General features: G+C 62.4%; 47 protein-coding genes (1 of these 47 running past the window's edge). 19 read left to right on the top strand and 28 right to left on the bottom strand.

The annotated features are described in order from the left end of the window. Nucleotides 1-472, top strand: partial view of a carbohydrate kinase family protein gene (locus tag AB6O04_RS08770; protein ID WP_368563475.1) — the 3' portion only. The gene continues 461 nt to the left of window position 1, outside the view; only the last 472 of its 933 coding nucleotides appear in the window; its start codon lies off the left edge, out of view; its stop codon occupies nt 470-472. Nucleotides 473-649: 177 nt separating this feature from the next. Here AB6O04_RS08770 and AB6O04_RS08765 read toward each other — a convergent pair whose 3' ends face one another. The 5 genes from AB6O04_RS08765 to ubiE all read right to left on the bottom strand — a co-directional run bounded on the left by AB6O04_RS08765 (nt 650) and on the right by ubiE (nt 5,998). Further along, nucleotides 650-1,117, bottom strand: coding sequence for an aminoacyl-tRNA deacylase (locus tag AB6O04_RS08765; protein WP_368563474.1), 468 nt, complete (start codon nt 1,115-1,117; stop codon nt 650-652). 286 nt (nt 1,118-1,403) lie between these two features. Beyond that, the gene (locus tag AB6O04_RS08760; protein WP_368563473.1) at nt 1,404-2,147 is read right to left on the bottom strand and encodes a hypothetical protein; all 744 of its coding nucleotides are present in this window, start codon (nt 2,145-2,147) and stop codon (nt 1,404-1,406) included. Further along, nucleotides 2,144-3,121 (bottom strand): alpha/beta fold hydrolase, encoded by a 978-nt coding sequence (locus AB6O04_RS08755; RefSeq protein ID WP_368563472.1) that lies wholly within the window; start codon nt 3,119-3,121, stop codon nt 2,144-2,146. Before AB6O04_RS08755 ends, AB6O04_RS08760 begins: the two co-directional genes overlap by 4 nt. Nucleotides 3,122-3,124: 3 nt before the next feature. Then, nucleotides 3,125-5,047, bottom strand: coding sequence for a M1 family metallopeptidase (locus AB6O04_RS08750; RefSeq protein ID WP_368563471.1), 1,923 nt, complete (start codon nt 5,045-5,047; stop codon nt 3,125-3,127). 189 nt (nt 5,048-5,236) lie between these two features. Beyond that, nucleotides 5,237-5,998, bottom strand: coding sequence for a bifunctional demethylmenaquinone methyltransferase/2-methoxy-6-polyprenyl-1,4-benzoquinol methylase UbiE (gene ubiE / locus AB6O04_RS08745; RefSeq protein ID WP_368563470.1), 762 nt, complete (start codon nt 5,996-5,998; stop codon nt 5,237-5,239). A gap of 207 nt (nt 5,999-6,205) precedes the next feature. Between ubiE and AB6O04_RS08740 the strand changes: the two genes are divergently transcribed. The 4 genes from AB6O04_RS08740 (at nt 6,206) to AB6O04_RS08725 (ending at nt 9,677) form a co-directional block, all read left to right on the top strand. Further along, on the top strand, nt 6,206-6,661 hold the full coding sequence (locus AB6O04_RS08740) for a nucleoside deaminase (protein WP_368563469.1): 456 nt from the start codon (nt 6,206-6,208) through the stop codon (nt 6,659-6,661). A gap of 213 nt (nt 6,662-6,874) precedes the next feature. After that, on the top strand, nt 6,875-7,585 hold the full coding sequence (locus AB6O04_RS08735; protein ID WP_368563468.1) for a helix-turn-helix domain-containing protein: 711 nt from the start codon (nt 6,875-6,877) through the stop codon (nt 7,583-7,585). Between the two features lie 41 nt (nt 7,586-7,626). Further along, nucleotides 7,627-8,676, top strand: a complete 1,050-nt coding sequence (locus AB6O04_RS08730; RefSeq protein WP_368563467.1) for a hypothetical protein — start codon at nt 7,627-7,629, stop codon at nt 8,674-8,676. Nucleotides 8,677-9,086: 410 nt separating this feature from the next. Beyond that, on the top strand, nt 9,087-9,677 hold the full coding sequence (locus tag AB6O04_RS08725) for a mechanosensitive ion channel family protein (protein ID WP_368563481.1): 591 nt from the start codon (nt 9,087-9,089) through the stop codon (nt 9,675-9,677). Between the two features lie 409 nt (nt 9,678-10,086). Here the strand turns inward: AB6O04_RS08725 and hslU are convergent, their stop codons facing one another. From hslU to AB6O04_RS08675, 10 genes are all read right to left on the bottom strand, one after another. Beyond that, complete coding sequence (hslU, locus tag AB6O04_RS08720) at nt 10,087-11,457, bottom strand: ATP-dependent protease ATPase subunit HslU (RefSeq protein WP_368563466.1); 1,371 nt, start codon at nt 11,455-11,457, stop codon at nt 10,087-10,089. 120 nt (nt 11,458-11,577) lie between these two features. Continuing rightward, complete coding sequence (hslV, locus tag AB6O04_RS08715; protein ID WP_337344695.1) at nt 11,578-12,129, bottom strand: ATP-dependent protease subunit HslV; 552 nt, start codon at nt 12,127-12,129, stop codon at nt 11,578-11,580. A 349-nt stretch (nt 12,130-12,478) separates the two neighbouring features. After that, on the bottom strand, nt 12,479-13,351 hold the full coding sequence (gene xerC, locus AB6O04_RS08710; protein WP_368563480.1) for a tyrosine recombinase XerC: 873 nt from the start codon (nt 13,349-13,351) through the stop codon (nt 12,479-12,481). Between the two features lie 139 nt (nt 13,352-13,490). Continuing rightward, entirely contained in the window at nt 13,491-14,180 is a 690-nt protein-coding gene (locus AB6O04_RS08705; protein WP_368563465.1) for a DUF484 family protein, read from the bottom strand. Further along, nucleotides 14,177-15,007: a diaminopimelate epimerase gene (dapF, locus tag AB6O04_RS08700; RefSeq protein ID WP_368563464.1), complete on the bottom strand. Its 831-nt coding sequence runs from the start codon at nt 15,005-15,007 to the stop codon at nt 14,177-14,179. Before dapF ends, AB6O04_RS08705 begins: the two co-directional genes overlap by 4 nt. A 29-nt stretch (nt 15,008-15,036) precedes the next feature. Beyond that, nucleotides 15,037-15,315 (bottom strand): lipoprotein, encoded by a 279-nt coding sequence (locus tag AB6O04_RS08695; RefSeq protein WP_368563463.1) that lies wholly within the window; start codon nt 15,313-15,315, stop codon nt 15,037-15,039. 136 nt (nt 15,316-15,451) lie between these two features. After that, nucleotides 15,452-15,919 carry a YbaN family protein gene (locus AB6O04_RS08690; RefSeq protein ID WP_368563462.1) on the bottom strand — a complete coding sequence of 156 codons (468 nt, stop codon included), beginning with the start codon at nt 15,917-15,919 and terminating at the stop codon, nt 15,452-15,454. 200 nt (nt 15,920-16,119) lie between these two features. Beyond that, the gene (locus AB6O04_RS08685) at nt 16,120-18,273 is read right to left on the bottom strand and encodes a S9 family peptidase (protein ID WP_368563461.1); all 2,154 of its coding nucleotides are present in this window, start codon (nt 18,271-18,273) and stop codon (nt 16,120-16,122) included. Nucleotides 18,274-18,376: 103 nt separating this feature from the next. Beyond that, nucleotides 18,377-20,482: a prolyl oligopeptidase family protein gene (locus tag AB6O04_RS08680; RefSeq protein WP_368563460.1), complete on the bottom strand. Its 2,106-nt coding sequence runs from the start codon at nt 20,480-20,482 to the stop codon at nt 18,377-18,379. A gap of 77 nt (nt 20,483-20,559) precedes the next feature. Then, a complete protein-coding gene (locus tag AB6O04_RS08675) occupies nt 20,560-20,895 on the bottom strand; it encodes a hypothetical protein (protein ID WP_368563459.1) in 336 nt (111 codons plus the stop codon). Nucleotides 20,896-21,078: 183 nt separating this feature from the next. Between AB6O04_RS08675 and AB6O04_RS08670 the strand changes: the two genes are divergently transcribed. Beyond that, a complete protein-coding gene (locus AB6O04_RS08670) occupies nt 21,079-21,654 on the top strand; it encodes a lipocalin family protein (protein ID WP_368563458.1) in 576 nt (191 codons plus the stop codon). A gap of 553 nt (nt 21,655-22,207) precedes the next feature. On the opposite strand, the gene AB6O04_RS08665 is transcribed toward AB6O04_RS08670, so the two are convergent. Beyond that, nucleotides 22,208-23,176: a helix-turn-helix transcriptional regulator gene (locus AB6O04_RS08665; protein WP_368563457.1), complete on the bottom strand. Its 969-nt coding sequence runs from the start codon at nt 23,174-23,176 to the stop codon at nt 22,208-22,210. Between the two features lie 422 nt (nt 23,177-23,598). Here AB6O04_RS08665 and AB6O04_RS08660 point away from each other — a divergent pair, with 422 nt between their 5' ends. After that, entirely contained in the window at nt 23,599-24,192 is a 594-nt protein-coding gene (locus AB6O04_RS08660; RefSeq protein ID WP_368563456.1) for a hypothetical protein, read from the top strand. Nucleotides 24,193-24,365: 173 nt separating this feature from the next. Beyond that, entirely contained in the window at nt 24,366-25,277 is a 912-nt protein-coding gene (locus tag AB6O04_RS08655) for a YdiY family protein (RefSeq protein WP_368563455.1), read from the top strand. 231 nt (nt 25,278-25,508) lie between these two features. On the opposite strand, the gene hemC is transcribed toward AB6O04_RS08655, so the two are convergent. The 3 genes from hemC to AB6O04_RS08640 all read right to left on the bottom strand — a co-directional run bounded on the left by hemC (nt 25,509) and on the right by AB6O04_RS08640 (nt 28,124). Next, nucleotides 25,509-26,423, bottom strand: coding sequence for a hydroxymethylbilane synthase (gene hemC, locus AB6O04_RS08650; RefSeq protein WP_368563454.1), 915 nt, complete (start codon nt 26,421-26,423; stop codon nt 25,509-25,511). Nucleotides 26,424-26,615: 192 nt separating this feature from the next. Then, the gene (locus AB6O04_RS08645; protein WP_368563453.1) at nt 26,616-27,350 is read right to left on the bottom strand and encodes a LytR/AlgR family response regulator transcription factor; all 735 of its coding nucleotides are present in this window, start codon (nt 27,348-27,350) and stop codon (nt 26,616-26,618) included. 90 nt (nt 27,351-27,440) lie between these two features. Then, nucleotides 27,441-28,124: an alpha/beta hydrolase gene (locus tag AB6O04_RS08640; RefSeq protein ID WP_368563452.1), complete on the bottom strand. Its 684-nt coding sequence runs from the start codon at nt 28,122-28,124 to the stop codon at nt 27,441-27,443. A 219-nt stretch (nt 28,125-28,343) separates the two neighbouring features. Between AB6O04_RS08640 and AB6O04_RS08635 the strand changes: the two genes are divergently transcribed. From AB6O04_RS08635 to AB6O04_RS08615, 5 genes are all read left to right on the top strand, one after another. Continuing rightward, the gene (locus AB6O04_RS08635) at nt 28,344-30,881 is read left to right on the top strand and encodes a TonB-dependent receptor (protein WP_368563451.1); all 2,538 of its coding nucleotides are present in this window, start codon (nt 28,344-28,346) and stop codon (nt 30,879-30,881) included. 17 nt (nt 30,882-30,898) lie between these two features. Further along, nucleotides 30,899-32,065, top strand: a complete 1,167-nt coding sequence (locus AB6O04_RS08630) for a phosphatidylinositol-specific phospholipase C1-like protein (protein ID WP_368563450.1) — start codon at nt 30,899-30,901, stop codon at nt 32,063-32,065. 5 nt (nt 32,066-32,070) lie between these two features. Beyond that, nucleotides 32,071-33,621, top strand: a complete 1,551-nt coding sequence (locus AB6O04_RS08625) for a CehA/McbA family metallohydrolase (protein WP_368563449.1) — start codon at nt 32,071-32,073, stop codon at nt 33,619-33,621. A 702-nt stretch (nt 33,622-34,323) separates the two neighbouring features. Continuing rightward, entirely contained in the window at nt 34,324-36,537 is a 2,214-nt protein-coding gene (locus AB6O04_RS08620; protein WP_368563448.1) for an EAL domain-containing protein, read from the top strand. A gap of 471 nt (nt 36,538-37,008) precedes the next feature. Then, a complete protein-coding gene (locus tag AB6O04_RS08615; protein ID WP_368563447.1) occupies nt 37,009-39,660 on the top strand; it encodes an EAL domain-containing protein in 2,652 nt (883 codons plus the stop codon). A gap of 541 nt (nt 39,661-40,201) precedes the next feature. Here AB6O04_RS08615 and AB6O04_RS08610 read toward each other — a convergent pair. The 6 genes from AB6O04_RS08610 to AB6O04_RS08585 form a co-directional block, all read right to left on the bottom strand. Then, nucleotides 40,202-40,663, bottom strand: a complete 462-nt coding sequence (locus AB6O04_RS08610; protein ID WP_368563446.1) for a hypothetical protein — start codon at nt 40,661-40,663, stop codon at nt 40,202-40,204. Between the two features lie 329 nt (nt 40,664-40,992). Then, nucleotides 40,993-41,805, bottom strand: coding sequence for a YaiO family outer membrane beta-barrel protein (locus AB6O04_RS08605; protein WP_368563445.1), 813 nt, complete (start codon nt 41,803-41,805; stop codon nt 40,993-40,995). After that, nucleotides 41,783-42,412 carry an acetyltransferase gene (locus AB6O04_RS08600; RefSeq protein WP_368563444.1) on the bottom strand — a complete coding sequence of 210 codons (630 nt, stop codon included), beginning with the start codon at nt 42,410-42,412 and terminating at the stop codon, nt 41,783-41,785. Before AB6O04_RS08600 ends, AB6O04_RS08605 begins: the two co-directional genes overlap by 23 nt. Beyond that, nucleotides 42,393-43,538 carry a glycosyltransferase family 2 protein gene (locus AB6O04_RS08595; RefSeq protein WP_368563443.1) on the bottom strand — a complete coding sequence of 382 codons (1,146 nt, stop codon included), beginning with the start codon at nt 43,536-43,538 and terminating at the stop codon, nt 42,393-42,395. The genes AB6O04_RS08600 and AB6O04_RS08595 overlap by 20 nt, the downstream gene beginning before the upstream one ends. A 5-nt stretch (nt 43,539-43,543) precedes the next feature. Then, nucleotides 43,544-44,248, bottom strand: coding sequence for a PIG-L deacetylase family protein (locus AB6O04_RS08590; protein WP_368563442.1), 705 nt, complete (start codon nt 44,246-44,248; stop codon nt 43,544-43,546). 653 nt (nt 44,249-44,901) lie between these two features. Further along, nucleotides 44,902-45,705 carry an EAL domain-containing protein gene (locus AB6O04_RS08585; protein ID WP_368563441.1) on the bottom strand — a complete coding sequence of 268 codons (804 nt, stop codon included), beginning with the start codon at nt 45,703-45,705 and terminating at the stop codon, nt 44,902-44,904. Nucleotides 45,706-46,103: 398 nt separating this feature from the next. On the opposite strand from AB6O04_RS08585, the gene AB6O04_RS08580 reads away from it, so the two are divergent. Beyond that, nucleotides 46,104-46,559, top strand: coding sequence for a transposase (locus AB6O04_RS08580; protein WP_368563440.1), 456 nt, complete (start codon nt 46,104-46,106; stop codon nt 46,557-46,559). Between the two features lie 926 nt (nt 46,560-47,485). On the opposite strand, the gene AB6O04_RS08575 is transcribed toward AB6O04_RS08580, so the two are convergent. Then, the gene (locus AB6O04_RS08575; protein ID WP_368563439.1) at nt 47,486-51,118 is read right to left on the bottom strand and encodes a transporter substrate-binding domain-containing protein; all 3,633 of its coding nucleotides are present in this window, start codon (nt 51,116-51,118) and stop codon (nt 47,486-47,488) included. A 79-nt stretch (nt 51,119-51,197) separates the two neighbouring features. On the opposite strand from AB6O04_RS08575, the gene AB6O04_RS08570 reads away from it, so the two are divergent. Further along, entirely contained in the window at nt 51,198-51,842 is a 645-nt protein-coding gene (locus AB6O04_RS08570; RefSeq protein WP_368563438.1) for a response regulator, read from the top strand. Nucleotides 51,843-51,913: 71 nt separating this feature from the next. On the opposite strand, the gene AB6O04_RS08565 is transcribed toward AB6O04_RS08570, so the two are convergent. Continuing rightward, complete coding sequence (locus AB6O04_RS08565; protein WP_368563437.1) at nt 51,914-53,293, bottom strand: glutamate--cysteine ligase; 1,380 nt, start codon at nt 53,291-53,293, stop codon at nt 51,914-51,916. A gap of 258 nt (nt 53,294-53,551) precedes the next feature. Further along, a complete protein-coding gene (gene yihA, locus AB6O04_RS08560; protein WP_368563436.1) occupies nt 53,552-54,181 on the bottom strand; it encodes a ribosome biogenesis GTP-binding protein YihA/YsxC in 630 nt (209 codons plus the stop codon). Between the two features lie 165 nt (nt 54,182-54,346). Here yihA and AB6O04_RS08555 point away from each other — a divergent pair, with 165 nt between their 5' ends. The 4 genes from AB6O04_RS08555 to AB6O04_RS08540 all read left to right on the top strand — a co-directional run bounded on the left by AB6O04_RS08555 (nt 54,347) and on the right by AB6O04_RS08540 (nt 57,638). Further along, complete coding sequence (locus AB6O04_RS08555; protein ID WP_368563435.1) at nt 54,347-55,138, top strand: cytochrome c; 792 nt, start codon at nt 54,347-54,349, stop codon at nt 55,136-55,138. Between the two features lie 113 nt (nt 55,139-55,251). Next, entirely contained in the window at nt 55,252-55,908 is a 657-nt protein-coding gene (locus AB6O04_RS08550; RefSeq protein ID WP_368563434.1) for a thiol:disulfide interchange protein DsbA/DsbL, read from the top strand. A 101-nt stretch (nt 55,909-56,009) separates the two neighbouring features. Further along, on the top strand, nt 56,010-56,834 hold the full coding sequence (locus AB6O04_RS08545) for a thiol:disulfide interchange protein DsbA/DsbL (protein ID WP_368563433.1): 825 nt from the start codon (nt 56,010-56,012) through the stop codon (nt 56,832-56,834). 33 nt (nt 56,835-56,867) lie between these two features. Continuing rightward, a complete protein-coding gene (locus AB6O04_RS08540) occupies nt 56,868-57,638 on the top strand; it encodes an endonuclease/exonuclease/phosphatase family protein (RefSeq protein WP_368563432.1) in 771 nt (256 codons plus the stop codon). Nucleotides 57,639-57,671: the final 33 nt, after the last annotated feature.

The following is a 57,671-nucleotide window of genomic DNA, read 5'->3' as shown; positions in this document are numbered from 1 at the left end:
GTTCGCCCAGGCCGGCATACCGTTCATCTTCGACCCCGGCCAGGCCATGCCGCTGTTCAATGGCGAGGAACTGCGCCAGTTCATTGAGTTGGCGGACTACGTGACCGTCAACGACTACGAATCCAACTTGCTGCAGGAACGCACCGGCTGGGGCGAGAACGACATCGTGAAACGGGTGAAGGCCTACATCACCACGCGCGGCCCGCACGGTTCGCAGATCCATACGCCGGAAAAGACCTACGACATCCCGCCGGCGCACGAACGCCGCGTCACCGATCCGACCGGTTGCGGCGACGCCTTCCGCGCCGGCCTGATCTACGGCATCGAGAAAGGCTACGACTGGCTGACGATCGGCCGCATGGGGAACCTTATGGGCGCCTTGAAGGTGGAGCACCCCGGCACCCAGAACCAGCGCTTCGACTACAGCGAATTCGCCGAGCAGTTCAAACAGCAGTTCGGCTACGCGCTGTGAGGCGGTCCTTCGCACCGTGTAGCGATTGTTGATTGCAGGAATGCCGCCTTGTAGGTAGGAGCGGCGTCCCGCCGCGAGCTCTTAGCTTCTATCGGTATCTGAAGCGAAGAGCTCACGGCGAGACGCCGCTCCTACCCAATTCGATCTAATACGGGCGCCGCATCCTCACGGCACCCATCACATCACATGGGTCAGCCATAGCACTTCCGGCTGCGCCAGGCGCTCGAATTCGTCGTACGGCATGCGCACGACATCGGTATGGGAACCCGCGTTGAACGCGATCTCGGCCCGTCCGGTCAGCCGCGAATCGACATAGACTTTCATGCCGTACAGATTGCCGAACGGTGGCATCGCACCGAGCTCGCAATCCGGAAACACATCGCGGAACTCGTCCTCTTGCGCAAGCTCCACCACGCTGCCGCCAAGCGCGCGCGACAGACGTAGAAGATCGACCCGGTAGGACGCCGGCATCACCATCATCGCAAGCGCACCATCGATCTTGAGCATCACCGTCTTGGCAAAATGCTGATGGCCGATGTTCGCCGCGGCCGCGGTTTCCTGCGCGGTGATGGTGTGGCTGTGAGTGAGCGCGGTGTAGTGCCCGTGGCGCTCATCCAGGAAGTGGTGCAGTCGTGGCGAAAGCATAGTGACCTCCACAAAACGCCCGTCTGCCGTCCATGCGGCGGCGCGTAACGGATGTAGCAGGCGCGCGCATCCTGCGTCGCGTCACCAAGCAAGCGCGCCCTCGGGAGCGGTGCGCCGCGGAACAAGCTTACCCCTGTCGAGAAGCTGTGGCGTGATATTGCGACGACACCGGATGACGCGCCTGACTAGCTTTGCCGGATGATGTTTGCACTGCAACATGGCCGCGAGTGCACGCCGGTCCAAAAGCAGCCGAGTAAGCTCGGCTCTACAACGCGCGGAGCTCTCTTCAATCCCAACCCGGCATCTGCTTGCCATCCAAGCCGCCGCTCTCAAACACCACCTTTCGGGTGCCGCCGGCCTTTACCGGAAATTCGATTTCCACCACCTGCGTTTTGCGCAGCAGCTTCCATAACGCTTTCTGGTCGGTGATGAACATGGCAATGGCTTCGTCGGTATCCGGGCGCCATGCGTCCATCGACTTCGGTGCGGCGCCGTCGGCGGTCACCTTGACCTTGCAACCGCCCGCGCAACGGAAATCGCCGGCCTGCAACACCAGATAGCCGCTGCGCTCCCACTTGGGATGGTCGCGAAACACCAGTTGCACCGGCTTGGCGCCGCTGCCGTCCACATCCACGGGCTCCTTGCTGTAGATCGTGGCGGAACGCTGGACGCCGCCATCGGCAGCGACTTGGGCGTAATCCCACAAAGCTTCCAGTCGCCGGCGTTCGCGCGCGCCTTCGGCCTTGGCTTTTACTTCTTCCAGGCCTGCCTTGATTCGTCCGGCAGCCTGTGTTTGCGGGTATTGCGACAGCAGCGCAGAGCCATGGATACGCGCCATTTCCCAGTCGTTGGCGGTCCGCGCCTGGTCGTACTGGCGCTCCAGCTCATCGGCTTTTTGCTCTTGCGCCGCCGCCTGGGCGGCAGCGGCCGCGCGTTGCTCGGCTTCGCGGTCGCCGCACGCGGTCAGCCCCAACCCAGTCAACACCGTCAGGCAAACCCGCAAGCCAACGGACAGCAGGGAAATCTTCATCTCGGTACTCCTCGTTTGATCAACAGCTCGACCGCGGCCGCCGCGTCGTCCGGCTTCTCCATGATCGACATATGTCCACAGCCATCCAACATCACCTGCAAGGCGTGCGGCATGCGTTCGGCGTACAGCGCCATGGCGCTGGGATCGATCACCGCATCCTGCCGGCACCACAGCAACAGCGCCGGCTGATCGATGGCGGACGCCGCCTTGCCTGGCAGAAAACTTTCATCGCTACGACCGATGCGGTCCAGCACGGATTGTTCGAACGGCGCCTGCCGTTTACGCCAGTCAATCACAGCCTGCGATATTGGCCATGGCAAGAACGGCTTGGCGTCGGCACCGTAGAACACCGTATCGATATAGCGCTTCAATGAAGCATCGTCGTACACGGCGAACGGATTTTCACCGGCCAGTACCTGTTCGCCGAAACGATTGTCCTTGAAGCGCACTCCAGCAGCGTCGAACAAGCCGACGCGCGTGATTTCCTGCGGATGGTCCGCGGCCGTCACGGCGACGATACCGCCACCCATCGAATGTCCCAGCAGCACCACGTCGCTGCCAGGCTTGCGGATCTTTTCGACGAACTCGGCCAGCCGCGCACTTTGCGCGTTGAAGCCATAGTCCTCGCCGGCCTTGCGTTCGCTGGCACCCCAGCCCGGCAAGTCCGGGATGATCAAGCGATAGTGACCGCCCAGGCGCTCGGCCATCGGGTACCAGTTTTCCTTGCTACCAGTGAAGCCGTGCACCATCACCAGCGTTGGCGCGCCCGGCTTGATCGCTTCGCGCTGCGCATAGACCCAGCGGTGCCCGCCCGCCTCTACCTGCTGCGAGGACAAACCAATCCACCAGCGCTGCGCGGCGAACACACCGCGCACCATCAGCATCGGGTCGCGCCACAGCCATGCTACGGCCAGCAAAAAGAAAACGGCCGCCACCACGGCGACCGTTTTCCTGTTTGCGCGCCTGGACGGCATGGCTTACTTGGCTTCCGATGCCTTGGCCAACAGCGCCTCCACCGACGCGGTGGTGATCGGGTGGTAACCCGGCTTGGCGCGAGCGAAGGAGTCCTTGGCAAAGGCCAAACCATCCGGCGTCTTCACCAGTTCTTCGTAGATCGGCAGGATCAGTTTGCGCCGGCCGACGCGTTCGATGAATTCGGCGATCGCCGGGCGCGCTTCCAGGTAGCCGCTACGGACCGTCAGCGGATACCAGCGCATCGCGATCTCGCCGTTCTGGGTGCCGGTGAAGTGATAGGCCGCATCCAGCTGGGCCAGCTGTTCCACCGTCAACTTGTCGCCCATGCCTTTCAGGAAGTTGACCCACTGCTGGGTCGTCCATTCGGAGGTGAGCTGCGGGTTGGGCAGCTTGCCACTGCCCAGCCAGGCGATGCGGGCGGTGTCGGTCAGGGAGAAGCCGCGCGACTGCGCCTTGGCGGCGAACGTAGGTATGCCCGGCTCATTGAGCCACGCGGTCAGTTCGGCGTCGGTCACCGCGTTCGGATTCTTCGGCAGCAGGTTCTTGCGCAGGTATTCGACGAACTGATCGGTGTTGACGCTTTGGAATGCGTGGTCGTCGAACCAGCTGCGCAGGAAGGGATCGAACACCTCGCGGCCGAAACGCTCTTCCAGGAACTTCAGGAACCACGCGCCCTTCACGTAGGCGACGCTGCTCAACGATTCATCCGGATCGCGATTGGTCAGCGCGGGCAACGCCAGCGCCTGATCGGCCGGCGACATGTCCTTCACTTCGTTGAGCAGATCGGTCTGGTCGATCTGGCGTTCCATCTCCGCCATTTCCGTGCCGTACAAGGACTCGGTGATGCGGTCCTGCACGTAAGTGGTGAACCCTTCGTTCAACCAGATGTCCTTCCAGCTGGCATTGGTCACCAGGTTGCCGGACCAGCTGTGCGCCAGCTCATGCGCGATCAGCGACACCAGCGACTTGTCGCCTACGATCACGGTGGGCGTGATGAAGCTCAGGCGCGGATTCTCCATGCCGCCGAACGGGAATGACGGCGGCAGCACCAGCATGTCGTAGCGCTCCCATCGGTAGGGCCCGTACAACTTTTCGGTGGCGACGATCATCTGCTCGGTGTCTTCGAACTCCTTGGCGGCCTTGTCCACCATGGTCGGTTCGGCCCAGACGCCGCTGCGCGCGGAAATCGGCTTGAACACCAAGTCGCCGGCGGCGATAGCCAGCAGATACGAAGGAATCGGCTGCGGCATCTTGAACGTGTAGTCACCGTCGCGCGGCGCGGCCGGGTCGTTGTCGGCGCTCATCAGCACCATCACATCCGGACGCGAGGTGACGTGCGCGGTATAGGTGAAGCGCACGCTGGGCGTGTCCTGCAACGGCACCCAGCTGCGCGCGTGGATCGCCTGCGACTGGCTGAACATGAAGGGCAACTGCTTGCCTTCCGTCATCGTCGGTTCCAGCCACTGCAAGCCCGAGGCCTGCGGCGAAGTCTTGTAAGCCACGCGCACGTGCGCATTCTGCTCAGGCGCTTCGATGGTCAGCTTGCTGCCGAAGATCTTGTCGGCCGGCGCCAGTGCGTACTGCAGCGGCATCCACGTGCCTACCTTGTCCTGGCCTTCCACCTTCTCGATGGTGACGTCGCGGGTATCCAGCACCAGCTGCTTGGCCGCCTTGTCCTTCCACTCCAGCGTATAGAGAGCGGTGCCCGCGAGCTGCTTGTTGTCGAAATCGACTGCCAGATCCAGTGCCAGGTCCTTGATGACGACCTTGCCTGGCTCGGCATAGGAGTTCTCGTCGTGGCTGCGGGTTTGCTTCGTGGTCACGGCTTTGGGAGCGGATGGCGCCTCAGGAGCGGGCGCGGATCCACGGGAACAGCCGGCCGCCACCACGGCGGCGCAAGACAGCATCAACGCTAGGGAACGCATTCGGGGATATCCGGCAATCGGGGGATTGCGGAAGTTTACCGTTCTTTGCTGCCCTTCTCCCTCCGGGAGAAGGTGGCGCGAAGCGACGGATGAGGGCATGGAACGTCCGCTTGTAATAAAGGCAGATGGCGAGTCATTGTCACTCCCTCATCCGCCCTGCGGGCACCTTCTCCCTGTGGGAGAAGGGAACTAGACCTTGTAACCCGTATGAATCGCCACAATCCCAGCCGACAGGTTCTTGTAGCTGGCGCGGGCGAAGCCGGCCTCCTGCATCATCGCCTTCAGCGCTTCCTGCGGCGGATGCTTGCGGATGCTTTCGGCCAGGTACTGGTAGCTGCCGCTGTCCTTGGCGAACAGTTGGCCCAGCTTGGGCAGCACCTTGAAGGAATGGAAGTCGTACAGCGGCTTGAACCACTCCGGCTTCACTTCAGAGAACTCCAGCACGCGGGCCTGCCCGCCGACCTTCAATACGCGCACCATCTCGCGCAGCGCCGCATCCTTGTCGGTCACGTTGCGCAGACCGAAGGCAATGGTGACCAGATCGAAGCTGGCATCCGGGAACGGCAGCGCCTCGGCGTTGCACTGCACATATTCCAACCCCGACACCAGACCGCGGTTGGTCATGCGGTCGCGGCCGACCGACAACATGCCGGCGTTGATATCGCCCAGGACGATCTCGCCCTCATCCCCCACGCGGTCCTTGAGCAGTGCGGCGATGTCGCCGGTGCCTCCGGCCAGGTCCAGCACGCGATCGCCACGTTTGACTTGGGCCGTGCCGACGAAATAGCGCTTCCAGACCCGATGGACGCCCATGCTCATCAGGTCGTTCATCAGGTCGTAGTTGCCGGCCACGGACGAGAACACTTCGCCCACCAGCTTCTGTTTTTCCTTGGCCGGAACGTCGCGGAAACCGAAGTGAGTGGTGCCGGTCTTGTAGGGGGATTCGCTCATGCGGGGGATTATCGCAGAACTGGACTTGGAGACGTTTGACAGCCCGGCTGGGCCGGTCTGGCTCTCGTAGAGCGGAGCTTGCTCCGCTGCTCTTGCGGGGCAAGGAGCCAAAGACAAAGCAGCGGAGCAAGCTCCGCTCTACGGGGATGTTCTCGACCGACCGCCACCTTCCCGGCACACTGGGGAAAACCATCACGAATGCCCCCCATGATCGCCACGCCCGACTACCCCGCCTTGCTCGAAACCGCCATTGCCGAAGCCCGCCAAGGGCTGGCCGAAGGCGGCATCCCTATCGGCGCCGCGCTGTACCGCAATGACGGGACCTTGCTGGGTTGCGGTCACAACCGCCGAATTCAGGAAAACGACCCTTCCGTCCATGGCGAAACCGATGCTTTCCGCAAGGCCGGCCGCCAGCGCCGCTACCAGGACACCATCATGGTGACAACGCTCGCACCCTGCTGGTACTGCAGCGGACTGGTGCGCCAGTTCAATATCGGCACGGTGGTTGTGGGCGAATCGGTCAACTTCCAGGGCGGTGTCGACTGGCTGCGTGAGAACGGCGTCAACGTGATCGACCTGCACAACCAGGAATGCATCGAGATGCTGGGCGATTACATCGCGGCCAATCCGGAGGTATGGAACGAGGACATCGGCGAGGATTAGGGAAGGTCTGAACAACTGCGCTTTTGCTCGTCATTCCCGCGAAAGCGGGAACCCAGTGCCTTTGCTTTTAAAGGCTCGAGTCACTGGATCCCCGCCTTCGCGGGGAAGACGACAATTATTCAGACCTTCCCTAGGGTGGCCGTCCGTTGCGTAGTTGCGCAAGCCTGACTTTCGTCCCGTGACGTCCACTCCGCGTTGCGGCACGATCACCGCATGCAACCCTGTCCGAATCCCGAAACCCGCCACCGCGCCGGCGACAGCCTGGCGACTCATCGTCATGAGCAGGCATATGCGGCGCTGGTGGTTGACGGCAGCTATTGCGAAAGCAGCCTCGAAGGGCCGGTGCAGTGCGTTCCCGGAACCTTGCTGCTGCATCCGCATTTTCATGCCCATGGCAACCGCTTCGGCCGCCATGGCGCCCGTGTGATCAACCTGCCGCTCTCTGATCGGTTGGTACCGGAGCAGCGTTCCATCTGGCAAGTGGATTGTCTGAAGGAGGCAGTCAAAGTATTCGCGAGCGAGCCGGATGCGCTGTCTGATCTGCTTGCGCGTGCGCAGCCGGCGCGCAGGGAACCAACGGAACGCTCCAGCTGGCAAGTGGACTTCATGCAGCAACTGCAGGATTCGGATCTGCCCATTGCGCGAATCGCCCGCCAAGCGGGCGTGTCCGACGCTTACGCCAGTCGTTCACTGCGGCACTCGCATGGCTTGTCGCCGCAACTGTTGCGGCGCGAACTGCGGCTGCGGCGCGCGCTGAGTCTGTTGGCACAGGATCAGCCACTCGCCGACATCGCCGCGGTCTGCGGCTTCGCCGATCAAAGCCATCTCAGTCGCGTCGTGCGTGCATGCACCGGGCTACCGCCGGCGCGACTGCGGCGACAGGTCAAATCCGTTCAAGACCGGCGCAGCGCCCACGTGGCTTGATATCGCTCAACGACATTGTCGACGAGACGAGACCACTCCATATGCGCCGCACATACTTCCTCGGCGGATTGCTGGCGACTGTTCTAACTACAGCCCTCTACCCAGCCGCCTTGGCCGCCGCACCGGCTTCCAGCGCCGCGGCCGAACGCGCCATTGGCGAATCCACCAGCGCAGTGCTGCAGGGCGATTCGGCCCGCGCGCTGGCCGCGTTGCGACAGGTGCCGGCGGCGCAGTTCAAAGGCCGCGATGCCGACTATCGCGCCTGCATGTTCGGCCGGTTCGAACGCGCGCAGCCACCGTGGTTGGTGTGGGACATCGAGGATCCGTTCGTCCGCGAGGTGCTCAACGACTATCAACGCTACTGGTGGCACGCGTTGGCCGCACCCGCGCATCGCGAATCGCATGCACAACAGCTATTGCTGAAGCTGCGCCGATTGCTGGGGACGGCGGCGGACGACGCGCACGACTTCGATGCGGTGGAGCCGCTGCTGAAAGAGCGGTTTGAGCAGCGCGGCTACCACGCGATATTGGGCCGAACGCCGCCGTTGCGCGAGCTGATGCTGTGGCGGAGCCAGGAAACCCGTCAGTACCAGGTCGAACTACCGGAAGGCAGCCATCAAGTACGGGTGGAGCTGCTGGATGATTTCGTCAGCCGCGGCTGGAGTTCGTACGCGCGCTGCCAGCGTGGTTCGGCCGGCGGCTGGGCGACCAATGAGGCCCTGTATGCCGTCGTGCCCTCCTACCCCGACGGCTTGGATAGCGAGGCGTTCCGGGTGGTGTTCCTGGGCCATGAAGCACAGCATTTCGCCGACCAGAACCGGTTTCCCGATATGCCGCCGTGGGAGCTGGAATATCGCGCCAAACTGGTCGAACTGGCACAGGCGGTGGAAGTCAGCCGCAAGCGTCTGCTCGGCTTCATGGAAGCCCAGAGCGACGACATGGATTCTCCACATACCTACGCCAATAAACGGGTGGTCGCGGATTTGAGCAAGCGGCTCGGCAAGTCGCCGGAGCTGGCGTCCCTCCCCGAGTTGCAGCAAGCGGCGCGCGAGCAACTGAAGGCCGATACAGCTCGGCAGGTCAGCCAATAGCATTGCCGCGCCAGACAAGTGAACCAGCGCCGATGGCCGTGCCGTCATGATCCCGCTTTGCACCAGGATTGCTCGGCGAAGATGCAGTCGTGCCGTTTGAACATTTCCTTCACGCTCCTTGAAAGCACGCCCCTCGAACATGCCATGTAAACAGGAGCGACCATGCGACCTCAGATCATCCTTGGCAGTAATCGCATCGGAATGAAATACGCGCCAGCTGCTGAAGAAAGGCACTTGGAGCGAGTACGGACGTGGCTGCGCGGAGCGGTGGAAATGGAGGCTTCCGTTTCCACTACTCGTTAGCGATGGCGACCCCTAGCCGCCACGGCAAGGAAATAGCAGAAAGGATCGTCGCCGTAGTAAGAACCCGCGGTGGTGGCTCCGATGGAGCGCTCTGCGCCACCACAGTGATGGGCATACCGAAAGGGACTACTTCCGGGCTGCGCGACGTCCCACCGTGGTTGCAGGATTGGATGGGTATTGCGATACCGCTGACCGAAGCGGCCATTATCCTGGTCTTGGCGTGGCTGCTGAACCAGCTGCTGCGCCGGATGTTCTCGCGCCTATGCGACCGCTACGGGCTACCGCCCGAGATGGCCATCGGTGCGCGGCGCATCCTCGGCTTCGTCGCATATGGTGCCGCGATATTGCTGATACTGGAACGCTGGGGCGTGTCCGGCGCCGTCCTTTGGACCGCGCTAACCGGGTTCACAGCGGTTGCAGCCGTCGCGTTCTTCGCCGCATGGAGCGTGTTGTCCAATATCTTCTGCACATTGTTGATCCTGACCACGCGACCGTTCCGGCTTCACGACCATATCGAGCTGGTGGACAACGGCGATAAGCCGGGACTCAAGGGCCGGGTGGTCGACATCAACCTCATTTACACCACCTTGCAGGAGACCCACGCGAACGGTGACGACACCGTGTTGCAGATTCCCAATAGCCAGTTCTTCCAGCGCAGCACAAGACGCTGGCGCAACGACGCGGGGCCGGCCGCATGATGCTTGGGATGACATCCCCGCTTCGCCCCTTATAGAAAATCCCGCCTACAAAGGCGAAGGATCATGACCCCGTAGGAGCGCCGTCTCGGCGCGAGCTCTTGGCTTCTACCGCAATCTGACAGGAAGAGCTGGCGGCGGGACGCCGCGCCTACAAAAGCGAACCATCATGACCCTGTAGGAGCGCCGTCTCGGCGCGAGCTCTTCGCTTCCACCGCGATCTGACAGGAAGAGCTCGCGGCGGGACGCCGCGCCTACAAAAGCGAACCATCATGACCCTGTGGGAGCGCCGTCTCGGCGCGAGCTTTTTCGCTTCCACCGCAATCTGACAGGAAGAGCTGGCGGCGGGACGCCGCTCCTACGAGGGCGGAGAAAAAACCCGCCTGGCGGCGGGTTTTTTGTGGGACGTTCCCTACAAGATATAGCGGCTCAAATCCGGGTCTTTCACCAGTTCGCCCAGATGCGCGTCGACGTAGGCACGGTCGATAGCGACAGCCTGGCCGCCGCGATCGGGGGCTTCATAGCTCAGCGTGTCCAGCAACCGTTCCAACACTGTGTGCAGGCGACGGGCACCGATATTTTCCTGGCGCTCGTTGACCTGCGCGGCGATCTCGGCCAGGCGGTCGACGGCATCGGTGGAGAATTCCAGATCAAGGCCTTCCGTCTTCATCAGCTCGACGTACTGCTTGGTCAATGCGGCCTTGGGCTCGGTCAGGATGCGGATGAAATCGTCCTTCGACAGTGCGCCCAGTTCGACACGAATGGGGAAACGACCCTGCAATTCCGGAATCAAGTCGCTGGGCTTGGCCAGGTGGAATGCGCCGGAAGCGATGAACAGAATGTGGTCCGTTTTCACGGTGCCGTACTTGGTGCTGACGTTGCTGCCTTCCACCAGTGGCAGCAGATCGCGCTGCACGCCTTCGCGGCTGACATCGCCACCACCGATGTTGTCGCCGCGCTTGGCGACCTTGTCGATCTCGTCGATGAAGACGATGCCGTTCTGCTCGCAAGCATCGATGGCAGCGCTGCGGATGTCGTCTTCGTTGACCAGCTTGCCAGCCTCTTCTTCGATCAGCTGCGGACGGGCGGCCTTGATTGTCACGGTGCGCTTGTGCGACTTGGCGCCGCCCAGGCTGGAGAACATCTGCCGCAGCTGCTGGCCCATTTCCTCCATGCCCGGCGGCGTCATGATGTCCACGCCGACGTTGACGGCAAGTTCCAGTTCGATCTCGCGGTCATCCAGCTCGCCTGCACGCAGCATCCTGCGGAACTTGATGCGGGTGTCGTTGTCCTGCGCGGAAGGTTCGTTGCGCGCGACTTCCGGATCGAAACCAATGCCGCTACTGCGGCGCGGCAGCAGCGCATCCAGGATGCGTTCCTCGGCGCGCTCTTCGGCCTGGGTGCGCACGCGCGCCTTGGCTTGTTCGCGATACATCTTGACGGCGGTATCGGCCAGGTCGCGAACGATTTGCTCCACATCCTTGCCCACATATCCCACTTCGGTGAAGCGCGTGGCTTCGACCTTCACGAACGGCGCATTGGCCAACGTCGCCAGGCGCCGTGCGATCTCGGTCTTGCCAACGCCGGTGGGACCGATCAGCAGGATGTTCTTGGGCATCACTTCGTTGCGCAGGTCTTCCGGCAACTGCATGCGACGCCAACGGTTGCGCAGCGCGATGGCGACCGCGCGCTTGGCCGCGTGCTGGCCCACGATATGGCGGTCGAGTTCCTGCACGATCTCGCGCGGGGTCATGGTGCTGTTGGTGATTTTATGGTCGGTCATGAGGGCTAGAAGCGGGAACGGGGAATAGGGAACGGGGAATGAAAGTGAGTGGTCACGGAAGAGGAACGGCACCAGTGGAATGTCATTCCCTGTTCCCGGTTCCCCGTTCCCGCTCCTGCCTCACAGCTCTTCAACCACCACATTGCGATTGGTATAGATACAGATATCGCCGGCGATCTTGAGTGCTTCGACGGCGATCGACTTGGCGTCCATCTCGGTATGCGCCAGTAGCGCGCGCGCCGCGGACAGCGCAAACGAACCGCCGGAACCGATGGCGATGATGCCGTCTTCCGGTTCGATCACATCGCCGGTGCCGCTGATGACCAGCGAAGTTTCCTTGTCGGCGACGGCCAGCAGCGCTTCCAGCTTGCCCAGGCGGCGCTCGGTGCGCCAGTCCTTGGCCAGTTCCACCGCTGCGCGCTGCAGTTGGCCGTGCTTTTCGAGCTTTGCTTCGAAGAGTTCAAACAATGTGAAAGCATCCGCGGCGGCGCCGGCAAAACCCGCCAACACTTGGCTGTCGCGACCCAGTCGCCGCACTTTGCGAGCATTGCCTTTCATCACGGTGTTGCCCAGCGTGACTTGTCCGTCGCCGGCGACGGCGACGTGGCCGTTGCGGCGGACCGAAATGATGGTGGTGGCGTGGAAAACGTTGGGATTCTGGCTGGGGTCCATGCGGCCTCCGGGGTGTTCCCATTGAAGTGGGGACGGCCACGAACGGTTCAAGCGTGACATTGGCCGGATGGAGAAACCTCGACCAACGCCGTACACGTAGGAGCGCCGTCTCGGCGCGAGCTTTTGCTTTTATCGCGATCTGACGGGAAGAGCTCGCGGCGGGACGCCGCTCCGCGCCCCGATAGCTCCCCAATGCGCGCGATCAAGAACGCGCCGCAGCGCGCCCAGATGGCGAACAAGCTTTCCGCTTCTATCGCGATCTGACAGGAAGAGCTCGCGGCGGGACGCCGCTCCTACGAAAGCGAGCGCTCCTACAGACCTGAGGCCGCTCCTACTGCCGGCCTCGGGATCACGTCTTCCGCTTGGCTCGCGGATGGGCGGCGTCGTATACCTTGGCCAGGTGCTGGAAATCCAGGTGCGTATAGATCTGCGTGGTGGCGATGTCCGCATGTCCCAGCAGCTCCTGCACGCCGCGAAGATCGCCGGAGGATTCCAGGATATGGCTGGCGAAACTGTGGCGCAGCATGTGCGGATGCACGTGCTTGAACAGGCCCTGCCGCTGCGCCAAGTGTTTCAAGCGTATCTGCACGGCGCGCTGCGAAATGGGCCCGCCACCGCGGCCGGGGAAAACGGGGGAGTCGCTGATCGCTTTCTGATCGGTGCGCCATGTGTCCAGGGCGTTGCGTGCGTGGGAGCCCACCGGCACTTTGCGCTCTTTGTTGCCCTTACCCAGCACGGTGACGAAACCGGTCACCAGATCCAAGTCGCGCCAACGCAGCCCGCAAAGTTCGCTCAGGCGTAACCCCGAGGAATAGAAAAGTTCCAGCAATGCGCGGTCGCGCAGGCCAAGCGGCGCGTCGGTGGGCACTTCGACCAAACGCACTGCTTCATCCGCGTCCAGCACCTGTGGCAGCTTGCGAGGCGCCTTGGGCGCGCGCAGCCCGGCGGCGGGAGTAGCGGCGATGCGGCCGTGGCGTAGCAGCCATGTGTAGAAGCTGCGGCACGCGGATAAGCGGCGCTGCAAGCTCTTTGGCGACAGTCCGCGGCGATGTTCGGCCGCGACAAAGGCGCGGAGCTGCTCGGTGTTTAGCGCCAGCAGGTCAGGACGCTCCTGCGCGACCGTCCATTCCGCCAACGCCGCCAGATCACGGCGGTAGGCGTCGAGCGTGTGCACGGACATACGGCGCTCGACCTGCAGGTGACCGAGGAAATCTTCAATCAACGGAGGTGTTTCAAACGGTATTTCAGCCGGTGCGGCAGGCGTCGGTGCGTTCTTCCCCGTCTTGGATACCGGCTTGTTTCTACGGGAAGAGTTCACGGCAGCAGAGCATCAGAATGGATGAGTCGGGCGCACGCCGCCCTCAATCATCGAAGCGCTTCAGCGCCGTCACCAGCGCCTCGCCCATCATGCGCAGGAACAACGTTCCCATGCCGGGATAAAAACGGTTGGCGTCGTGGCTACCCACCGCCACCAGACCGATCTCCGGCAAAGGCAGCAATGCCGACGAGGTGACATCCTCCGCTCGCGCACCGTACAGCAGTACGTTCTTTTCCGGTTGCAAGCGGCCGCAGATCGGTTCGCCTTCGCGCAGACAATCGCGGAACGGCGTCAGATGCGGGCTGTCCTGCGGAATGATTTGCAGCCAATCCACGTCCTGGAGCCCTTCCACGGGTTTGAGCAGGACGATGCTGACGCGGTCGCCATTGAAGTCTTCAGCCAGCGACGCCGCCATGGCGCGCAACGTATCGGCGGCGGTGCGCTGCTTCAACAGCGCCAGCGTCAGTTGATGAGTGCGCACGGCCAAGCGCTCGTTTTCCTGGGCATTGGCGAACAGATCGCTGAGCCGCTTGGAGAGTTCGCGGTTCTTGTCGCGCAACACTTCCAACTGATAACTGGCCAACGACGCCGTGGGGCCTTCGTCGCGCGGCACCACCAGGCTCAAGGCCAGATCGGGGAACTGCTTGAGAATAGTGGGGTGGCGCCGGAGCCAAGCGGCGACTTCATGCGCGCCGAGTTTTTCCTGCCCGTTTTTCTCGCGATGGTCGCTCACTGTGCCCATTCCCCTTCGAATACGAATGCCGCCGGTCCCGACATGATGACCTGTGCATCGTCGTCCGGCCAGCGAATGCCCAACTCGCCGCCGGGCAGCATGATGGTTACGTCACGATCGACGCGGCCGCGCTTCATCAGCACCGCGGCAGCGGCGCACGCACCACTGCCGCAAGCCAGCGTCTCGCCGACGCCACGTTCGTATACGCGCAGACGGATGCGATCGCGCGCGACCACTTCCGCAAAACCGACATTCGCCGATTCCGGGAAATGCGCCGATTGCTGCAACGCCGCGCCATAGTCGGCGACCGGCGTCTGCGCGACAGACGGCACTTCAATCACGGCATGCGGATTGCCCATCGATACCGCGCCAAAACGCAGCCGAAGACCCACGCCGGCAATCGCCTCGTATTCGTCCTGCACGCGGCCGAATCCATGCATGGGAATGCGCGTTGGCTCAAAATCCGGCACGCCCATCGCGATGGCATAACGGTTGCCGTCCAGGCGTTCCACGTCGTGCGTCGCCAGCGGGCTGTCCATCCGGAAGCGAGTGCCTTGGGCGGCGCCGTCGCGTACCAGCCAGGCGGCGATGCAGCGCGCGCCGTTGCCGCATTGCTGCGAAGGCGAGCCGTCCGAATTCCAGATGCGGTACGACGCCACGGCACCTTCGCTACGTGGCGCCTCGATGGTCAGGATCTGATCGCAGCCGACGCCGAAATGACGATCGGCCAACTGCGACGCCAGGGTGGCGTCGGGCGGCGCTATCCCGCCGCGCAGATCCAGCACGACGAAGTCGTTGCCCGCGCCTTGCATCTTGGTGAAGCGCATAGTGGTCTACCTACCGTATTCGGCCGGACTCAGCGGCCGTCGGTCGCTGGCGGTACGGGAGTCTCCACCGGAGTCTCCACCGGAGTCTCCACTGAAGTTTCCGCCGGGGCGTCGATCGGGGGTTGGGCCGGGAGCGTACCGTCGTCTGCCGGCGGCGCTTCCGCGGGATCAGTGGGCATCATTTCCTCAGGCACTTCCTGCTGGTCTGGAGCCGGCTTTTCCGGCAGGAACAGCGGGCCTTTGGCACCACAGGCGGATAGCAGTGCCACGGCGGCGGCAGTCGATGCGAAGCGTGCGAATTTGCTCATGCGGCGGAGTATAGCCAGATGGCGATGAATGAGCAGCGGCATGTCCTGAGGGCGCTTTCTATCATCGGGAAAGCCAGAAGCGGGAAGCGAGAGATGGAAGTGGACTGGCGCAGAAGGAATATGCGCCAGGAAAGTGTCATTCCCTGTTCCCTGTTACCTGTTCCCCGTTTTGCCTAGGCGATTCAGGACGTCGCCACAGCCAAGCAGCCACTATCGCCATACAAGCAATCGGTATCGCCGCCATCCACCAACGATGCGAACCGACCGACAGCATGATGGTCAACAGCACCACCGCAGACAGCAACATGGTCAACGTCGCCGCCCACTTGGCTCGCCGCGACACCGCACCGTTCGCCTGCCAATCGCGAATCATGGGGCCAAAGCGCTTATGTGCCAGCAGATACCGGTGCAGGCGTTCAGAACCACGGGATGCGGCAAAGGCAGCGATCAGAATGAACACCGTCGTGGGCATGACGGGCAAGAAGATACCGACGATACCGGCCGCGAGACTGCAGTACGCCAACACCAACCAGGCCCAGCGGTACCGGGAAGGAGCGCTTTCCCGGGTCTCGGGCGAAGGTGGGGAGCCGGGTCTGTTTTTCACCTGGACGTTTTACCGCATTCGCCAGGACGGCGTAAGCCGCGATGTGTGGGATAGACCGTCTTCCTACAGAAGACGGCAGTCTTGTAGAGCCGAGCTTGCTCGGCTGATCGTGTCCGAAGCCGATACACGAAGAGCAGCGGAGCAAGCTCCGCTCTACGAAGAGCGGCATTGCTTCGTGTACCGGTACTCCGCTCAGCAGTTCAGCGAGCGGCACCAGTGGATAGTGCATCCGTTGTCGTATCCGTCACACCCAACTGATCCAGCACAAAGGCGTAGTACTCGGACATTTCCCGGTAGCGGCGGAAGCGGCCGGATTTGCCGCCGTGGCCGGCTTCCATGTTGGTGCGGAACAGCACCGGCAGCTTGCCCGTGTTCACGTCGCGCAGCTTGGCGACGTACTTGGCCGGCTCCCAGTACTGCACCTGCGAATCCCACAGTCCGGTGCCGACGAAGATCGCCGGGTAGGCTTCCGGCTTCAAGTTGTCGTAGGGCGAATAGGTGACGATGTAGTCGTAGAACGCTTTCTTTTCCGGGTTGCCCCACTCGTCGTATTCGTTGGTCGTCAGCGGAATGCTTGGATCCAGCATGGTGGTGACCACATCGACGAACGGCACCTGCGACACCAGCACGCGATATTTGTCCGGCGCCAGGTTTGCGATGGCGCCCATCAGCAATCCGCCGGCGCTGCCGCCCATCGCCGCCACACGGTCAGGTGCGGCATAGCCCTGCTTCACCAGCGCGTCAGTGACATCGATGAAATCGTTGAAGGTGTTCTTCTTGTGCAGCAACTTGCCGTTTTCATACCAGTCGCGGCCCATTTCCTGGCCGCCGCGGATGTGTGCAATGGCGTAGACCATGCCGCGATCCAGCAGGCTGACCACGGTGCCGCTGAAGCCCGGGTCCATCGATGCTCCGTAGCTGCCGTAGCCGTACTGCAGCAGTGCGCCCTTACCGTCTTTTTTATAGCCGTTCTTGTACACCAGCGAGACCGGCACCTGGGTACCATCGCGCGCCGTTACCCACAGGCGCTCGGTGGTATACAGCGATGGGTCGTAGCCGATCACCGGATCGCGCTTGAGCAGCTTGCGCTCGCCGGTCTGGGTGTTCAGTTCGTACTGGGTGCCCGGCGTGGTCATCGAGGTGTAGCTGTAACGCAGCAACGCCGAATCCGGTTCCGAATTGACGGCCAGCCCCATCGAATACGCCGGCTCGTCGGCCTTGACGTATTCCTCCTTGCCATCGGCGCGAATCAGGCGGATGCGCTCCAAGCCATTGGAGCGTTCGCTGACAGCGGTGAAATCGTTGAACAGTTCGAAGCCTTCGATGAAGACCTTGTCATCGTGCGCCAGCCAATCGGTCCATTGCTCGCGCGAAGTAGCGTTGGAAGGCGTGGTCATCAACTTGAAGTTTTTCGCATTCCAGTTGGTACGGATGACCCAACGGCCGTCAAGGTGATCCGCGCTGTATTCCACATCGCGCTGGCGCGGCGCCAGCACGGTGAACACGCCGGGATTGGCCGCCGGCGAGCAACGTTGCTCGGACGAGACCGTGCTTTCCACGCTGATGCAGATGAACTTGTCGTCGCGGGTGCGGCCGATTCCCATGTAGAAGCTGTCGTCCTTCTCTTCATAGACCAGCTTGTCCTGCGAACTAGGCGTGCCCAGCACGTGCGATTTGACCCGCACGGTGAGCAGGGTTTCCGGATCGTTTTCGACGTAGAACAAGGTCTTGTTGTCGTCGGCCCAGACCAGGTTGGCCGACACGCCCTTGATCTCATCCGGGTAGAGCTCGCCGGTCTGCAGGTTCTTGAAGCGCACCACATACTGGCGGCGGCCCACGGCGTCCTCGGCATACGCCAGGATTTTGTTGTCTTGGGTGACTTCCCAATCGCCGACGTTGTAGTAACCCTTGTCCTTGGCCAGTTCGTTGACGTTGAGCAGGATCTGCTCGGGCGCTTCCATGCTGCCCTCGCGGCGGGCGTGGATCGGGTAGTCCTGGCCGGTTTCGAAGCGGGTGTAATACCACCACCCACGCTCGCGGTACGGCACACTGGCATCGTCCTGCTTGATGCGGCCGACGATTTCGCCATACAGCTGTTCCTGCAATGGCTTCGTCGGCGCCATCACCGCGTCGACGTACGCATTCTCTGCGTTCAGATACGCGAGCATCTCCGGGTTTTCACGAGCGTCATCGCGCAGCCAGTAGTAGTCATCGACGCGTTCGGCACCGAACGGCGCCTTGACCACGTGCGGCTTCTTGGCGACATCCGGGGGAGCGATGTCGGCGGCGAGTGCGGAGTTGTATGAAACGGTCATCAGGAGGGTCGCTGCAAACAGGAAAGTGGTGGGTTTCATACTTGGGTCCGCTCGGGCGAGATGCAATGGTGGCTGGGATGGCGGCGCGTCTGGATCATTGCTATCGCGGAAGCCAGGTGGCGATGGCGGGCCGGGGCCCGCCCTATTTCAGCTGCTGCCACAAGAAGGTGTATGCCAGCGCACTCATGTGCGCGGCCTGGGCGTTATTGGCCGCACCACCATGGCCGCCTTCGATGTTTTCGTAGTAGCGAACGTCCTTGCCCGCTTCCAGCATCTTGGCCGCCATCTTGCGGGCATGGCCGGGATGTACGCGGTCATCGCGCGTCGAGGTCATGAACAAAGCGGGCGGATAGTTCTTGCTGTCGTCAAAGAGGTGGTAGGGCGAGAACTTCTGGATGAACGCCCATTCTTCCGGCTTGTCGGGATTGCCGTATTCCGCCATCCACGACGCGCCAGCCAGCAGATGGCTATAGCGCTTCATATCCAGCAGCGGCACCTGCACCACGACCGCGCCGAACAGTTCCGGGTATTGGACAAGCATGTTGCCGGTCAGCAAGCCGCCGTTGCTGCCGCCCTGGATACCCAGGTGCTTGGGCGAGGTGATCTTGCGCGCCACCAGATCCTGCGCGACCGCGGCGAAGTCTTCATAAGCCTTGTGGCGGCTGGCCTTCAGCGCGGCCTGGTGCCAGCGGGGTCCGTATTCGCCGCCGCCGCGTATGTTGGCGACCGCGTACACGCCGCCCTTCTCCAGCCAGCCTTTGCCAACGCCGCCGGAATAACCAGGGGTCAGCGAAATTTCGAAACCGCCGTAGCCGTACAGCAGCGTCGGCGTGTTGCCGTCGTACTTCAGGTCCTTGGGCCGAACCAGAAAGTACGGAACCTTGGTGCCGTCCTTGCTGGTGGCGAAGTGCTGCTCGATAACCTTGCCGGATGCGTCGAAGAACGCAGGCATGGCTTTGAGTTGTTCGGGTTGCTTGCCTATTTCCGCCAACGACAACGTGGTCGGTGTCAGATAATCGGTCACCGTCAGCCATACCGCATCGCTTTCGTCGGCATCCACTGCGCCCACGCCGATGGTGCCGAAGCTGGGAGCACCCACGAATGCGCTGCTCTTCCAGCCTTGGTCTGTAGGCGTCAGCACGCTCAGCCGGTTCTTGACGTCATCCAGCACATTCAGAACCAAATGATGGCGCGTCCAGGCGAAGCCAGATAGCGATGTGCTTTCGGTAGGCGCGAACAGCACTTCGAACTTGCGCTTGCCCGCCAGGTAATCGTCGAACTTCGCCGCCAGCAGCGAGCCGGCGGGATACGTCTTGCCACCGACCGTCCAGGCATCGCGCAGTTCCAGCGTCAGCCATTCGCGGTGAACGCCCTTGTTGGCGGAATTGGGTGCGTCGATCTTGACCAGCTTATTACCGGTCCGCAGATACAACTCGTCGTTGTAGAACGCCAGCGTGCGGCTGACGAAATCGCGTTCGAAACCCGGCGTGTCGTCGTGGTATGCGGCGATATACATGTCGTCCGCCGTGCCTTCGTACACCACGGTGGCGGCGGACAGCGGCGTGCCGCGCTTCCATTCCTTGACGATGCGCGGATAGCCGGAGCTGGTCATGGTGCCTTCGCCGAAGTCGGTGAAGACGTAGACCGTGTCTGCATCCTTCCAGCCCAGCGCACCCTTGGCTTCAGGACGGTAAAAGCCATCCTTCAGGAAGGTCTTGGTGGTCAGGTCGAACTCGCGGGTCTCGTCGGCGTCCGCGCCGCCGCGCGACAGCGCGACCAGGCAGCGCGTGTAGTCGGGCTTGCGACAGTCAGCCCCATGCCATACCCAGTTCTTGCCTTCGGCGGCATTCAGCGCGTCCAGGTCCAGTACGGTTTCCCACTGCGGCTGCGGCTTGCGGTACTCCTCCAGCGTGGTACGGCGCCAGAGTCCGCGCTCGTGGTTTTTGTCTTTCCAGAAGTTGTAGTAGTACTCGCCGATCTTTTCCACGCCCGGGATCTTGGCGTCGGAATCCAGAATGGAGCGGATGTCGCTCTCCAACTGCTTGAACTCGGGTGTGGCGGCTATCTCCGCTTCGGCCTTGACGTTCTGTGCCTTCACCCAATCCAGCTGCTTTTTGCCCTCGACATCTTCCAGCCAGGCGTAGGGGTCATTGGCCACAGGGATCTCCTTGGTGATGGCGGTTCCGGTCGCAGTAATGCCGGCGACAGCAAGGCCCGCCATCAGGCAGGCGTGGGCGAGTTTGGGCATTGAGTAGCGGCTCCGGAGTGTGCGGTTTGATACCTCAACGCTAGCACAGGCCCCTGAGGTCACTCCCCTGCCGAAGGTCAGGCAGCTTGCGTGCGGTGCCGCCATGCGGGGCGTGCGCAGCGACGCGCCTGGCTGCGGAAACGCCTGCGCCGGGCCGGCCGCAATGCGGACTCCCGCGATGCCGGCCAAACGGGCAGGCGGAAGCGGTACATCGCCCACCACGCCGCCAAGGGCATGCCCACCAGCCACAGCGGCATCCAGCCCAGCCAATCGCTGTTGCCGCGCGCGGCAGGCAACAGCAAGACAAGGGCGACCCCGACGCAGGTCGCGTGCCGCAAAGCGCGCTCCAGGGCGGGATAGGCCTGCACCGGTGAGGACGACTGAGAGGAATGGCGAGTCAGGAAATTCGGCATGCTGGCGGCTCCGGTTGGGAAGCCGCAGACTGCCGGCCGGGCATCTCAGCAACTGCGACGCCAGCGGCTGTCGCTCAATTCGCACCGGCAACGCTGAACTGCGGAACAGTGCCTTCAAACGGTCGTCACGGCGGTAATACCATGGTCGACGCAACATCAGCCTTACTTTGCCAGGAGCCTTGCATGACCCTGACGCGCCGCCTTCGTGCCGTACTGATCGGAATATTGATCGTCGTCACCACGGCGTGCGCCACCGGCTCTGTCGACAGAGCCGAAGCGGACGCCATAAATCTGCCGCGCTTCGTCGGCGCCTGGCATGTGATCGCGCACATCCCCTACTTCGCCGAGCGCGGGCACGTGGCCAGCCGCAACGAATACACCTTGCGCGAGGACGGCAAGATCGGCGTGCGCTACGTCTATCAGGAAGGCTTCGGCCAGCCCGTCGATGTCGTGGAATCGCGGGCGTCGGTGAAAGCCGGCACAGGCAACCGCCGGTGGACGGTCTGGTTTTTTGGTGTGGTGCCTACCAAGTTCCGCATTCTGGAAGTAGCGCCGGATTACTCCTGGGCGCTGATCGACTATCCCGAGCGCGACCTGGCCTGGATCTTCAGCCGCACGCCGGCCATGGACGATCAGTTGTACGACACGCTGGTCAAGAAGATGCGCGACTACGGGGTCAATGCGCGCCAGCTGCAACGCGTGCCGCAACTGCCGGAGCAATTGGGCAAGCCAGGGTTCGCTGAGCCTAAGAAGCCGTAGGTCGGCCCTACGCGGCCGACGCGACGTGTTGTCTGATGGTCCACGGGTGCTTCTTTGGAAGTCGCTGGGTCCCGGCGTGCGCCGGGATGACGGGGAATTTGTTGTAGTTTCTTACTGTTACAGCGTCAGCACCAAATTCCTCTACGAATCGATGCGCCGTAGGTCGGCCCTACGCGGCCGACGCGACGTATTGTCTGATGGTCCACGGGTGCTTCTTCGGAAGTCGCTGGGTCCCGGCGTGCGCCGGGATGACGGGGAATTTGTTGTAGTTTCTTACTGTTACAGCGTCAGCACCGAATTCCTCTACGAATCGATGCGCCGTAGGTCGGCCCTACGCGGCCGACGCGACGTATTGTCTGATGGTCTACTGGTGCTTCTTTGGAAGTCGCTGGGTCCCGGCGTGCGCCGGAGGCGCTTTTCAACAGCCGAATGGCTGGTCATGACGGGGAATTTGTTGTAGTTTCCTTACCGACATGGCGTCGGCACTGAAATCTTTCATCGGGGGCGTGGCCCCGATTACGGATCCGATGCGCCGTAGGTCTGCCCTGCGCGGCTACCGCGCGTAGTTGGACAGCGCCAACTCCAGCAGCGACTTGGCTTGCTCGCGCAGCACTGGCGGGTCGACGATCTCCGCATCCGCGCCGTAGTGCAGGATGTCCATCAGCAATTCGCGCGACACGCTGTAGGGAATCTTCAGTTCGTAACGCCCGTCCGGCAGGTGCCGGCCCTGCTGCTTGGAATGCCACTGCTCGTCCGCCACCCATCGCGCGGCCTTGGGGCTGAACATGATGGTGGCCCAGCCTTTCGGTTCGCCCGAGAAGATGCCGTAGCTGGAGGCCAGGTGCTGATTCAGCTCGGTCTCGGGCAAGTCCTGGGCGGGCTCGTCGGACAAGCGTGCATTGCCGATGCGGTCCACGGCGAAGCTGCGCAGCGCCCTGCGCTCGTGATCCCAGGCGTCAAGGTACCAGTTGTCGCGATAGTGCGTGATGCGCTGCGGGGACACCGTGCGGCGGGTACGTTCGTCGGTCGAACGCGCCCGGTATTCGAACTGCAGCTGCTTGCGCTCCAGGACACCGGAAGCGACCACACGGAAGCTGGCTTCATCCAGCTTACGGCCGCGGTGCGGGATGACACGCACGCGTTCCACCGGCCATTGCGCTACGCCGGCATGGTCGGCCAGCAGGCCTTCGATGCGTTTCTGCAGCGGGGCGAGCGCGCCGGAGAGCACGCCGCCGCCGGTGCGCACCAGCAATTGCTGCGCGGCCAACAGGGCGTACAGTTCTTCCGAACTCAACCACAGGCCCGGCAATTCGAAACGTTCGCTCTCGCCAGCGTGGTAACGGAAACCCGCTTCGCCGTCGCCTTCCAGCGGCGCCATCAGCGCATCGCGCAGGTAAGCCAGGTCGCGGTAGACCGTGGCGCGCGAGCAGCCCAGTTCTTCCTGCAATCGCTTTACCGTCACCGGATAGCGCGCGGCTTTCAGGATGCGGTGGAGTGCGGTGATGCGTTCTATCTTGTCCATGGGCGGATTAGGGGTCTGTCGTCAAATGGGTAGCCGTCCGCGCCGTGCCGCCGCGCGTTCGACGCAAGGAAGAGCGAGGAAGTGTATGCCGATACCAGGCCCGAGCGGCGGCGCGGCGCGGACGGCTACTCATTGGATGGCACGCCCTGGGCCGAGATGGGGCCGTTTTCGTCGGATTGACGTTGGTATCGGTGAACGCCCGCCGCACCAGGCGGTCGGGGCCCGTGCGGTGCCTGGGGCGTGCACCGACACCATGGCTGCTTCGCGTTTCGGAGCGCCCGATATCGGCCTGATGGCTTGTCCCTGGCATGCCCGTCTTAGCGCTAACCTGGCACGCCACGCATAACCACGATTTAACCGCACCGTCGCCACACTGCGAAAAACATCGTGGCGACAGCATGACGGACGGAATTCAAGGAAGAATGACGCAGTGGTGCGCCTGGCTCCTGGTCGCCGCCTTGCACATCGCGCTCTATCGGCTGCTGATTTTTTCTCCCGTGTCTACCCCGGTGGTTACCCCAGAAGAGCATCGCGCGCGCCTTGTCCTGGTACCGACGCCACGAGTCATCCAACCACCGCCTTCTCCGCCGCCGGTCGCTGCCAAGGCGCCGACTAAGCGAGAGCGCTCGCCAGCGCCCAACGCCACAACGGAACCGCCGGCCACCGCAATTCCAGCAACCAACGTTTCCGTTGCTGCGCGTATCCAAGGTCCGTTGTGGGATCTGCAGCCGCATGCGGTACCCACACCCGACTTCGCGCCAGACCCACTGCGCAACCGGCGCGCGCGATTGCCCGGAGGCGACCGTGGCGACCGGTTCAAGATGGCACCCTCCATCTCCCCCGCCAAGAAAGTGGTCGCCGCCATCGGACAACTCCTGGGCGGGGCGGGCTATACCCAGGACCCTTGCGTCCGTATCCAGGAGAACATTGCGGGGCTGCTGCCTGATAGCAGCCGATGGAGACGCGAACGCTTGCAGGAAGAACTTCACCGCGACCGTGAACACTGCCGGCCGTGACCACCCGCGATCCTGTTTGTCATCTGCCTTTGGCAGAATTCGTTGACAGAATCCAGATAAGCAATCTGAATCCAAACAATCACTTGGCTTGAAGGCATGTGACTTTGCCGATACCCTGTAACCGCTTCCAGCTCTAATAGAACGGATGCTGCCACGCAATCCGAGGCCCGTGTATGTCCCGCTTTCTCCCCCTCATCGCTACCCTGACCGCTGCTCTCGTGACGCTGGCCCCTGCCGTGCGTGCGCAGGACCAAAACGGGCACGACGAACACCAGAACACCAAGCAGACTGCGCCAGTGGCGCAGAAAAACTTCGCCAAGACGGTCGCCGCCACGCCCAAGCGCACTGCACCGCTGGTCGTCGCCGAGTCGCTGAAGCCAAACACCACCGTCTCGGCGCCGGCGCCAAGGCTGAAGGGTGGCGGCGAGTTGGGCTATGCCGCCACAAACGGCAACAGCAACACCGAAAGCCTCAATGGCCGGCTGGATGTGACCTATTCGGACGGTATCTGGAAGCACAACGCCAACCTGTTCGGCCTGCGCTCGCGGTCCGAATACATGGATGACGATGATGGCGGCGCCCAGCGCAAAACCCGCACCACCGCCAACCGCTACACCTTTGGCGCCAACAGCGGCTACATGATGGATGAGCGCGGCACCATCAACACCTCGCTGCGTTTGGAGGAAGACGACTTCGGCACCTACAGCCGCCAGCAGTCGCTGAGCCTCAGCTACGGCAATCGCGTGATAGACAGCGATCGTGCGCAGCTTGATCTGCAGTTGGGCCCTGGTTACCGCAACGCCCACAATGCGCTGCAAGACCGTGACGAAGCCGGCGTGATCGGGCGCGGATTCTTCGACCTGCGCTATTCGCTGACCGACAACACCGAGATCGTCAACAAGCTGCTGGTCGAATCCGGCGAATACAACACCTTCGCGCAGAACGACCTGGGAGTTTCGGTGACGATGAATTCCCACTTGGCGCTCAAGGCCGGCTGGCAGGCGCGTCACAACAGCGATGTCTCACCCGACCTCAAGAAGACCGACACGTTGACCACGATGAATGTGGTTTATAAGTTTAAGTGAGTGGGGTCAGGGGTTAGGGGTCAGGGAAAAGCCTAGGACTTACCTCCCCCTTGACCAGCCATTCGGCTGTTGAAAGCGAAAAAGGGGGATGACCCGCCATTCGGCGGTTGAAAAGCATTTGAGGGGGATTTGCTTTTGCTCCTACTAAAAATAAAGCAACAGCAAATCCCCCGTAAGCCCCCTTTATAAAGGGGGCGAAGCTAGAGCTTTACGTGTGCTCCCGCTTCCCGCTCAAAGACCGCTCAACAACTCCCCCGCGCCTCGCGCCAGCAGCTGCGCCGCCACCGCTTTACCCAAAGCTTGCGGCGCATCGGCGGCGCCTTCTTTATCCGCCCGCACCAATCTGCCATCCGAGGCCGAACCAACCAAGCCGGACAGCCGCAGGCGTGCTTCATGCAACTCGGCATACGCGGCCACGGGCACATGGCAGCTGCCGTGCAGAGCACGGTTCATGGCGCGCTCGGCTTCCACGCAACAACGGGTGGGTGCGTGGTCCAGCGCTGTCAGCCGCGCGGCGGTGGCGGCATCGTCGCCGCGGCATTCCACCGCGATAGCGCCTTGCGCTGGCGCCGACAGCCACTGCGGCGCAGCCAGCCGGGTGCGGATGCGTCCTTCGAAGCCCAACCGCTGCAGGCCCGCACAGGCCAGCACGATGGCGTCGTATTCGCCGGCATCCAGCCGTGCCAGTCGCGTATTGACGTTGCCGCGCAGATCCAGCAATTGAAGATCCGGGCGCCGCGCACGCAGTTGCGCCTGCCGGCGCAGCGACGACGTGCCCACCCGGGCGCCCATCGGCAGCGCATCGATATCGGCATGGTCCAACGACACAAACGCATCGGCCGGATCGGCGCGTGACAGGATGGCCGGCAACGCGAAGGGCGCTTCCAGGTCCATCGGCACATCCTTGAGCGAATGCACGGCGCAATCGGCGTCGCCGCGCAGCATCGCCACTTCCAACTCCTTCAGGAACAAACCCTTGCCGCCGATAGCGGCCAGCGAACGGTCCAGCACCTCATCGCCGCGCGTGCTCATCGGCACCAGCACCACTTCCAGCCCAGGATGCGCGGCGCGCAGCTGGTCGGCGACGTGTTCGCTTTGCCACAGGGCGAGCGGGCTTTTACGGGTGGCGATGCGTAAAGGTGTCATGCGGCCATTATCCGGCATAAGGCCCTTCGTGGAGCGGAGCTGCGCCCCGCGATAACACCCGATTCGATGGCAACAAGGCCGTCGCAACGGCCGGCGATAGCGAATAGCCACAAAGGCGCTTGTGGTAGAGCCCCCATGGAGAAGCAGCGGGGCATGCTTCGCTCTACGAAGTGATGAACCGCAGGAGCAGGTTTAGAGGTTCTTCACCGTTTCGCGCAGGCCCGCCACGCAGCGGCGGCTGACTTCCAGCGGCGCCTTGCCATGGCGCAGGATGGCCTGCACGTGGCCGTCGCCGACGCGCCTGAGCTCAACCAGCTCGTGCCGCGCGACCAGGCAATTGCGGTGGATACGTACGAAGCGGCCGGTGAATTCCTCCTCCAGCGACTTCAACGACTCCTCGATCAGATCTTCTCCGCGTACGTGATGCACCACCACGTACTTTTCTTCCGCCTGCAGATAGTGCACCTCTTCGATCGGGATCAGGCGCAGGCTGCCGCGCAGGCGTGCGCACAAATGCGTACGCGCCGAACGGTTGCTGATATCCACCGGTGCCTGGTTGCTGCGGCCGGCCACGAAAGTGCGCGCACGCTCGAGCGCCACCGCCAGCCGTTCGGGACGGATCGGCTTCATCAGATAATCGATGGCCGCCGCTTCGAACGCCAACAACGCATGCTCATCGTAGGCGGTGCAGAACACCACGGCGGGGCGCGGGTCGAACGCCGACAGATGGCGTGCGGTTTCCAATCCGTCCACGCCAGGCATGGCGATATCCAGCAGCACCAGGTCCGGGCCGTGTTCCGCGCAGGCACGCAACGCTTCCAGCCCGCTATCGGCTTCCGCCACGACTTCCACACCGGCGTGCTCGGCGAGCAGCGCCCGCAATCGCTCGCGGGCCAGCGATTCGTCGTCTGCGATGACCACTTTCATGTGGGATACCTCAAGATGAACGAATCCCCGTTCCTGGCGCATAGTAGCCGCCGGGGCGTCTATCGTCATCCGGCCGGTACTCTCATCCGGTCACAACGCAAAACGCTGCCCCATCCAGTCACCCAGATCACGGATTTCTTCCGCGCACACCTGGTGGGCCATGGGATAACGGTGCCAATCGATGGTGAAACCGAGCCCCTTCAGCACCTGTGCGCTGCGTTCGGCATAAACCAGGGGAATCACCGGATCGCCTTCGCCGTGGGCCATGAAGATGGGCTGGCGGACCACGGCTTCGGCCAGTGCGCCCGTCGCCTGGTCCGCACCGGGCAAGTAGGTGGACAGCGCGATCAGCCCAGCCAGCGGCTGTGCCCGACGCAGGCCAGCCGCCAAGGCGATCGCGCCGCCTTGCGAAAATCCGGCCAACAACAGTCTTTCGGGAGCGATGCCACGCGCCTGCTCGCGGGCGATCAGGGCCTCCACTTGGACGATGGACTGCGCCACGCCTTCGCTGTCGGCGCGGTTGGGGAAGTCCATGCCCACGATGTCGTACCACGCACGCATGCGCATGCCGTTGTTGATGGTGACCGCCCGCACCGGCGCGTGCGGGAATACGAAGCGCAAGGCAGGCCAACCCGGCCTCACCAGCTCCGGCACGATAGGCGCGAAATCGTGGCCATCCGCGCCCAGGCCATGCAGCCACAGCACCGACCACTCCGGTGAAGCTCCGGTTTCGGTTTCCAGCGCGTCCAACACATCAGCAGAAATATCGTTCATGCCGGCATTGTCGCTGTAGAAGACGGCGAACACCAAGCCTTGGGAATCTCCGGTTGGCTATCCCTGGCGTTAGCCACGTGGGGCCGACGTATGGGATACGCGCACGATTCATGTAAACGAAAGATAGCGGTAACACGCATTTCAAATTAAGCCGCCAGCATGTCTGGCTTCGCGCCGTGCGCGTCCGTAGCCTCTCGTCCGCCATCGGAAACACTACTTATGTCGATCACACCCCACCGCCTTTGCGGCGCTGTCCGCAGCGCTCTGTTCTTCGGCACTTGCGCCGCCTTGTTGAGCTCGCCCGTCTTGGCACAACAAACGGAAAGCAATAGTTCAAGCGACATGCCGGCCGGCGCCGGTCAAGCCGAAGCGACCCGACTGGACACGGTGGTGGTCACCGCACGCGCCGGCACCGGCGTGCGCAGCAAAGCGGAAACCAGCTATTCGTTGACTGCTATCGACGAAGAGCGCCTGCGCATGCAGGCGCCCACCAGCGTCACCGAATCGCTGAAGAGCGTGCCCGGCTTCTGGGTGGAAGCATCCGGTGGCGAAGCCAGCGGCAACGTGCGCGCGCGCGGCATTCCGGTCGATGGCTTCGGCTCCGTCACGCTGCTCGATGACGGTCTGCCGGTGCAGCACGACCCCGCGCTGGGCTGGCTCAATGGCGACCAGGCGTTCCGTCTGGACGAAACCACCGAACGCATCGAAGTAGTGCGCGGTGGCCCGTCATCGATCTTCTATTCCAACGCGCCCGCCGGCGCCGTCAACTTCATCCCCCGCCAGCCCGGCGACAAGGCCGAAGGCATTTTCAAGTACACCCTTGGCGATTACGGCCTGTACCGCGGCGACTTCTGGCTGGGCACGCCGATCGGCCAGGACTGGAAGCTGTCGGTAGGTGGCTTCTACCGCCAGGACAACGGCGTGCGCGACCCCGGCTTTACCGCCAACGATGGCGGACAGGTGCGCGTGAACCTGGTACGCGAACTGGAAGGCGGCAGCTTGTCCTTCGACGTCAAGCACATGGACGACAAGGTGATGCTGTACCTGGGCGTGCCGATGCGGACTTACGCGGATGGTGAAATCCGTGCGGTTCCCGGATTCGACGGAAGCCACGGCACGCTGGCGGGTCCGGAGACCCAGCGCATGCACATGATCACCTACGATGGCGCCGGCTACGACTTCGACAACAGCGAAGGCACCCACGTCAAACGCGATCAGTACACGATGAAGTTCGAAAAGGACTTCGGCGGCTGGGTGCTGCGCGACAGCATGCGCTACAACACCACTGAAACGCAGCGCAATGGCATGTTCCCGAACTCGATGCAAAGCGCACAGTCTTTCATTGACGCCAACGCCACGCCTGCCGTGCTCGGGCGTTATCCGGGCGCGACCGCTTTGCAGCTCCGCTACGTCACCTCACCGGGACAGACCTACGACACCGCCAATCAGAACGGCAACGGGCTGATCGTGATCGGCGGACTGCGCGGCATCACGGTGCCGGTCAACGAACTGATGAACGATGCGCGAGTCTCCCACAGGTTCGAGTTCGGAGAGCAAAGCCACGACGTGAGTTTTGGCTACTACTATGCCCAGGTCGATCAGGACTTCGACCGCTATTCCTCCACCGTTCTATTGGATGTACAGAACAACGCGCGCCTGCTGGATCTGGTGGCGGTGGACGCCAGCGGCAATCCGGTGGGGACCGTCAGCGACGGTGGCATCTGGCGCTACGGCTATGAATGGGAAAACGCCAGCGGCCGTTCGACCACGCATGCGTTCTACCTGTCCGACGAGTGGCAGGTGAATGACCGCCTGCGCATCGACAGCGGCGTTCGCTGGGAAGAGGTAAACACCGAGGGCTGGGTGGAAGGGCGTCGGCAACCGAATCTCAATGGCCCCGGGCCCATCGCCGAAAGCATCATGTACACCGGCGACGGCACCTACTCCCACTACGACCAGAGCTTCGACAAGCTGGGCTGGACGCTGGGCGGCAACTGGCAGTTCGACGACTACTCCGGCCTGTTCGCGCGTTGGACCTCGACGTTCCGGCTGCCGAACCTGGGTTCGTTCATCACCAACGCCACCGCAACGCCGGATATCCAAACCATGGATCTGGGCGAAGTCGGCTACAAATACAGCCATCAGAATTTCGACCTGTATGCCACCGCCTTCTATACCAAGTATGACAACGTCGGCTACACCAACTACGTATTCGACCCCAACAACAATTCGTCGACTCCGCAACGATTGACCGCCAGCACACGCACTACCGGCCTGGAGTTGGAAGGAACGTTCTATCCGGCTGACTGGTTCGATGTTTCGGTGACCGCTACCGTGCAGGACCCGCAGTACGATGGACTGCGATATACCGATAGCGGCAACGTCATCCGCGACTACGACGGCAATCAGCTGATCCGCGTGCCGAAAACCAGCCTGCGGATTGTTCCCGGCCTGAATCTGTTGAACGACCGCCTGCGCCTGCAGTTGTCGTACGAACGCCAGGGCGAGCGCTATGTCGACGTTGCCAACTCGGTACGCCTGCCCTCCTACGATGTCTTCAACTTCAGTGGGCGCTATGCGTTCGACGATCAATGGTCGATGTTCGCCTACGTGGACAATATCGATAACTCGCTGGGGCTTACCGAAGGAAACCCGCGTTCGGGCGAACTCGCGAGCGGCGACGCCGGCGCCAACACTTTCATCGCGCGTCCGCTGCTGGGCCGTGCGTACCGTCTGGCCGTCATGTACCGGTTCTGAGGCGCGTGCAGTTGAAGATGCGAGACCTGGTTATTCCCTTCGCGCGGATGCCTCTCCGTGCGGCTTCGCTACTTGCCGCACTGGCTATTTCGCCATGTGCGGCGGCGGCGACCGCGCCCTGCGATCTGGCGGCGGAAGACGCACGTCAGGCAGGCCCAGGCTGCGCACAAGCATGGATGGATGCGAATCTGCGCATCAACGACATCCAGGTCATCGGCACGCATAACAGCTACAAGCAGCCGATGGCGCCGGAGGTGCTGGCCGCGCACCGCCTGCGTGACCCGGCTGGCGCCGATAGCCTGGACTATGGTCATCGGCCACTGGCCGAGCAGCTGGACCGCGGCGTGCGCGGGTTGGAACTGGATATTTTTCATGACCCACAGGGCGGCCGCTACACGCATCCGTCGCTGGCTGCCGAGCAGCGCCAGGCGATGCGAGCGCCCGGCTTCAAGGTGATGCACCTGTCCGATATCGACTATCGCAGCAGCTGCCAGCCGTTTGCCGAGTGCCTGCGGATCGTGCGTGCATGGTCGCTGGCGCATCCGCGGCATCTGCCCATCGTGATCCTGATCAACGCCAAGGATGGCCCCGCAGCGCCTGGCGCGGTATCACCGCTCCCGTTCGATGCCGTGGCGTTCGATGCACTGGATGCGGAAATCCGCTCTGTATTCCCCGCGGGGTCGCTGATCGAACCACGCCAACTGCAAGGCGATAAGCCTTCCGTGCGGCATGCGATCCGCACCGATGGGTGGCCAACACTGGCGAATGCCCGCGGGCGGGTACTGTTCGTCCTGGATGAGGCCCCCGCCAAAGTGGCGCTTTACCAAAGCACTCGCGCGGATAACAGCGCAATGTTCGTCAATTCCCCAACCGAATCGGACGACGATGCGGCTTACCTGACGCTCAATGATCCGTTGAAAGAGCCAGCGCGAATCGCCGCCGCTGTCGATAACGGTTATCTGATCCGTACACGCGCCGATGCCGACACTTGGGAAGCACGCCGCAACGATACACGCCGGCGTGAAGCGGCCTTCGCCAGTGGCGCGCAGATCGTATCGACCGACTACATCGAACCGGAGCGGCGATTCAGCGACTACCAGGTGCGCCTGCAAGACGGCGCGGTCGGGCGATGCAATCCGCGCCGTGCGGCCGACAAGTGCGCCGGGCTGGCGATCGAGGAATGAGCGAAATGCGTGCGTGGCGTGGATGGCTTGGAATGGTGTGTCTGCTGTTGTGCGTAGTCCCGGTGTATGCGGGTGCCGCCCAGCAGGACGAACACACCACCGAAGAGCATGTCATCGAAGAGCGCGCAGCGGAACTGGTGCTGCGAGGACAACTGGACGGCCGCGATCATCAAACTTACCGCACCGTTCCCTTCACGGTGGCGCCGGGCACCGCGCGCATCACGGTGGAGTTCGACTACACCGGACGGGAAGACAAGACCACGATCGACCTGGGCTTGCTGGACCCCGATGGATTCCGCGGCTGGAGCGGCGGCAACAAGCGACTGTTCACGGTGTCGGCCAATGACGCCACGCCGTCCTACCTGCCTGGCCACTTGAAGCCTGGCACGTGGAAGCTGCTCCTGGGCATTCCCAATATCCGTCCCGACAGCAAAGCCGAGTACACCGCACGTATCCGCTTTACACCGGCGGGCACGCCCGAAGAGATTCCCGCATCGCTGCTACCGGTATTGAATCCGCAGCCCGGCTGGTACCGCGGCGATCTGCACATGCATACCGCGCATAGCGACGCCAGCTGCGCCAACCAATCCGGCACGCGCGTGCCCTGCCCGCTGTTCCTCACCGCGCAGGCGGCCGTAGAACGCGGACTGGATTTTGTCGCCATCACCGATCACAACGCGGTATCGCACCTGCACGACATCCGCGGCTTGCAACCGTACTACGATCGCCTGCTGATGATGCCCGGCATGGAGATCACCACCTTTCAAGGACACGTCAACGCGTTCGGGCTGCAGGCCGATCTGGATTTCCGCCTGGGCAGCGATGAAGTGCCGGACTGGAATACGTTGCTGGAACGGATGCAACAGCGCGGCGTGCCGGTGTCCATCAACCATCCGATGGTGCCCAGCGGCGAACGCTGTATGGGCTGCGGCTGGACACCGAAAAATCCGGTGTCGCTGCACCGCTTCATCGCGGTGGAAGCGGTCAACGGTGTCGATCCTGGCACGCCGATTTCCGGCATTCCGTTCTGGCACAAACAACTCTCGGCAGGATATCGGCTGACCGCCATCGGCGGCAGCGACAATCACAATGCGCCGTTGCAGGAAGCTTCGTTCGGTGCAAGCCGCATCGGTATACCCACCACCGTGGTGTATGCCGAGAATCTGTCGCAGCCCGCCATCCTGGCCGGCATTCGCAGTGGACGGGTGTTCATTGACGTGCAGGGAAGCCGCGACCGCAAGCTGGACTTCAACGTGCGGCATGACGGCGGTGAGACTCCGATGGGTGGTGCGTTGGCGCTGGAAAAAGATGCGCGCGCAAGTTTCACCATCGACATCGAAAATGCCGTGGGTGGACGCGTCGAAGTGCTGGTGGATGGCGAACCTGCGGCGCTACTCGGTGACGCGAAAGTACACAACGCGGCACAGCGCCATAGCTTCGATTGGCGCAGCGATGGCCGACGCCATTGGCTGAGCGTGAATGTCTACGGCGCCGATGGCCGCCTGCAGCTGCTGAGCAACCCGATCTACGTGAACTTCGCTGCGCCAGCCGACTGAGTAATCCGCAAAAAAGCGGCGTGTGTAGGAGCGCCGTCCCGGCGCGAGCTCTTGCTCTATCGCACCGCCAGGGGAAAAGCTCGCGGCGGGACGCCGCTCCTACCAAAGCAAACGCCCATGACCGTAGGAGCGCCGTCCCGGCGCGAGCTCTTGCTTTATCGCATCGCCAGGGAAAAGCTCGCGGCGGGACGCCGCTCCTACAAAAGCGAACGCCCATGACCTGTAGGAGCGCCGTCTCGGCGCGAGCTCTTGCTTTATCGCACCGCCGGGGGAAAAGCTCGCGGCGGGACGCCGCTCCTACAAAAGCGAACGCCCATCACCGTAGGAGCGCCGTCTCGGCGCGAGCTCTTGCTTTATCGCACCGCCGGGGGAAAAGCTCGCGGCGGGACGCCGCTCCTACAAAAGCAAACACCCATGACCGTAGGAGCGCCGTCTCGGCGCGAGCTCTTGCTCTATCGCACCGCCGGGGGAAAAGCTCGCGGCGGGACGCCGCTCCTACAAGAGCAAACGCCCATGACCTGGTTCGGCGTAGATGAATACGCTCCCGGCCGGGAGCGCGCTGCTACCGCTGGTCGGTTAAAGGCGGCGCCGCTTCGGCCGATACACCTGACCAGCCCGGCGCACACCGCCCTTTTCGCGCGTTGGCTGTTATAAAGCCGAGGTCCCCCAGCCATATCCAGAAAATAGCGAGGGATTCATGCCGTGAAGCCGACTGCAGCCACTGCCAGATATTCCGGCCTTTCGTCTGCGGAAGAGGTTTCCCTGGTCGTAGGGCGCAGCGACAACGCGGTGGTCATCTGCGATCCGCAGGCCCGGATTACCTATACCAACAGCGGCTTTGCCAGCATGCTGGGGTACACGCTGGAAGAAGTGGCCGGCCGCCGCCCCAGCGACATCCTGGCCGGGCCGCATACCGATGGGCAGACGCTGGAATACATCCGCTCACGGATCGCCTCGAGAGAAAGCTACCGCGCTGAAATCCTGGTCTATACCAAGGCGGGCGTGCCGATGTGGATTTCGGCCGTGGTCAACCCCATCAGCGATCCGGCCGGCAACCTGACGCATATTCTCGGCGTTTATACCGACATCACCCAGAGCAAGATCCATGAAGTGCTGCACCGCAAGGTGCTGGACGCCATGGTCAACGAATGCCCAATCCAGGAAGTGATGAACGTGGTGTGCCGCGAGGTGGAGAAAATCCTGCCTGACGTAACCGCCAGCGTCATCGGCGTGGACGCGGAATGCCGGCTGCGGCCATTGGCTGCGCCGGGGCTGCCGGAAAGCCTGGCGGCTTTCATCGATGGCCTGGAATGCGGTCCCATGGTCGGCGCCTGCGGTTCAGCCGCCTGGAGCGGCCAACCGGTGATAACGCCGGATATCGCCAACGATCCACGCTGGGAACCTTACAAGGCGCCCTTCCTCGCGCTAGGTCTGCGCGCCTGCTGGTCCAGCCCCATCAAATCCAGCGATGCCCGGGTCCTGGGCACGTTTGCACTGTATTACCGCGAACGCCGTGAGCCGGACGCGTTCCACCTACGTGTGGTGGATCTGTGCCTGCACCTGTGTGCGCTGGCGTTGGAGCGCGAGCGCACCAAGGCGCATGTACACAAGCTGGCCTACTACGACACGCTGACCGGACTGCCCAACCGCGTGTTGTTCAGCGGCAAAGCCGAACAGACATTGCTGGCGGCCGCGCACGCGGATTCTCCAGCCGCTTTCATGTTCATCGACATCGACCGCTTCAAGCGCGTCAACGATACGCAAGGGCATTCGGCCGGCGACAGCCTGTTGCGCGATATCGCGCAGCGCCTGACCTTGGAACTGCGCAGCGTCGACATCGTCGCGCGCCTGGCAGGCGACGAGTTCGCCATCGTCGTACCCGATTGCACCGCGGATCAGGCGGCGGACCTGGCCGACCGTATCCTGGTGCGGCTGTCCGAACCGACCACCGCCGGGCGGATGGCGCTCAATCCCAGTGCCAGCATCGGCATCGCGATATTCCCCAACGACGGCTGGGACGTGGATACGCTGCTTCGCCATTCGGACATCGCCATGTACCGCGCCAAGTCCGAAGGCGGTGGCCGCATCGTGTTCTATAGCGGCGAGATGAACCGCGCCATGCAGGAGCGGCTGGCGCTGGAATCGGCCTTGCGTGACGCCCTGCGTGCCGGTGAGCTGCAACTGCACTACCAGCCGCAGATCGACAGTACCGATGGCCTGCACCTGCACGGCGTAGAAGCGCTGCTGCGTTGGCACCACCCGCAGATCGGCGAGATATCCCCATCGACGTTCGTGCCGATGGCGGAGGAATGCGGGCTGATCGACGAACTAGGCCGTTGGACGCTGGAGCGCGCTTGCCAGCAGTTGGCCGATTGGCGCAAGCGGCAGGTGCCGGTGCCGCGTGTCTCGATCAATCTGTCGGCGATCAATTTCGAGCGCCTGGATTTGCCGGAGTACATTTCCGCCGTCGTCCAAGCCTGCGGTCTGCAACCTGGCGACCTGGTGGTGGAAGTGACCGAAAGCGTCATGCTGGCGCAGAAACCGTCGGTGCTGGCCAATATCGACGCCATCCATCGGCTGGGCATCCAGTTGTCGATCGACGACTTCGGCACCGGATATTCCAGCCTCAGCCACATCCACCGGCTGCCGATCAGCGAGATCAAACTGGATATGAGCTTCGTGCGCGACCTGGAAACCAGCGAATCCGCGCGCGCGCTGACCACTTCGATCCTGCGCATAGGCGAGAGCCTGCGCTTGACGGTTGTCGCCGAAGGCGTGGAAACGCAGGCCCAGCGGGATCTGCTGGCCGATCTGAACTGCCATGTCCTGCAAGGCTATTTGTTCTCACGCGCGCTTTCGCCATCTTCGCTGGAGCGCTGGATCATCGATACGCCAGCCATTGGCCATAGGCGCTAGCAGATCGTAGGTATCGTCTGAGTAGTTGTTGTCATCACCAGCCGTGCGGCTTTTGCTCGTCATGACCAGCCATTCGGCTTTTGCTCGTCATGACCAGCCATTCGGCTTTTGCTCGTCATGACCAGCCATTCGGCTTTTGCTCGTCATTCCCGCGAAGGCGGGAATGACGATAGTTGGTTGTTCAGACCTTCCCTAACAATCTCAAAGTCCGTCAAGCAAGACTTTGAACGGCTCCAACAACCACCTCTCGCCACCTTCATCTCTGCCATCAAGCGCGGCGGTCAAGATAGCCGGGGATCGGCCGATAGCGTTCCAAGGCTAGCCAATTCACCCAGCCCGCCAAAGCTGGCACATCCATTGCTTAACAACATACAAGCCCACCGATACAGGCACTGGTGAAAGACGGGCCAAAACTGTCGTTCATTCTTCTTGTCAACGCCGGGTTCCAGGCGCGAGGGCGTTCAGATGCCGATGACGGCAAAGCATCAACCGGAAACCGCAACCCCGTCCGACGACATGCAGATGTTGCTCGGATTGCCGCCGGCTGCCTGGGCTTCCGTGGTGCTCATCCTCGGCTTGTTGTTAACCGGTCTGGCCGCCTATCGCGAATGGCACGACACGCGTGAACGCACCCATGCCCTGCACAACGCCATGGCCGACATCAGCGTGACCCGCCTGCGGGAGCCGCTTGAGCAGGCGGCGACAAAACTGCGAGCGCTGCAGACGGTATTTCTTTCCAACCACGACATCGATCAGGCCGTCTTCGCCCAATACAACGACAATCTGCGCACGGCCACGCTGCCCAGCCAGGTGATCACCGGATTCGCCCGCCGCGGCGCCCGCCAGGCGGATCGGGACAGCTACCTCTACGAGTTCATCGTGCCCTACCGCGGCAATGAAGTGCTGCTGGGCCTGGACATCGCCAGCCAGCCGGGCAACCTGCAAGCGTTGTACCGTGCCCGGGACACGGATCAACCGGTCGTCTCATCGCCATTCGCGTTGCGGCAGTTCCCGGCCGGTTCGCCCGATTCAATGGGGATCGTGGTTCGTCTGCCGGTGTATTCCAATGGCGCGCTTCCCGGCACCGTCGCCGAACGCAGGCAGCGCGAAATCGGCTCGCTGGCGATCAGCCTGCGCTTGCGTGCGTTGGTGGAGCAAGCGCTGCACGGGCCCGTGCTGGATACGTTCCGGGTACGCGTCAGCGACATAACCGACGGACCCACCCCGCCGTTCTTTGACTCAGCCGCGCCAATCCCGAGCAACACCGCGCTGTACCCGCGCACCTTGGATTTCGGTGGGCGGCGCTGGTCGGTCGATCTACGCCCGCGCCTGGTTCCGGTGGAGAACAGCCGACTGTCGGTCATCGTCTTCACCGGTGTTGTCATCAGTGCGTTGTTGTCGTTGTTGTTGTGGTCGTTGGCCACCACCCGTCACCGTGCGGTCGCGCTGGGACAGAAGCTGACGACACGTTACCGGGAAGTCGAAAACCGGTTCCGCACGCTCAACGAATTGTTGCCCGCATTGGTGCTGCTGGCCGACGCGAACGAAGGACGCATTCTTTACGCCAATCAGGCGGCGCGGTTGCGACTGGGGGAAACGGAGCATGCCGGCGCCACCTTGTCGTCGCTTTTCGCCGACCCGTCGCTGCGCCTTCGCGCCAATGGCCTGGATTTGGCGGCCGGCGATTGGAGCAATGTCGAAGCGGTGCTTATTACGCCGGCCGGCGGGCAATTCTGGGCCAACACCTCCATTGCACGAGTAGAAATGGAAGGCCGCGAACACCTGCTGATGGTCGCCACCGACATCTCGGAGCAGCGCCAACTGACCGAGATGCTCAGCTACCAGGCCGCGCACGACACCTTGACGGAGCTGTTCAACCGTCGTGAGTTCGAACGGCGGTTGGAGAATGCCCTGGCCGAACGCCGTGTCGGCGGCGACCCGTGCGCCCTGCTCTACATCGACCTGGATCAGTTCAAACTGATCAACGACATCTCCGGCCATATGGCGGGTGATCAATTGCTGGCGCAGCTGGCATTGACCATGCGCCAGCAATTGCGCACCGGCGATGTCCTGGCCCGTCTGGGCGGCGACGAGTTCGGGCTGATCGCCTTCCGCGTGGATGCCGAAGGCGCACGCGTGCTGGCCGAGCGTCTGCGCGAATGCATCGAAGCGCTGATGTTCGTTTGGGAAGGCCGTACCTACACCATCAGCGCCAGCGTCGGCGTGGTGGTGGTGGACCATGGCGAACCCACGCTCAAGGACTTGCTGGCCTGGGCCGACACCGCGTGCTACCAGGCCAAGGAGAACGGTCGCAACCGCGTCCACGTCTATCGCCAGGACAACGAGACCACACGCCGGCAGAGCGAAATGGAATGGGCCAACCGCCTGCGCTGGGAAGTGGAAGAAGACCGCCTGCTGCTGGACTACCAGGAGATCGTGCCGCTGGTTGGCAGCGACAATGACCCAGCGCGCATCGAGCTGCTGCTGCGCCTTCGCGATGAACAAGGTGGTCTGGTGCTGCCGGGCACCTTCCTGCCGGCAGCCGAGCGCTACAGCCTGATGCCCACCGTGGACCGCTGGGTAATCCAGACCGCGCTGGCCAACTTCAATCATCTGCACCCTTCCGGCGAACAGTTGGGTATTTGCGCCATCAACCTGTCCGGCGCCAGCATCGAAGACAGCGGCCTGGCCGATTTCATCCTGGAGCTGATTCGCCGCCATGCGGTGCCACCGCAGAAACTCTGCTTCGAAATCACCGAGACGGTAGCGGTGCGCAATCTGCTCAAGGTGGTGAACGTCATCGAGCGCCTGCGCGATGCCGGCTGCCTGATCGCGCTGGACGATTTCGGCGCGGGCATGTCCTCGTTCGGCTATTTGAAGAACCTGCCGGTGGACATTATCAAGATCGACGGCAGTTTTATTCGCGATCTGGAATCGGATTCGATGAGCCGCACCATCGTCAACGCCATTGCGCAGATCGGCCATCAGCGCGGGCTGAAAGTAGTCGCCGAATGGGTCAGCAGCGAAGCGCTGGCGCGTACGCTGGGTACGCTGGGCGTTGATTTCGGACAAGGGTTTGCGTTGCACCGCCCGGAGCGGGTGAGTTTTCAGCGGGAAGAGTGATGGTTGGATTGCGTTCAAGGGCAATTCCATCAAAGCAAACAACCATGACCCTGTAGGAGCGCCGTCCCGGCGCGAGCTCTTGCGTTATCGGATCGCCGACGGAAGAGCTCGCGGCGGGACGCCGCTCCTACAAAAGCAAACGCCTACAAAAGCGGAAGCCCTTGACCTTGTAGGAGCGCCGTCTCGGCGCGAGCTTTTGCTTCTATCCCACCGCCGAAGCAAGAGCTCGCGGCGGGACGCCGCTCCGCGCCCCGGTAGCCGTTCAATGCGCGCGATCAAGAGCGCGCCGCAGCGCGCCACGATGGCGAACAGGCAAGCTTCAATCGTCCTTGGCTTTATTGCGATCTGAACGAAGAGCTCGCGGCGAGGACGCCGCTCCTACAAAAACAAACGCCCATGACCGTAGGAGCGCCGTCTCGGCGCGAGCTCTTGCTTTTCTCCAACAACAAGGCAAGAGCTCGCGGCGGGACGCCGCTCCTACAGAAGCAAACGCCTACAAAAAGCGCCGTCCATTGACGTGCAACCCTGCAAGCCAGGTAATTTACCCAACCTGCCGCTGGTCTGGCAGCTGAAGATTGCCCGAAGGCCGCAAAAGGCTCCGGGCCACAACGGCCATCGGAACGCCCACCACCACCGCCGTGGTCACAATGTCAGCCAAGCCGTGATAGCCCTGGTACAGCATCAGCAGGACATAGCACACCAGCGATCCGTACCACACAAACTTCCGCCGCGGAGTATTCATGGCAAGGAAGATGACCAGCGTCAACGCCAAGGCCGTGTGCGTGCTGTAGTCGAGGCCGAGCGCCGGCCAAAGTTGGTACCGAGCGTCCAGGATCATCAAACCGTAGGTCAACACCAGCGCCACGGCAAACGCCAGCAGGCGTAGGCCCGTCAGCTGCCATTGCTTGCGGAATCCGCCTACTACGATGACGGCGATGGACAGTACTCCCAGTAATGGAGTGTAGACATCGGCGATCGCATCCAGCGTTTCGAAGCTTGGCACTTCTTTTCTCCTAACCGACGGGTAGTTCCCAACGACTGCCTACATTGTCGTGGGAAACGAACCTTTCCTCCATAGGGACGGCTCTAAATTCGGCAGCCAGTCGAACAAGAAGCTCATGACCAGTAGGAGCGCCGTCTCGGCGCGAGCTTTTGCTTTTGTCGGACCAATTAAGCAAGAGCTCGCGGCGGGACGCCGCTCCCACAAAAAGCAAAGGCTCATGACCTGTAGGAGCGCCGTCTCGGCGCGAGCTTTTGCTTTTGCCCGACCAATGAAGCAAGAGCTCGCGGCGGGACGCCGCTCCTACAAGAGCCGGGAATGCTCTCGCAAAATTACCAATTCAGCGTGACGCCCACTTTGGCCGCTACGCCATCGAATTTCGTGGCGGGTGTTTCGTACCAGACTTTACCGACGGAGGCGTCCAGCGCCCATTTTTGCGTCAGCGGTTGAACACGGCGGAAGGTTGCGCTACGAAGCTTACCGTCTTGCAATTCGTCCATCCAATCGTATTCATGGACGGAGGTACCCTTGCCCAACCATAGCTGGGTCGAGCCGGTACCACTGTTGTCCTTGAGACGAAGCGACACGACATTGCCATGGCTGTTGGTGCCAGAGGATCGGCGGTAACCGGTATACCGGTATGAAGCCGACAATCTGTCGAGATAGTACGTTGCACCCGCCGACAATCCGGTAACGGAAACGTCTCCGTGGTATTTCGAATACCTGCCCCCCACCGTCAGCACGGTGTTAGGAATGACCTTGAGGTTGAAGTCGTGAACCGCTTCGCGATTCACGAACACCGGGTCATCGGTAGAAAGCGTGACAGCGGTGCGCGTGGACAACTTTGGGTTCCAATCGTGGTAAGCCGTGCCCTGAAACCGCGAGCCCGAGAACTCCACGTCGTTACCATAGTCCCGCTTGCCGCCAGCGGCGCCGAGCACAAGGGTGGTAGCGTCGAACGAACCCACGGTTTCCACATTCAACACATTTCGGTGACCGTGGCCGTTGGAATAATCGACGTGCTCGACCGACGCGGTCGCTTTATCGAAGCCAGCCTGCGCCGCGGTGGCGCTGCACGCGAAAACGAGAGTGGCGATAGCACAACTAGAAAGAGTTCTCACATCAATGTCCTGTAGTTTGATCATGTAAAGCGACGGTCTGCTGCATGAGCCTGTACCTGCCGGATGGCAGGTTCTTGGCGACCGTAATGCGGGGTTCGAACAGAGTGTCCGGGGCGATGGTGCGACCCGGCAGCACAATTACCTGGATTCCGAGCGACGCGCGTGCGCCGATCAGAGCGCCCAACTTTTCAAGGCCGGTGTCGACGAGCTCGCCATCCGCCATGGCGCGGATGGTTTGACGGTCGAGGCGGTGATTGCTGGTACGTACCTGCGCGCCCAGATACGCACCGGCTTCGATCTTGCTGTCGGCGATGAAGCACTGCGGACCGATCGATACGTTTTCTTCAATGACGGCGTTCTTGATCTCCGTCGCGAACCCGATCCGGCTGCCATCTCCAAGGCGGAGCGGACCACGAATCATCGCCAGGTTGCCCACCAGGCAGTCATCACCAATCCAGACCGGGCCCTGTATATAGGCGCCGTGGCAGATTTTGGCTCTCGCGCCCACATAGACATCGCCCATCAGCGTGGCGGTGGGTGCCACGTCTGCCGTTGGGTGTATGAAGCGCGGACTGCTCTTGAAATGCCGGGTCAATTCGCCGGCCTGCTGGTCAAGCGTTTTCCACCACATCTCGGTACCTCGTTGGTTTGTCACGCATCGGTTCTTTACCTGTCACCAAGCCCTTGAGCCCATGAACCAGCCAGACGGAATAGGCAAGCAACACATAGAACACGGCCAGTGGTGCCAAAGGGATCAGCGCCCACTTACGGTGATGCGCGGCGCTGAACGCGCCAACCAACATCACCACTGCTACCCAAAGAAGCGGGAACAGCACGAATGCGAGACCCGCAGGACCGTTCTCGATGAGCGCGTTCGCCCAACTCGTGGCATAGGTCCAGAGCCCGAGAAAGACCACCATTACCATCGGCAAGATGCTGCCGATTCCATAGCGGGTGAAGAGAAGACGCTTATGCAGACGCATGCAGACCGCATAGCCAACGATCCAGCGGCGCCAGCGCTTCCATTCGTCGCGCAACGTGTTGCACTCCTGCGGATAGACGATGCAGCGATTGGCCTGGCGAATCTTGTAGCCGCGCGTGACCAAGGTCCACGTCAGGTCGAGATCTTCCACCTTGGTGCGGTCGGAAAACGCGTTCTTCCGCAGGACTTCGGTCCTGAACATGCCGCAAGCGCCCGAAATCAGGAACGGCGCGCCGCCCAGCAGCTGCTGGAACGTACGCTTGATGATGATCATCGGCAGCTTGACCGTTGCACGTATGCATGGCAGGAGACCGGCGCCGCGCAAGTTCGAAGAAGGAATGCCGCCGACCGCGTCCGCACCGGCTTCTATCTCCGCCAGCATGTAGCCCAGACCATCTTTGTCGTGCGGTACGTAAGTGTCGGCATCGCTCAGAAAGACCTGATCGGCCGTGACGTACCGCAGGCCATTCATGATCGCGCCGCCCTTGCCTGTGTTGGCCTGATTGACGGCAATAAGCCGGCCATCCCACTTGTCCGCCATACGTGCAAGCACGCCGGCCGTATCATCGGTCGATCCATCGTTCACGCAGATCACGCGATGGATGTACGGGTTCTGCAGTAGATTCGTCAACGAGGACTCCAGACAGGGCTCCTCGTTGAACGCGGGGATGATCGCGTCGACAGCGCTATGCTTTTTGCTTGCCTTCCGTCGCCAACCTGCGAGGAGATAGGCTAGTACGATCGCGCACATCGAAAAGAAGAAGATCGTCTTCATGGCGGTTACAGCACCAGCCGGTAGGGAATGAAGCCCTCGCACGGCCCGGTTCCGATCTGCTGCCCACGGAAATCAGCCAGGCAACGGACCTGGTTTTCCTGCATGTAGGCACGCGCTTGCTGGCTGGCGTGGATCTTTAGCGCAGTGATCTTCCGGTTCAGCGAAAACTCGACATCCTCGAATACAGTCGGAACGAAGTTTGGCCAGGAGCTGGGCGTTTCGTAGCAAAGCACCTGCGGCACGCTCCGGCAGGCCACAATTGACGCCTCAAACGCAGTACGGTGATCCTGATGCCGGTCCTCGCGAAACATGGTGTAGACGCGGTCCGGCTGGATGCGAGCGCATTCGCGTTCGATAGCATCAACGATGTCGCCGAGCGCCTCGGCCAATCGGGTATCGGAAAAGCCGCACTGCACGATGTCCTGTACGCCGAGCGCATGCAGCGAGTCACGCGTTTCGGCACAACGATCGTCGCCGGTAACGTTTCCTCGGTCGCCATGGGACAGGATCAGCGCATATACTTCCACGCCCTTCTCTGCCAGTTTGGCCAGGCTGCCACCACATCCGAGTTCGATGTCGTCAGGATGAGCGCCTATGGCAAGCACTCGTTTGATGTTTTTCATTGAGCTGTCGGAGATATCGTTAGGTCTGCTTTCGCAGAGGCGGATTGGATGACGGCGGAGTTTTATCGATGAACGTAGCGGAATCACGGCGGCTATCCATGCCGAACATCTGCTGGCTCAACCACCGCGCAGCCGCAATCAGCCAGATCAATGCCTGGCCTGATGCCTTGATTAGGACGTGATCAGCGGCGCGAATCGGGGCTGTGATGATCCCCGAGTAGCAAACCACCACCCGTTGCCCTGTTCGACTTGCCGCGCTGACCGTATGTCAGTCGATGCCGCTATTTTCCTGACGGGGTATCGCGGAGGACATAGAGAAATTGCTAAACGCACTCACAGGACCGCATGCATCGGCGACGAGGCGAGTCGCCGCGGCTCTTTACGCGCTTTTTTATATCCGACCGCCATGAATGTGCTCGCGGCGGGGCGCCGCTCCGCGCCCCGGTAGCCGTTCAGTGCACACGGTCAAGAACGCGCCGCAGCGCGACCGGGTGGCGAACAGGCAGCCACCGTGGGCATGGCGTGGGGCCGACCCACGTCCCGTGAACCCTCACGTAGAGCGCCGTTTCGGCGCGAGCTTTTGCTTCCGTCGAACCGCCGTGGGAAGAGCTCGCGGCGGGACGCCGCTCCTACAGAAGCAAACGCCTACAAGGGCTAAGGCTTACAAAAAACAGACGCCCATCAGAACGAAGCAACCACGATCATGCGGCGACGAAATGTCACGCATGACGAATAACAACCTAGTGCGCGTTCACGACCGTCAGGGCCTGCGCCACATCGAGCGGCAATGGAAATTGCCGGCCTTGCAGGAGCTTGAATCCCAGATCCATGGCGATTTTCACGCAATGAGGACTGGCAATCCCACACGCAACGGCTTGTGCACCGTTCGCCATTGCCCACTCCAGTTTCTCTCGCAACACCGTTTCGCAGTCCGCATCCCGCCTAGCCATCGCGATGACAGCACGCCCTACCAGGATCGTGCTGCGACTGATATCCAGTTTGTCGATGTCTATCCCGGTCATGGATGCCAGGTCGAAGGCGATGCCGAATCCGCGCTCTTGAATGGCACGCGCGCCATGAAGCATCTGGATGTCCCAGTTGGCTGTCTGCCGCTGGCTGAAACGCAGGCGAATGCAAGCCGGTACCAAGCCGCTGTCAGCCACCCAGGCCGCGCAGCGCCGGCGCAGCGCGTCATTCAAAAGCAGTTCCTGCGGCGCATCCACCGTGCACGGTATCGGCCGGCCGAGGTCCAACAAGCGCCGCTGCAACGTCAAGATTCTGACCATGCTTCTGCAGAAGAGCAGCCATTCCAAACCGGCATCGTGTACGGCACTGGCAAAATGTGATTTATCCAATCGCCCTACTGCCGGATGCAACAGTTCTACCGTGATTGCTCCGCCTCTCAGGTTATGCCGAAGGCCGTACTCCGGCAGCATCCCGATCTGCAGGCCACCGCGCCGGACCAGCGCCGCGGCCACGATGCCGTCCATCTGGGTGGCGGTTTCTTCCAGACGGTATTGCAGTGGCTCCAACTCGCTATGCATGCGTGTTCCTTGCAGCCTTGTAAGTGGCGGGACGCGCGGGGTTGTTCGTCACGTCAGAAGGGAAGTTACACATCTCTGCTTTGCGGGTGAATAGACGTTTATCGATAAATTCTCTCTGCCGTGTAGCGCCAACATGCGAAGAGAGTCTCCGTAGGAGCGCCGTCTCGGCGCGAGCTCTTGCATTTGCTTTTACCCGAACCATCAAGGAAGAGCTCGCGGCGGGACGCCGCTCCTACAGGGTTATGGGCGTTTTATTTTTGTAGGAGCGGCGTCCCGCCGCGAGCTCTCGCTTCTAAGATTCCCACAGATCAAACCGGCATCGCCCGATACCGCATGGCGGATGAGTGGGACATCTTCCGGTGACGCCAAGAAATAACGGCAATCCAAAGGAATCCATCATGTCGCCAACCTCCTGCCAGCTGCGCCGTGGCCGTTACAGCGGTACGGGGCATGCCTACTTGTTGACGGTGTGTTGCCATCAGAGGCACCCATTGCTGCAACGCGAGTGCGCAGCAGGCATCGTGCTGGATTCCGCACAATGGCTGGATCAGAAAGGGCGAATGGAATCGCTTGCCGTGGTCGTCATGCCGGACCACGTGCATCTGGTCATGCGATTGACCACGGAGCCATTGGCCACGTTGATGCGGAGCATGAAGAGCTTTACCGCTCATGAAATCAAGCGCGCGTTGGTTCGCAATGAACCGGTTTGGCAGCGGGGATATCATGATCGCGGACTACGTGACGAGAAAGGTATCCGCGCCGCCGTGGATTATTGCTTGCAGAATCCTGTCCGTGCCGGATTGGTTGATGATTTTCATCAACACCCTCATTGGTGGTGCCGTTGGGAGGTTTGAGCGGCCAACGATTTGTAGGAGCGTCGTCTAGACGCGAGCTTTTGATTGGGTCGGGCGGTGTGAGGAAGAGCTCGCGGCGGGGCGCCGCTCCTACAAGAGCGAAGGCCGCTCTTACAAATGCGAAACGCACATGACCGTAGGAGCGCCGTCTCGGCGCGAGCTCTTGCTTTTATCCGAACCGCCATGGAAGAGCTCGCGGCGGGACGCTGCTCCTACAAGGGCGAACGCCCCTCTTACAAATGCGAAACACTCATGACCGTAGGAGCGCCGTCTCGGCGCGAGCTTTTGATTGGTCGGGCGGTGTGGGAAGAGCTCGCGGCGGGACGCCGAGAACTTGGAAACATCAAAGGACATGGGTGGTTGAATCGTCGCTGGCTGCGTTTGAGCAGAAGGAAGGCGAGACCTGCCTTCTGCCGATTCCCGGATGTACGACCGAATGGGGCGGCTGGTCGCGAGGTGTGGCTGGAACGGGAAATCTGTCTGTCCACCGTTGCGGAGTGCCTATCGCAGCATGGCGGCGCCACGCTCTGCCATGTCCTTTAGCGAGCGTGAGCCCAGGCTTGCACGCGGTGGATTAGGTGGGAATGCAACAAGTACGAAAGGGGTGTGGAGGAATTGGGAACGATAAGATGGGGATGTAGGAGCGCCGTCCTCGGCGCGAGCTTCTGATTTTGGCGCGATTTGATGGGAAGAGCTCGCGGCGGGACGCCGCTCCTACAACGGCATAGGCCTACAAGAGCCAATGCAGAAGGAAAGCCGATGATTTTGTAGGAGCGCCGTCTCGGCGCGAGCTTTTCGCTTTTGTGCGATCTGACGGGAAGAGCTCGCGGCGGGACGCCGCTCCTACAAAAGCGGACCGCAAAGCGCGGGGTGGTGATGTTGGGCGCCGAAGGACCATGTAGGAGCGACGTTAGTCGCGATCCGCTCTAATCCACTGCCAATGCCTGTACCAGCGCCGCCACCTGCTGGCCGAATGCTGCAACGGCGGCGGCATGGGGGGCGAGTCCGTCGCGTTGGATTTCATCTATCAACGTGCGCGCCTTGACGGCATGACTTTCCGCTCCCACGGCACCGATGCCGCCGGCGATACGGTGAAGGCGCTCGCTGACGCTCTTCGCATCATCGGTCTGCAGGGCTATGCGTAGTTCATCCAGGTCTTCGCGGGTTGTCGCGGCGAGACTATCCAGCAGGCGCTGCGCGACTTCTGCTGAACCAAAGCGCTGATTCAACGTTTGGCGATCAAGCGCCGGCGACAGCGACCGCTCGGCATTGCCTGCAACCGGATCGACAACGGAATCGATAGCCGGCTGACCGATATCGCTCTCAGCAGGTTGATCCGCACCTGCCAGCCAACGCGCCAGGCACTCGCGCAGCGCCGGCAATGCGGCGGGCTTGGCCAGGAAATCATCCATGCCCGCTTCGCGGCAACGTTTCGCTTCCTCCGGCAAGGCGCTGGCGGTCAGGGCGATGACGGGCAGGTGCGCGCCACCTAGCTCGCGCTCGCGGCGGCGGATTTCGCGGGTAAGGCTGTAGCCATCCATGCGTGGCATCTGGCAATCGGTGATCACGGCGTCGAACCGCTCGGCTTCCAGTGCCTGCAGTGCCTCCACTCCGTCGACCGCGACCCGGCTTTGCAGGCCGAGCTGCTGCATTCGCCACACCATCAGGTCGCGATTGACCGGATGATCCTCGACGATCAGCACGCGCCGATTGCTCCAGTCGGCTGCCATTGATGCTGTCGAGGGTATCGATGCTGCACCGTCGGTCATGGTGTCTGCCGCGAGCACCGGCAGATCCAGCACCACGTCCATTCGTGTGCCCTGCCCCGCCACGCTGTGCATGCTGAGTTCGCCGTCCATCAGATCCACCAATCGCCGGCAGATGCTCAAGCCAAGGCCGGTGCCGCCATAGCGCCGGATGGTGGAGCTTTCGGCTTGCGCGAAGGGCTGGAACAGGCGCGCTTGTTGTTCGGGTGTCACGCCGATGCCGGTGTCGGATACCGACAAGCGTAGCCGTTGTACGCCGTTCTCTTCGCCAAGCAGTACGAGCGCGACGGATACCTCGCCGTGTTCGGTGAACTTGATGGCATTGCCCAACAGATTGAACAGGATCTGGCGCAGCCGCACGCCATCGGCGCGGTGGCGTTGCGCGATGTTCGCGTCGATCTGGCAATGCATTCGCAAACCCTTGCCCGTTGCCTGCGCGGACAGCAGCTGCTGCACGTTGTCGATGACATCGCGCAGGCTCACCGTCGTGGCCTCCAGCGTCAAAGCACCCGCTTCCATCCTGGAGAAATCCAGTATGTCGTCGAGAATCTGCCGCAGCATCTGCGCGGAATCCTCGATGGTCGTCAGCACGCGCTGCTGCTCGCGATCCAGCGGTGTGTGGGCCAGCATTTCCAGCATGCCGAGCACGCCGCTCATCGGCGTGCGTATCTCGTGGCTCATCGTCGCCAGAAATTCCGCCTTGGCGGCCGTCGCGCGCTCGGCAATGGCCTTGGCGGTCTCCAGAGCGTCGGCTTGCGCATGCGCGTCGGTGACATCGATCCAGTAGCCGCTCCACAGCAGGGCACCGTCTTCCGAACGATGCGGCAAGCCACGCGAGCGCACCCATCGCCAGCCCCGGTTGGACAGACCACGGAATTCAATGTCGATCGGGCCGGAAACCGCAGCCGCGTCTTCCATCGCCTGCACAAGCCTTGGCTGATCGTCCGGGTGCACCCGCGCGAACACATCGCGCTCGTCGCGCAAGGCTTGTTCGACGGTGAGACCGAACAGCGAGGGCACGTCCCCTACGATGAAAGGAAATGTCACCGTGCCGTCATCGGTACGTTTAGCCTGGTAGACCACCGCGGGCAGGTTGCCGGTGACTTCCTCCAGGCGCTTCTCGACCCGGCGCCGCTCATCCACTTCGCGACGGAGCCGCCAATGTCCCATGCCGTGTACCAGGCCGGCGGTCAGCAGCACCAGTAGCAATGGGACCACCCATTTCAGCAAGGTGCGCCATTGCAGCCCGGTGCGGTACTCCACTGCCAACCAGTCGCCGCGTATGGCTTCACGCTCGCGCGGGGTCATGCTGATCAGCAGCCGGTCGAATGCCGTTGCCAGCGACGCGTACTCCCCCCGCACCGCGAGCGTAAGCCGGTCGTCGATGCCGGCGGGCGCGGCGATATGCAGCTGCCCGGAATAGCGATCACGCAGGAGCTTGTCCACTGCTGCCAAATTGCCGATATATGCATCGGCGCGGCCGGTACGCAGCAGTTCCAGTGCTTGCGTCGCACTGCCCGCGAATACCGTGGTGGCTTGTGGCGCCTGCGCCAATACCATCGGCTGCAGTCGCTCCGGATCCGACAAGGCCACCCGCAGTCCATCCAGGTCGCGGATATCGAGCACGCTGTCGCCGCCGTCGCGCATGACAATCACATTGGGGACGGTCAGGAACGGTTGACTGAACACCCAGCCTTCCTCCGGCGATACGCTTTCGTCTGGAACGCCCATCACCACATCCAGATCGCCGCGACGCATCTTGTCGCGTATTTCCCGCCAATCCGCGACCGGTACCCGCTGCAGATTGGCGCCCGCCGCCCGGAAACGCCTCAAATACTCTTCGGCCAGACCGCTCGGCAAACCGTCTTCATCGAGAAACGAAATGGGCGCCCAGTTCGGCGCGAAGCCCAGGCGCAGCGGCTTTGCCATGGCCGCGGATTCCGCGTCGCTGATCGCCAGCCGTGCACTGTCTGCCCAATGCAACGGCTGCAGCCAGCGGGAGCGAATAGCGCGGTGCTGTGCATCGGGCATGGCTGCCAACGCGATATCCAGCGCTTCGGCCAGCGGCTGCTTCGCGTTGGGAACGGCAAAATGCAATGTGGACAGCGGCAGATTGCTTTGCCGCACCAAGCCAACGCGGGTGATGCCTTGGCTGGTCAGCAGGTTGGAAGCCACATAGGCGTTGCCCAGATACGCATCGGCTTGCCCGGAAGCGACCATGCGCAGTGCTTCCGCCGTATCGCCGGCTTCCAGGTGCCGGGCTGCCGGATATCTTTGCCGCACGGCTTCGCCGGTGGCGAAATCCTTCTCCGTCACCACTCGGACGCCTTTCAGATCGGCGTCGGCGGTCAACCGCGAGTCGCGTGGCTGCCCGACGAGCGCTACCGGCACCTCGACATATTGGCGGGTGAAGACCACGCATCGGGTCCGTTCCGGCGTAAGCGACAGGTTCATCAATACGTCGATTTCACCAGCGCAGGCAGCCTGCAGCATGTCCGACCAACTGGAAAAGCGACGGGTGCGTACTTCCAACCCCAAACGCTCAGCCAAATCCGTCAGGTAGTCATAGGCCAGCCCTTCGGGCTGTCCGTTTTTCAGCAGTTCAAACGGTGGCCAGCCGCTGTCGTACAATCCCACCACAATGGTGGGGTGCTGCTGCAACCACGCCATTTCTTGCTCGGACAGCGGCAGGCCACGTCCGTTTTCGCTGGCCTGGACCGGCGCGGCCATCAGCGGCAGCGCCAACAGCAACATGGCGGCCAACAGCCATCGACAGACAAGGTGCGAACGCATGCGGCAAGATCTCCTCGGTTCCATCTGTCCTCGCCTGTCGCAGCAGGCACCCACGCGCCACGGCTTTCAATAGTAGTCCATGCGCCTGCGCATCATTCTCGCCGATGATCATCCCGTGGTGCGCATTGGCGCACGCGCGGTCATCGAGGCCAGCGGCGTTGGCGATATCGTCGCGGAAGCGAGCGGCACCGACGAGTTGCTCAGTGCACTATCCACGCACACTTGCGATGTGCTGGTCACCGATTTCTCGATGCCAGGCGGGCAGCAGGCCGATGGCTTCGCCATGATCGAACTGATACGTCGCCGTTATCCCACGCTGCCAATCCTGATGCTCAGCATGGCCAGCAACCTGGGCATCCTGCGAATGGTCGTTGGCGCGGGCGTTTTAGGGCTGGTCGATAAAAGCGCTTCCATGGATGAGCTTCCCACGGCCATACAAACGGTTCACCGTGGTTCGCCCTATGTCAGTAGAACGCTGAAGCAGCGTGTCGCTGAGCTAGGCACCGAAGGGGTTTCCGCCAATGGCAAGAAATCACCTTCTCCGCGGGAATCGGAAGTTCTTCGCCTGCTTGCTTCGGGGATGACCGTCACTCAAATCGCCGAACAGTTGCACCGTAGCGTTACGACGATCAGCCGCCAGAAGAGCGATGCCATGCGCAAGCTCGGCATCAAGAACGACGCCGAGCTCTTCGAATTCCTGAAGACGGAAGGCCTGAGCGGTTGAACTGCAGCGCGCGGCGGGTAGTGTTTCCGCAGCCGCGCAGTGCTCCGCTAACCGAACTCAACCAACAAAACTCAGTAAGCGAACTCGCGGAAAACGCGGTCGATGTCGCCGTTCCATTCGCCACGGAACAGTTTGAGCTTGCGTTCGGCCGGCGTTTCGTTGGCTTCCACGATCTCGATCAGTGTGTCCAGGAAGCCGCTTTCGTCCACGCCTTTGCTGCCAATACGGGCGCGTCGCTGCAATCCACCGATCGCTATCTTCACCGCTTCCGCGGCCAAGTCGCGCACGGTACCGTTGCGGAACGGCAGCCGCAGGGCGTGCTTGGGCACGCCGTCGCGCAAGGCGTGGCGTTCTTCCCGCGAGAAGTCCTTGACCAGGTCCCACGCCGCGTCCAGCGCTGCGTCGTCGTACAACAGGCCCACCCAGAACGCAGGCAGCGCGCACAGGCGATTCCACGGGCCGCCGTCGGCGCCGCGCATCTCCAGGAATTTTTTCATGCGCACTTCCGGGAACGCGGTGGTCATGTGATCGGACCAGTCGCGCAGTGTCGGCAGCGCACCGGGCAGCACCGGCAATTCGCCCTTGAGGAAATCGCGGAAGCTCTGGCCGCTGGCGTCGTGATAAATGCCGTCGCGGTAGCTGAAATACATCGGCACGTCGAGCAGGTAGTCGACATAGCGTTCGTAACCGAAGCCGTCTTCGAATACGAAATCCAGCATGCCGGTGCGGTCCGGATCGGTATCGGTCCAGATATGCGAGCGGTAGCTCTGGTAGCCGTTGGGCTCGCCTTCGGTGAAAGGCGAGTCTGCGAACAACGCCGTCGCTACAGGCTGCAGCGCCAAAGACACGCGGAACTTTTTGACCATGTCCGCTTCGGTGGCGTAGTCCAGATTGACCTGCACGGTGCACGTGCGGGTCATCATGTCCAGGCCCAGCTTGCCGACCTTGGGCATGTAGCTTTTCATGATCTGGTAGCGACCCTTGGGCATCCAGGGCATGTCTTCGCGACGCCACTTGGGTTGGAAGCCCATGCCCAGGAAGCCGAGCTGCAGCTCATCGGCGACGGCTTTCATTTCCTTCAGGTGCGTGCCCACTTCCTTGCAGGTCTGGTGGATGTCTTCCACCGCCGCACCGGAAAGCTCCAGCTGGCCGGCCGGTTCCAGGGTCACCGATGCGCCGTCTTTGTGTAGCGCGATGACTCGGGCCGGTCCTTCTCCAATACGCTCTTCAATGGCTTCCCAGCCGAAGCGCGTCAAGCCTTTCAGCAACGCTTCGATGCCCCGTTCGCCGTCGAAAGCCGGCGGACGCAGATCGTCCAGCTGGAAGCCGAATTTCTCGTGCTCGGTACCAATGCGCCAATCGGATTCCGGCTTTTCGCCCGAGGCGATGTATTCCACCAATTGCGCGCGTTGAGTGATCGGCGTATCGGCGACGTGGCTGGGGCTCGACAAGGGCTGGCTCGCGCAATTAAGTAGGTGGACCGATGTGGGGATGAAGCGCCCCCACCGCAAGATCGGCACTATAGCCGCTCGGCTGCACGCGATCGTTGCCGCCAAAAGGCTGCTGTATTCCATGGACAGCTATTCGGCGGGCTTGAGCCCGCCTTATGTGTCTTGGTCGAGTAGACGCCTGGAGGCGCTCGTTCTGCGGAAACTCTTGGCGGATGAGCTTGCGATCTGGTGCGGCCATTCGGCGGGCTTGAGCCCGCCCTACGTGTTGTCGTCGACCGTGCTTTTTGGTGTCAACTCCAGCCAATCCGCCACCACCTTGCGCGCTTCTTCCACGCCTTGCCTGGATTCGGCGGAGAACGTCTGGAGGCTGACGGTGTCGCCGAATGCCGAGAACAGTTCTTTCTTCACCGCCTGCATGGCGTTGCCCTGCTGACCGCGCCCCAGCTTGTCGGCCTTGGTCAGCAGTGCGTGCGCGGGGAGGCCGCGCTTGACGGCATAGGTGAGCATCTGGCGGTCGTAGTCCCGCAGCGGGTGGCGGATATCCATCACCACCACCAGACCTCTCAATGCCTCGCGGGTGCGGAAGTACTGATCGAGGAAGGCTTGCCAGTGTGCCTGCAGGTCCTGCGGGACTTTGGCGTAGCCGTAGCCGGGCAGGTCTACCAGGTAGCGCTCGGGCCGCACTTCAAAGAAGACCAACTGCTGGGTACGGCCGGGTGTCTTCGACACACGGGCCAGCGCGTTGTGATTGGCCAGGGCGTTCAGGGCGCTGGACTTGCCGGCGTTGGAACGGCCGGCGAAGGCGACTTCGTACCCACCATCGGCCGGCAACTGCCGAGTGTTGTGGGCCGAAAGCAGGTAATGCGCGCTATTGAGGAGGTTCGACATCGCACTAGGATGGCACGCTCAGCACCGTGGCGGGCCGCTTTGCGACGGCCGTGGGCCTGCTGTCGCCTGTCTTCAATTGACCCCACGGCCCCCTGGCGACCATAATTCGCGGGTTTCGCGGCTGCCATTCGGTGCCGCTTTGTCATTGGTTCACGGAGCTCTAGCATGCGCCACGCTCGCGTTATGGGACTCGCCGGACTGGCCATCGTGGCTGTCGGTGCGGTCGCATTTGCACAAACCACCGTCGTTCCGGTGCCGGATAACGCCCCGGTGGAAACCGCGCCGCTGGACATCAATCTAAGCAAGACCACCTGGGGCGACGCCAAGGCCGGCCAGACCAAGGCCGCCGCCTGCGCTGCCTGCCATGGCGCGGACGGCAACCCGACCGATCCGCAGTACCCGCGCATTGCCGGCCAGAGCGAGCGCTACATGGCCCACCAGCTGGCGCTGTTCGCCTCGGGCGAGCGCAACACCGGGATGGCCGCGGTGATGGCGCCGTTTGCGAAGACCCTGAGCGCGCAGGACATGCGCGACGTGGGCGCGTATTTCGCCACCCAGAAGGCCGGCGCAGGACTGTCCGACGACAGCGTGATCGCCGATGGCCCCTACAAGGACATGAAGTTCTACGAAGTGGGCCAGAAGCTTTATCGCGGCGGCGATGCATCCCGCGGCGTACCCGCCTGCCTGGCATGCCATGGCCCCGCTGGCGCCGGCAACCCAGGCCCGGCCTACCCGCATGTCGGCGGGCAGATGCAGGACTACACCGTGCGCCGCCTGCAGGAATACCGGGCCGGCACCACCACCCAGAAAGACCCGGCTCTTTTCCACATCATGGCCCAGGTCGCCGCGCCACTGAGCGACCAGGAAATCCAGGCGCTGGCTAGTTATCTGCAAGGTCTGCACGACCGCGCCGACGATGAGGCGGTCGCCAAAGCTGGCAACGCCAAGAAAGGCTGAGCAAGCAGGCGGCGGAACTTACAGCCTCACGTAAGGTCTTAGCCATACGCTCCTGTTCATTACGCCGGCCCGATCATGGCCGGCGTTTCTTTTTCTGCCCCCGGAGAAATCAGATGAAATCCCGCCTGCTTCTGCTGTTGCTTGCCCTGTTACCAATGGTTGCTGGCGCGGCACCGGCCGCCGCTCCAGCCTTGGTCGAAGGAAAGGATTACGTCGTCATTCCCGATGGCAAGCCGTTCGCGCCACTCAACGGCAAAGTGGAGGTGGTGGAAGTCTTCGGCTACACCTGCATCCATTGCGCGCATCTGGAGCCGATCATCAGTGCGTGGAAGCGCAAGCAGCCTTCGTACGTCCGCTTCACGCCGGTACCGGCGGCTTTCGGCGGGTATTGGATTCCTTATGCGCGCGCCTACTACGCGGCGGAAATACTGGGTGTCCTGAACAAGACGCATGCCGATATGTTCAAGGCGTTGCACGAACGCAACGCTCTGCCCATCCAGAACGCCACGCCGGATGAGATCGCCGGTTTCTACGCTGGCCATGGCGTGGACCGCAAGAAATTCATCAGTACGCTGAACGGCCCGGCCGTGGACGGGCGCGTGGAGCGCTCGCGCGCGTTTGTCACGGCCGCTGGCGTGGAAGGCACGCCCAGCATCATCGTCAACGGCAAGTACCGGGTGACCGGCGGCCGCAACTACGACGACATGCTGCGCATTGCCGATCAGCTGGTCGCGCGGGAACGCAGCGCCAGCGGCAAAGCAGGCAAGTGAACCCCGTCATGGCGCGACAGCGGTCCGCCATGCAGAATCGAATCCTTGGCCGCGGCGGCTTGCCGGTTGCGGCGTCTTTCCTCTCCTATGGAGTTCGCGTGATGAAATACCGTGCCTTGCTGACGATGCTGGTCCTGCTGCCGTTGATGACCGCCTGCACCGGAAAGAACGACGGATCCGAAAACGTGTCCACCCCGTCGGCCGAAACAGCCCCGGCCGCTGATAGCGCCCCGGCTGCGCCGGCGGACACTGCCGCTCCGGCAACCGCCGCTGGCGAAGCGCCTGCGCAGGATGCTGCCACCGATGGCGCGGCACCCGCCGCTTCCGCCCCGGTCGCGCCGCCTGAAGGTCCGGCGCCGGTGCTGGGCAAGGACTACGTGGAAATCCCCAACGGCCAGCCCTATGCGCCGTTGAACGGCAAGATCGAAGTGGTGGAAGTATTCGGCTATGTCTGCCCGGCCTGCGCCCGATTCGCTCCTGACGTGGCGGCGTGGAAGAAGAAGCAGCCCGCCGACGTTCGCCTGACCTACGTGCCCGTGGCCTTTGCGGCGACATGGATGCCGTACGCCAAGGCGTTCTATGCGGCCGAGAGCAAGGGCCTGGTGGAAAAGACCCACGACGCCGTGTTCACCAAGATCCATCTGGAACGCAGCCTGCCCGGCGAAGGCCAAGCGCCCGATCCCGCCAAAGTGGCGGCCTTCTATGCTGGCTATGGCGTGGATGCGAAGGAATTCCAGGCGCTGATGAACAGTTTTGGCGTCGATGCCCAGGTCAACCGGGCCAAGCAATTCGCCATGAAGAGCGGTGTCGAAGGCACGCCTTCCATCGTAGTGAACGGCAAATATCGCGTGACCGGCGGCAACAGCTACGCCGATGTGCTGCGCATCGCCGATCATCTGATCGCCATGGAGCGCGCGGCCAAGTAAGGGGCTCCCCTCCCCTTCCCCTTCGTCCTTTTCATGACCACGACGCCCGACCAGCGACGCCTTCGGCTGCTCAGCGCCAATATCCAGGCCGGCTCCAGCACGCGCCGTTACAGCGACTATGTAACCCGCAGCTGGTCGCATGCGCTGCCCACCGGTAACAAGCGTGGCAGTCTGGATGTCATTGCGCAGCTGGCCGGCGAGCACGACATCGTCGGTCTGCAGGAAGCCGATCCCGGCAGTCTGCGCTCGGGCTTCACCAACCAGACGCATTACCTGGCCGAGCGTGCCGGCTTCGACTATTGGAGCCATCAGCCCAACCGCAGTGTCGGGCGTGTGGCTTCCAGCGCCAATGGCCTGCTGAGCAAGCTGGAACCGGTGGAAGTCGCCGACCATTCCCTGCCCGGCCGCATCAGCGGCCGTGGTGTTTTGCTGGCGCGCTTTGGCAGTGGCCGGGAAGGCCTGACGGTGGCGGTGGCGCATCTTTCATTAGGTGCAACTTCGCGTCGCGCGCAATTGGCCTTCATCGCCGAATTGCTGTCGGATCATCCGCATGCGGTGCTGATGGGTGATTTCAACTGCGTTCCCGAAACACCGGAAATGGAAGTGCTGTACAAGCGCACGCGCCTGCAGCCGCCCAAGATCTGCATTCCCACTTTCCCCAGCTGGCGTCCGCAGCGCGCCATCGACCACATCCTGGTCAGTGCCGATCTGGGCATCGACGGTACCCGCGCATTGCCGGCCGCCAATTCCGATCATTTAGCGCTCGCGTTGAGTATCGATGTTCCGGCGGCGGCGCTGCGTTGACAGAAGAGCAGCCGAGCAAGCTCGGCTCTACAA

The sequence above is a fragment of the Pseudoxanthomonas sp. UTMC 1351 genome, assembly GCF_040948865.1.
Classification (GTDB): domain Bacteria; phylum Pseudomonadota; class Gammaproteobacteria; order Xanthomonadales; family Xanthomonadaceae; genus Pseudoxanthomonas_A.
This window is presented reverse-complemented; position numbering and strand designations above follow the sequence as displayed.

Coding starts and splice junctions, on each gene's coding strand:
- AB6O04_RS08750 (WP_368563471.1), bottom strand. CDS start 5,047: ATGCGTTCCCTAGCGTTGATGCTGTCTTGCGCCGCCGTGGTGGCGGCC.
- AB6O04_RS08740 (WP_368563469.1), top strand. CDS start 6,206: ATGATCGCCACGCCCGACTACCCCGCCTTGCTCGAAACCGCCATTGCC.
- AB6O04_RS08730 (WP_368563467.1), top strand. CDS start 7,627: ATGCGCCGCACATACTTCCTCGGCGGATTGCTGGCGACTGTTCTAACT.
- AB6O04_RS08735 (WP_368563468.1), top strand. CDS start 6,875: ATGCAACCCTGTCCGAATCCCGAAACCCGCCACCGCGCCGGCGACAGC.
- AB6O04_RS08765 (WP_368563474.1), bottom strand. CDS start 1,117: ATGCTTTCGCCACGACTGCACCACTTCCTGGATGAGCGCCACGGGCAC.
- AB6O04_RS08575 (WP_368563439.1), bottom strand. CDS start 51,118: ATGCGTTCGCACCTTGTCTGTCGATGGCTGTTGGCCGCCATGTTGCTG.
- AB6O04_RS08725 (WP_368563481.1), top strand. CDS start 9,087: ATGGGCATACCGAAAGGGACTACTTCCGGGCTGCGCGACGTCCCACCG.
- AB6O04_RS08615 (WP_368563447.1), top strand. CDS start 37,009: ATGACGGCAAAGCATCAACCGGAAACCGCAACCCCGTCCGACGACATG.
- hemC (WP_368563454.1), bottom strand. CDS start 26,423: ATGACACCTTTACGCATCGCCACCCGTAAAAGCCCGCTCGCCCTGTGG.
- AB6O04_RS08760 (WP_368563473.1), bottom strand. CDS start 2,147: ATGAAGATTTCCCTGCTGTCCGTTGGCTTGCGGGTTTGCCTGACGGTG.
- AB6O04_RS08605 (WP_368563445.1), bottom strand. CDS start 41,805: ATGATCAAACTACAGGACATTGATGTGAGAACTCTTTCTAGTTGTGCT.
- AB6O04_RS08695 (WP_368563463.1), bottom strand. CDS start 15,315: ATGAGCAAATTCGCACGCTTCGCATCGACTGCCGCCGCCGTGGCACTG.
- dapF (WP_368563464.1), bottom strand. CDS start 15,007: ATGCGCTTCACCAAGATGCAAGGCGCGGGCAACGACTTCGTCGTGCTG.
- ubiE (WP_368563470.1), bottom strand. CDS start 5,998: ATGAGCGAATCCCCCTACAAGACCGGCACCACTCACTTCGGTTTCCGC.
- AB6O04_RS08580 (WP_368563440.1), top strand. CDS start 46,104: ATGTCGCCAACCTCCTGCCAGCTGCGCCGTGGCCGTTACAGCGGTACG.
- AB6O04_RS08680 (WP_368563460.1), bottom strand. CDS start 20,482: ATGCCCAAACTCGCCCACGCCTGCCTGATGGCGGGCCTTGCTGTCGCC.
- AB6O04_RS08570 (WP_368563438.1), top strand. CDS start 51,198: ATGCGCCTGCGCATCATTCTCGCCGATGATCATCCCGTGGTGCGCATT.
- AB6O04_RS08630 (WP_368563450.1), top strand. CDS start 30,899: ATGCGAGACCTGGTTATTCCCTTCGCGCGGATGCCTCTCCGTGCGGCT.
- AB6O04_RS08660 (WP_368563456.1), top strand. CDS start 23,599: ATGACGCAGTGGTGCGCCTGGCTCCTGGTCGCCGCCTTGCACATCGCG.
- yihA (WP_368563436.1), bottom strand. CDS start 54,181: ATGTCGAACCTCCTCAATAGCGCGCATTACCTGCTTTCGGCCCACAAC.
- AB6O04_RS08625 (WP_368563449.1), top strand. CDS start 32,071: ATGCGTGCGTGGCGTGGATGGCTTGGAATGGTGTGTCTGCTGTTGTGC.
- AB6O04_RS08585 (WP_368563441.1), bottom strand. CDS start 45,705: ATGCATAGCGAGTTGGAGCCACTGCAATACCGTCTGGAAGAAACCGCC.
- AB6O04_RS08540 (WP_368563432.1), top strand. CDS start 56,868: ATGACCACGACGCCCGACCAGCGACGCCTTCGGCTGCTCAGCGCCAAT.
- AB6O04_RS08595 (WP_368563443.1), bottom strand. CDS start 43,538: ATGAAGACGATCTTCTTCTTTTCGATGTGCGCGATCGTACTAGCCTAT.
- AB6O04_RS08645 (WP_368563453.1), bottom strand. CDS start 27,350: ATGAAAGTGGTCATCGCAGACGACGAATCGCTGGCCCGCGAGCGATTG.
- AB6O04_RS08545 (WP_368563433.1), top strand. CDS start 56,010: ATGAAATACCGTGCCTTGCTGACGATGCTGGTCCTGCTGCCGTTGATG.
- hslV (WP_337344695.1), bottom strand. CDS start 12,129: ATGGACCCCAGCCAGAATCCCAACGTTTTCCACGCCACCACCATCATT.
- AB6O04_RS08635 (WP_368563451.1), top strand. CDS start 28,344: ATGTCGATCACACCCCACCGCCTTTGCGGCGCTGTCCGCAGCGCTCTG.
- AB6O04_RS08600 (WP_368563444.1), bottom strand. CDS start 42,412: ATGTGGTGGAAAACGCTTGACCAGCAGGCCGGCGAATTGACCCGGCAT.
- AB6O04_RS08665 (WP_368563457.1), bottom strand. CDS start 23,176: ATGGACAAGATAGAACGCATCACCGCACTCCACCGCATCCTGAAAGCC.
- AB6O04_RS08550 (WP_368563434.1), top strand. CDS start 55,252: ATGAAATCCCGCCTGCTTCTGCTGTTGCTTGCCCTGTTACCAATGGTT.
- AB6O04_RS08755 (WP_368563472.1), bottom strand. CDS start 3,121: ATGCCGTCCAGGCGCGCAAACAGGAAAACGGTCGCCGTGGTGGCGGCC.
- AB6O04_RS08555 (WP_368563435.1), top strand. CDS start 54,347: ATGCGCCACGCTCGCGTTATGGGACTCGCCGGACTGGCCATCGTGGCT.
- AB6O04_RS08670 (WP_368563458.1), top strand. CDS start 21,079: ATGACCCTGACGCGCCGCCTTCGTGCCGTACTGATCGGAATATTGATC.
- AB6O04_RS08640 (WP_368563452.1), bottom strand. CDS start 28,124: ATGAACGATATTTCTGCTGATGTGTTGGACGCGCTGGAAACCGAAACC.
- AB6O04_RS08675 (WP_368563459.1), bottom strand. CDS start 20,895: ATGCCGAATTTCCTGACTCGCCATTCCTCTCAGTCGTCCTCACCGGTG.
- AB6O04_RS08655 (WP_368563455.1), top strand. CDS start 24,366: ATGTCCCGCTTTCTCCCCCTCATCGCTACCCTGACCGCTGCTCTCGTG.
- hslU (WP_368563466.1), bottom strand. CDS start 11,457: ATGACCGACCATAAAATCACCAACAGCACCATGACCCCGCGCGAGATC.
- AB6O04_RS08685 (WP_368563461.1), bottom strand. CDS start 18,273: ATGAAACCCACCACTTTCCTGTTTGCAGCGACCCTCCTGATGACCGTT.